58 protein-coding genes, 2 tRNA genes and 1 pseudogene (1 of these 61 cut by a window edge) are annotated in these 55,543 nt (G+C 70.6%); 41 read left to right on the top strand and 20 right to left on the bottom strand.

The features are described 5' to 3' along the window. Both otsB and ACGFH9_RS27025 read right to left on the bottom strand, forming a co-directional pair. Positions 1-1,731, bottom strand: partial view of a trehalose-phosphatase gene (gene otsB / locus ACGFH9_RS27030; RefSeq protein ID WP_393224561.1) — the 5' portion only. 831 nt of this gene lie to the left of the window's left edge; 1,731 of the gene's 2,562 nt are visible here — the first part of the coding sequence; the start codon lies at positions 1,729-1,731; the stop codon falls past the left edge of the window. Positions 1,732-1,772: 41 nt separating this feature from the next. Next, positions 1,773-3,173, bottom strand: a complete 1,401-nt coding sequence (locus tag ACGFH9_RS27025; protein ID WP_355241672.1) for a trehalose-6-phosphate synthase — start codon at positions 3,171-3,173, stop codon at positions 1,773-1,775. A 328-nt stretch (positions 3,174-3,501) separates the two neighbouring features. Here ACGFH9_RS27025 and ettA point away from each other — a divergent pair, with 328 nt between their 5' ends. The 4 genes from ettA (at position 3,502) to ACGFH9_RS27005 (ending at position 7,053) form a co-directional block, all read left to right on the top strand. Further along, positions 3,502-5,178, top strand: coding sequence for an energy-dependent translational throttle protein EttA (gene ettA, locus ACGFH9_RS27020; RefSeq protein ID WP_393224518.1), 1,677 nt, complete (start codon positions 3,502-3,504; stop codon positions 5,176-5,178). Beyond that, positions 5,171-5,617, top strand: a complete 447-nt coding sequence (locus ACGFH9_RS27015; RefSeq protein WP_393224515.1) for an acyl-CoA thioesterase — start codon at positions 5,171-5,173, stop codon at positions 5,615-5,617. Before ettA ends, ACGFH9_RS27015 begins: the two co-directional genes overlap by 8 nt. Next, a complete protein-coding gene (locus ACGFH9_RS27010) occupies positions 5,614-6,336 on the top strand; it encodes a hypothetical protein (protein ID WP_393224512.1) in 723 nt (240 codons plus the stop codon). The genes ACGFH9_RS27015 and ACGFH9_RS27010 overlap by 4 nt, the downstream gene beginning before the upstream one ends. Before the next feature lie 132 nt (positions 6,337-6,468). Next, entirely contained in the window at positions 6,469-7,053 is a 585-nt protein-coding gene (locus ACGFH9_RS27005) for a YbjN domain-containing protein (protein WP_393224509.1), read from the top strand. A 34-nt stretch (positions 7,054-7,087) separates the two neighbouring features. On the opposite strand, the gene ACGFH9_RS27000 is transcribed toward ACGFH9_RS27005, so the two are convergent. The 3 genes from ACGFH9_RS27000 to ACGFH9_RS26990 all read right to left on the bottom strand — a co-directional run bounded on the left by ACGFH9_RS27000 (position 7,088) and on the right by ACGFH9_RS26990 (position 10,251). Continuing rightward, a complete protein-coding gene (locus ACGFH9_RS27000) occupies positions 7,088-7,516 on the bottom strand; it encodes a globin (RefSeq protein WP_355241657.1) in 429 nt (142 codons plus the stop codon). Between the two features lie 69 nt (positions 7,517-7,585). After that, positions 7,586-8,959: an MFS transporter gene (locus ACGFH9_RS26995; RefSeq protein ID WP_393224506.1), complete on the bottom strand. Its 1,374-nt coding sequence runs from the start codon at positions 8,957-8,959 to the stop codon at positions 7,586-7,588. A 233-nt stretch (positions 8,960-9,192) separates the two neighbouring features. Then, positions 9,193-10,251, bottom strand: coding sequence for a mechanosensitive ion channel family protein (locus ACGFH9_RS26990; protein WP_393224558.1), 1,059 nt, complete (start codon positions 10,249-10,251; stop codon positions 9,193-9,195). Positions 10,252-10,517: 266 nt separating this feature from the next. On the opposite strand from ACGFH9_RS26990, the gene ACGFH9_RS26985 reads away from it, so the two are divergent. After that, a complete protein-coding gene (locus tag ACGFH9_RS26985; RefSeq protein WP_354860605.1) occupies positions 10,518-11,054 on the top strand; it encodes an HNH endonuclease in 537 nt (178 codons plus the stop codon). 66 nt (positions 11,055-11,120) lie between these two features. Here the strand turns inward: ACGFH9_RS26985 and ACGFH9_RS26980 are convergent, their stop codons facing one another. Then, positions 11,121-12,707: a DUF6194 family protein gene (locus ACGFH9_RS26980; protein WP_393224503.1), complete on the bottom strand. Its 1,587-nt coding sequence runs from the start codon at positions 12,705-12,707 to the stop codon at positions 11,121-11,123. Between the two features lie 54 nt (positions 12,708-12,761). Between ACGFH9_RS26980 and ACGFH9_RS26975 the strand changes: the two genes are divergently transcribed. Continuing rightward, positions 12,762-13,541 (top strand): TioE family transcriptional regulator, encoded by a 780-nt coding sequence (locus tag ACGFH9_RS26975; protein ID WP_393224500.1) that lies wholly within the window; start codon positions 12,762-12,764, stop codon positions 13,539-13,541. Here ACGFH9_RS26975 and ACGFH9_RS26970 read toward each other — a convergent pair. The 3 genes from ACGFH9_RS26970 to ACGFH9_RS26960 all read right to left on the bottom strand — a co-directional run bounded on the left by ACGFH9_RS26970 (position 13,487) and on the right by ACGFH9_RS26960 (position 15,577). Beyond that, positions 13,487-14,260, bottom strand: coding sequence for a class F sortase (locus ACGFH9_RS26970; RefSeq protein ID WP_393224555.1), 774 nt, complete (start codon positions 14,258-14,260; stop codon positions 13,487-13,489). The genes ACGFH9_RS26975 and ACGFH9_RS26970 overlap by 55 nt on opposite strands. A gap of 129 nt (positions 14,261-14,389) precedes the next feature. Beyond that, on the bottom strand, positions 14,390-14,911 hold the full coding sequence (locus ACGFH9_RS26965) for a hypothetical protein (protein ID WP_355241645.1): 522 nt from the start codon (positions 14,909-14,911) through the stop codon (positions 14,390-14,392). A 228-nt stretch (positions 14,912-15,139) separates the two neighbouring features. After that, positions 15,140-15,577 (bottom strand): Lrp/AsnC family transcriptional regulator, encoded by a 438-nt coding sequence (locus ACGFH9_RS26960; RefSeq protein ID WP_363616968.1) that lies wholly within the window; start codon positions 15,575-15,577, stop codon positions 15,140-15,142. A 148-nt stretch (positions 15,578-15,725) separates the two neighbouring features. Here ACGFH9_RS26960 and ACGFH9_RS26955 point away from each other — a divergent pair, with 148 nt between their 5' ends. The 14 genes from ACGFH9_RS26955 to ACGFH9_RS26890 all read left to right on the top strand — a co-directional run bounded on the left by ACGFH9_RS26955 (position 15,726) and on the right by ACGFH9_RS26890 (position 28,845). Continuing rightward, positions 15,726-16,628, top strand: coding sequence for a tryptophan 2,3-dioxygenase (locus ACGFH9_RS26955; RefSeq protein ID WP_393224496.1), 903 nt, complete (start codon positions 15,726-15,728; stop codon positions 16,626-16,628). Between the two features lie 20 nt (positions 16,629-16,648). Further along, positions 16,649-17,929, top strand: a complete 1,281-nt coding sequence (gene kynU / locus ACGFH9_RS26950) for a kynureninase (RefSeq protein ID WP_393224493.1) — start codon at positions 16,649-16,651, stop codon at positions 17,927-17,929. Continuing rightward, entirely contained in the window at positions 17,926-19,263 is a 1,338-nt protein-coding gene (locus ACGFH9_RS26945) for an FAD-dependent oxidoreductase (protein WP_393224491.1), read from the top strand. The genes kynU and ACGFH9_RS26945 overlap by 4 nt, the downstream gene beginning before the upstream one ends. A 23-nt stretch (positions 19,264-19,286) precedes the next feature. Beyond that, complete coding sequence (locus tag ACGFH9_RS26940; protein ID WP_393224552.1) at positions 19,287-20,768, top strand: 2-hydroxymuconic semialdehyde dehydrogenase; 1,482 nt, start codon at positions 19,287-19,289, stop codon at positions 20,766-20,768. A gap of 20 nt (positions 20,769-20,788) precedes the next feature. Continuing rightward, on the top strand, positions 20,789-21,586 hold the full coding sequence (locus ACGFH9_RS26935) for a fumarylacetoacetate hydrolase family protein (RefSeq protein ID WP_355241631.1): 798 nt from the start codon (positions 20,789-20,791) through the stop codon (positions 21,584-21,586). Next, on the top strand, positions 21,583-22,515 hold the full coding sequence (locus ACGFH9_RS26930; protein ID WP_393224489.1) for an acetaldehyde dehydrogenase (acetylating): 933 nt from the start codon (positions 21,583-21,585) through the stop codon (positions 22,513-22,515). The genes ACGFH9_RS26935 and ACGFH9_RS26930 overlap by 4 nt, the downstream gene beginning before the upstream one ends. Next, complete coding sequence (dmpG, locus tag ACGFH9_RS26925) at positions 22,512-23,570, top strand: 4-hydroxy-2-oxovalerate aldolase (protein WP_355241625.1); 1,059 nt, start codon at positions 22,512-22,514, stop codon at positions 23,568-23,570. The genes ACGFH9_RS26930 and dmpG overlap by 4 nt, the downstream gene beginning before the upstream one ends. Then, positions 23,567-24,340 carry a 2-keto-4-pentenoate hydratase gene (locus tag ACGFH9_RS26920; protein ID WP_393224486.1) on the top strand — a complete coding sequence of 258 codons (774 nt, stop codon included), beginning with the start codon at positions 23,567-23,569 and terminating at the stop codon, positions 24,338-24,340. Before dmpG ends, ACGFH9_RS26920 begins: the two co-directional genes overlap by 4 nt. Beyond that, positions 24,337-24,759 (top strand): RidA family protein, encoded by a 423-nt coding sequence (locus ACGFH9_RS26915; protein ID WP_393224483.1) that lies wholly within the window; start codon positions 24,337-24,339, stop codon positions 24,757-24,759. Before ACGFH9_RS26920 ends, ACGFH9_RS26915 begins: the two co-directional genes overlap by 4 nt. Next, positions 24,756-25,280: a 3-hydroxyanthranilate 3,4-dioxygenase gene (locus ACGFH9_RS26910; protein ID WP_393224480.1), complete on the top strand. Its 525-nt coding sequence runs from the start codon at positions 24,756-24,758 to the stop codon at positions 25,278-25,280. The genes ACGFH9_RS26915 and ACGFH9_RS26910 overlap by 4 nt, the downstream gene beginning before the upstream one ends. Next, positions 25,280-26,287, top strand: a complete 1,008-nt coding sequence (locus ACGFH9_RS26905) for an amidohydrolase family protein (RefSeq protein WP_393224478.1) — start codon at positions 25,280-25,282, stop codon at positions 26,285-26,287. Before ACGFH9_RS26910 ends, ACGFH9_RS26905 begins: the two co-directional genes overlap by 1 nt. Positions 26,288-26,615: 328 nt before the next feature. After that, a complete protein-coding gene (locus tag ACGFH9_RS26900) occupies positions 26,616-28,082 on the top strand; it encodes an amidase (RefSeq protein ID WP_393224475.1) in 1,467 nt (488 codons plus the stop codon). A gap of 72 nt (positions 28,083-28,154) precedes the next feature. Further along, on the top strand, positions 28,155-28,451 hold the full coding sequence (locus ACGFH9_RS26895) for a hypothetical protein (RefSeq protein WP_393224549.1): 297 nt from the start codon (positions 28,155-28,157) through the stop codon (positions 28,449-28,451). Further along, complete coding sequence (locus tag ACGFH9_RS26890) at positions 28,438-28,845, top strand: DUF5130 family protein (protein WP_355241608.1); 408 nt, start codon at positions 28,438-28,440, stop codon at positions 28,843-28,845. Before ACGFH9_RS26895 ends, ACGFH9_RS26890 begins: the two co-directional genes overlap by 14 nt. A 73-nt stretch (positions 28,846-28,918) precedes the next feature. On the opposite strand, the gene ACGFH9_RS26885 is transcribed toward ACGFH9_RS26890, so the two are convergent. Together ACGFH9_RS26885 and pepN are read right to left on the bottom strand one after the other, a co-directional pair. Next, positions 28,919-29,482, bottom strand: a complete 564-nt coding sequence (locus tag ACGFH9_RS26885; RefSeq protein ID WP_393224472.1) for a Uma2 family endonuclease — start codon at positions 29,480-29,482, stop codon at positions 28,919-28,921. Positions 29,483-29,566: 84 nt separating this feature from the next. Continuing rightward, the gene (gene pepN / locus ACGFH9_RS26880) at positions 29,567-32,116 is read right to left on the bottom strand and encodes an aminopeptidase N (protein ID WP_393224469.1); all 2,550 of its coding nucleotides are present in this window, start codon (positions 32,114-32,116) and stop codon (positions 29,567-29,569) included. 223 nt (positions 32,117-32,339) lie between these two features. On the opposite strand from pepN, the gene ACGFH9_RS26875 reads away from it, so the two are divergent. From ACGFH9_RS26875 to ACGFH9_RS26860, 4 genes are all read left to right on the top strand, one after another. Next, complete coding sequence (locus ACGFH9_RS26875; protein WP_393224466.1) at positions 32,340-32,966, top strand: disulfide bond formation protein DsbA; 627 nt, start codon at positions 32,340-32,342, stop codon at positions 32,964-32,966. Between the two features lie 181 nt (positions 32,967-33,147). Continuing rightward, a complete protein-coding gene (locus tag ACGFH9_RS26870; RefSeq protein WP_393224464.1) occupies positions 33,148-33,693 on the top strand; it encodes a hypothetical protein in 546 nt (181 codons plus the stop codon). An 89-nt stretch (positions 33,694-33,782) separates the two neighbouring features. Continuing rightward, positions 33,783-34,982, top strand: a complete 1,200-nt coding sequence (locus tag ACGFH9_RS26865; RefSeq protein ID WP_355241597.1) for a DUF1015 family protein — start codon at positions 33,783-33,785, stop codon at positions 34,980-34,982. A gap of 88 nt (positions 34,983-35,070) precedes the next feature. Further along, complete coding sequence (locus ACGFH9_RS26860; RefSeq protein WP_355241595.1) at positions 35,071-35,538, top strand: ribose-5-phosphate isomerase; 468 nt, start codon at positions 35,071-35,073, stop codon at positions 35,536-35,538. A gap of 37 nt (positions 35,539-35,575) precedes the next feature. Here ACGFH9_RS26860 and ACGFH9_RS26855 read toward each other — a convergent pair whose 3' ends face one another. Further along, positions 35,576-35,920: a hypothetical protein gene (locus tag ACGFH9_RS26855; RefSeq protein ID WP_393224461.1), complete on the bottom strand. Its 345-nt coding sequence runs from the start codon at positions 35,918-35,920 to the stop codon at positions 35,576-35,578. A 196-nt stretch (positions 35,921-36,116) separates the two neighbouring features. Between ACGFH9_RS26855 and ACGFH9_RS26850 the strand changes: the two genes are divergently transcribed. Further along, positions 36,117-36,665, top strand: coding sequence for a hypothetical protein (locus ACGFH9_RS26850; RefSeq protein WP_355241590.1), 549 nt, complete (start codon positions 36,117-36,119; stop codon positions 36,663-36,665). Here the strand turns inward: ACGFH9_RS26850 and ACGFH9_RS26845 are convergent. Then, positions 36,646-37,920 (bottom strand): M14 family zinc carboxypeptidase, encoded by a 1,275-nt coding sequence (locus tag ACGFH9_RS26845; RefSeq protein WP_393224458.1) that lies wholly within the window; start codon positions 37,918-37,920, stop codon positions 36,646-36,648. The two genes, ACGFH9_RS26850 and ACGFH9_RS26845, sit on opposite strands and share 20 nt — an antisense overlap. 74 nt (positions 37,921-37,994) lie before the next feature. On the opposite strand from ACGFH9_RS26845, the pseudogene ACGFH9_RS26840 reads away from it, so the two are divergent. Next, a pseudogene (locus ACGFH9_RS26840) lies at positions 37,995-38,051 on the top strand (hypothetical protein); the annotation flags it as partial. Positions 38,052-38,078: 27 nt separating this feature from the next. After that, positions 38,079-38,804 carry a hypothetical protein gene (locus ACGFH9_RS26835; protein ID WP_393224456.1) on the top strand — a complete coding sequence of 242 codons (726 nt, stop codon included), beginning with the start codon at positions 38,079-38,081 and terminating at the stop codon, positions 38,802-38,804. Positions 38,805-38,856: 52 nt separating this feature from the next. Here the strand turns inward: ACGFH9_RS26835 and ACGFH9_RS26830 are convergent, their stop codons facing one another. Continuing rightward, complete coding sequence (locus ACGFH9_RS26830; protein ID WP_393224454.1) at positions 38,857-39,096, bottom strand: winged helix-turn-helix transcriptional regulator; 240 nt, start codon at positions 39,094-39,096, stop codon at positions 38,857-38,859. Between the two features lie 27 nt (positions 39,097-39,123). Here ACGFH9_RS26830 and ACGFH9_RS26825 point away from each other — a divergent pair, with 27 nt between their 5' ends. The 6 genes from ACGFH9_RS26825 to ACGFH9_RS26800 all read left to right on the top strand — a co-directional run bounded on the left by ACGFH9_RS26825 (position 39,124) and on the right by ACGFH9_RS26800 (position 43,541). Beyond that, a complete protein-coding gene (locus tag ACGFH9_RS26825; RefSeq protein ID WP_393224452.1) occupies positions 39,124-39,291 on the top strand; it encodes a nitroreductase/quinone reductase family protein in 168 nt (55 codons plus the stop codon). A 371-nt stretch (positions 39,292-39,662) separates the two neighbouring features. Then, complete coding sequence (locus ACGFH9_RS26820; protein ID WP_393224451.1) at positions 39,663-39,860, top strand: hypothetical protein; 198 nt, start codon at positions 39,663-39,665, stop codon at positions 39,858-39,860. Next, the gene (locus ACGFH9_RS26815; RefSeq protein ID WP_151491620.1) at positions 39,857-40,261 is read left to right on the top strand and encodes a type II toxin-antitoxin system VapC family toxin; all 405 of its coding nucleotides are present in this window, start codon (positions 39,857-39,859) and stop codon (positions 40,259-40,261) included. Before ACGFH9_RS26820 ends, ACGFH9_RS26815 begins: the two co-directional genes overlap by 4 nt. Positions 40,262-40,467: 206 nt before the next feature. Continuing rightward, positions 40,468-40,662 carry a hypothetical protein gene (locus ACGFH9_RS26810; protein ID WP_393224448.1) on the top strand — a complete coding sequence of 65 codons (195 nt, stop codon included), beginning with the start codon at positions 40,468-40,470 and terminating at the stop codon, positions 40,660-40,662. 412 nt (positions 40,663-41,074) lie between these two features. After that, complete coding sequence (locus ACGFH9_RS26805) at positions 41,075-41,611, top strand: DUF4365 domain-containing protein (protein ID WP_393224446.1); 537 nt, start codon at positions 41,075-41,077, stop codon at positions 41,609-41,611. A 1,285-nt stretch (positions 41,612-42,896) separates the two neighbouring features. Continuing rightward, the gene (locus ACGFH9_RS26800) at positions 42,897-43,541 is read left to right on the top strand and encodes a hypothetical protein (RefSeq protein ID WP_393224444.1); all 645 of its coding nucleotides are present in this window, start codon (positions 42,897-42,899) and stop codon (positions 43,539-43,541) included. Between the two features lie 541 nt (positions 43,542-44,082). On the opposite strand, the gene ACGFH9_RS26795 is transcribed toward ACGFH9_RS26800, so the two are convergent. From ACGFH9_RS26795 to ACGFH9_RS26785, 3 genes are all read right to left on the bottom strand, one after another. Continuing rightward, a complete protein-coding gene (locus ACGFH9_RS26795; RefSeq protein ID WP_393224441.1) occupies positions 44,083-44,442 on the bottom strand; it encodes a hypothetical protein in 360 nt (119 codons plus the stop codon). 63 nt (positions 44,443-44,505) lie between these two features. Continuing rightward, complete coding sequence (locus ACGFH9_RS26790; RefSeq protein WP_393224438.1) at positions 44,506-45,051, bottom strand: GNAT family N-acetyltransferase; 546 nt, start codon at positions 45,049-45,051, stop codon at positions 44,506-44,508. Positions 45,052-45,065: 14 nt separating this feature from the next. Beyond that, complete coding sequence (locus ACGFH9_RS26785) at positions 45,066-46,376, bottom strand: hypothetical protein (RefSeq protein ID WP_393224435.1); 1,311 nt, start codon at positions 46,374-46,376, stop codon at positions 45,066-45,068. Between the two features lie 630 nt (positions 46,377-47,006). Between ACGFH9_RS26785 and ACGFH9_RS26780 the strand changes: the two genes are divergently transcribed. Continuing rightward, positions 47,007-47,213: a hypothetical protein gene (locus ACGFH9_RS26780; RefSeq protein WP_393224433.1), complete on the top strand. Its 207-nt coding sequence runs from the start codon at positions 47,007-47,009 to the stop codon at positions 47,211-47,213. 232 nt (positions 47,214-47,445) lie between these two features. On the opposite strand, the gene ACGFH9_RS26775 is transcribed toward ACGFH9_RS26780, so the two are convergent. Next, positions 47,446-47,519 (bottom strand) — tRNA-Gly (locus ACGFH9_RS26775). A gap of 309 nt (positions 47,520-47,828) precedes the next feature. Here ACGFH9_RS26775 and ACGFH9_RS26770 point away from each other — a divergent pair. From ACGFH9_RS26770 to clpX, 5 genes are all read left to right on the top strand, one after another. Continuing rightward, positions 47,829-47,902, top strand: a tRNA-Pro gene (locus ACGFH9_RS26770). 118 nt (positions 47,903-48,020) lie between these two features. Then, positions 48,021-49,367, top strand: a complete 1,347-nt coding sequence (tig, locus tag ACGFH9_RS26765; protein WP_393224430.1) for a trigger factor — start codon at positions 48,021-48,023, stop codon at positions 49,365-49,367. 194 nt (positions 49,368-49,561) lie between these two features. After that, the gene (locus tag ACGFH9_RS26760) at positions 49,562-50,203 is read left to right on the top strand and encodes an ATP-dependent Clp protease proteolytic subunit (RefSeq protein WP_007464111.1); all 642 of its coding nucleotides are present in this window, start codon (positions 49,562-49,564) and stop codon (positions 50,201-50,203) included. 10 nt (positions 50,204-50,213) lie between these two features. Then, a complete protein-coding gene (locus tag ACGFH9_RS26755) occupies positions 50,214-50,876 on the top strand; it encodes an ATP-dependent Clp protease proteolytic subunit (RefSeq protein WP_121652300.1) in 663 nt (220 codons plus the stop codon). Positions 50,877-51,087: 211 nt separating this feature from the next. Continuing rightward, positions 51,088-52,383 carry an ATP-dependent Clp protease ATP-binding subunit ClpX gene (clpX, locus tag ACGFH9_RS26750; RefSeq protein ID WP_110567768.1) on the top strand — a complete coding sequence of 432 codons (1,296 nt, stop codon included), beginning with the start codon at positions 51,088-51,090 and terminating at the stop codon, positions 52,381-52,383. A 27-nt stretch (positions 52,384-52,410) separates the two neighbouring features. Here clpX and ACGFH9_RS26745 read toward each other — a convergent pair whose 3' ends face one another. Further along, complete coding sequence (locus tag ACGFH9_RS26745; RefSeq protein ID WP_393224426.1) at positions 52,411-53,031, bottom strand: helix-turn-helix domain-containing protein; 621 nt, start codon at positions 53,029-53,031, stop codon at positions 52,411-52,413. 41 nt (positions 53,032-53,072) lie between these two features. On the opposite strand from ACGFH9_RS26745, the gene ACGFH9_RS26740 reads away from it, so the two are divergent. Together ACGFH9_RS26740 and ACGFH9_RS26735 are read left to right on the top strand one after the other, a co-directional pair. Continuing rightward, positions 53,073-53,906 carry an EamA family transporter gene (locus ACGFH9_RS26740; protein ID WP_393224423.1) on the top strand — a complete coding sequence of 278 codons (834 nt, stop codon included), beginning with the start codon at positions 53,073-53,075 and terminating at the stop codon, positions 53,904-53,906. 39 nt (positions 53,907-53,945) lie between these two features. Further along, positions 53,946-54,743 (top strand): carbon-nitrogen hydrolase family protein, encoded by a 798-nt coding sequence (locus ACGFH9_RS26735; protein WP_393224421.1) that lies wholly within the window; start codon positions 53,946-53,948, stop codon positions 54,741-54,743. 2 nt (positions 54,744-54,745) lie between these two features. Here the strand turns inward: ACGFH9_RS26735 and ACGFH9_RS26730 are convergent, their stop codons facing one another. Further along, positions 54,746-54,970, bottom strand: coding sequence for a hypothetical protein (locus ACGFH9_RS26730; RefSeq protein ID WP_355241557.1), 225 nt, complete (start codon positions 54,968-54,970; stop codon positions 54,746-54,748). Positions 54,971-55,543: the final 573 nt, after the last annotated feature.

Here is a 55,543-nt window from a genome sequence, read left to right as displayed (position 1 = left end):
GTACCCGTCGATGGTGTAGAGCGGGTGCAGCCGCTCCGGGTGGCCGCCGGTGCGCTCGATGCAGCCGTCCACCCAGCGAAGGAACGCCTCGGCCTCCTCGATGGAACCGAGGTCGACGAGCGAGCGGGCGGTCAGCGCCGCGTCGCGCAGCCAGCAGTAGCGGTAGTCCCAGTTGCGGACGCCGCCCAGCTCCTCCGGGAGGGAGGTGGTGGCCGCGGCGAGGATCGAGCCGGTGGTCTCGTGGCAGAGCCCGCGCAGGGTGAGGGCGCTGCGCGCGACCAGCTCACGGGAGGTGGACGGCAGCCGCAGCGAGGCCACCCAGTCCTTCCACGGCTGCTCGGCCGCGGCCTGCCGCTCGTGGATCGGCACCCGGTGGTGCTCCAGGCTGTGCGTACCGAAGCGCAGCTCCAGCACGACCTGCCCACCCGCGGCGGAGAGGTCGACGACCGCCTTGGCGGTCTCGTACCCACCGTCGTTGTTGACCTGCCACTCCACCCCGGGGGAGTAGAGAGCGACCGGTTCGTTGGAGCCGAGCACCAGCAGGCCGTCGCCGACCGGCTGCAACTGCACGGCCACCTGGCCGAACTCGGGGCGCGGAGCGAACTCCACCCGGACCCGCCCGTTGCCGCTGAGTACCCGGACCAGGGTCGAGTCGCCGGTCACCACCGCCGGGCCGTCCGGCGTCGTCTCGCGCGCCGGCTTGTCCAGCCAGTCGGTGACGGTGAGCCCGGACCACCGGGTCTCGACGGTCATGGTGCCGGAGCGGTAGCGCTGGCCCAGCGGAATGCCCCCACGCTCCGGGGTGATGCTGAAGTGCCCGGCCGGGCTGCCGCCGACCAGATCGGCGAAGATCGCCGCCGAGTCCGGCTTGGGGTGGCAGAGCCAGCTGACCTTCGCGTCGGGAGTGAGAAGCGCGACGGTACGACCGTTGGCCAGCATGGAGTGCCGCTCGATGGGCACCGCCCGCTCGCCGAACAGCCAGTGCCGGCGGGTCTCCAGGAGCAGCCCCAGCGCGCGGGCGGCCTCGATGGGCTCGGCCACCCGGAAGCTGGCCCTGGTCTCACCGGGGCCGATCTTGATGCCGAGGTCCGGTCCGTGCAGGTTGCCGAAGGCGTTCTCGTCGGTGACGTCGTCGCCGATGAAGAGCACCGCGCTGGCCGAGAGCTGGGTCCGTAGCTGGTCGACGGCCGTGCCCTTGTGGGTGGCCACCACGGACAGCTCGATGACCTCCTTGCCCTGGGTCACCGTGACGCCGTCGAAGCTGGCCGGGCCGTTACGGACGGCCTCGATGGCCGCGGCGGCGACCTGTGGATCGACGCCCCGGGTGTGTACCGCGACGCTGGCCGGCTTGCGTTCGAGCCGGATACCCGGGTGCTCGGCGGCGATCTCGCGCAGCGCGTTGCGCACCTGGGTGCGTACGGCGACCAGCTCGGGGGAGAGGCGCTCGACGAAGCCGATGTCGAACTCGGAGCCGTGGCTGCCGACGAGGTGTACCTCGCTGGGCAGCCGCGAGAGCGCGGCCAGGTCCCGCAGAGCGCGACCGGAGACCACGGCCACGCTCGTCTGCGGCAGCGCGGCGAGCGCGCGGATCGCGGCCACCGACTCGGGCAGCGGTACGGCGGTGCTGGGGTCCTCCACGATCGGCGCGAGTGTGCCGTCGTAGTCGCAGGCGATCAGGAGCTGTGGCACCCGGGCGATCCGGCCGATGGCGGATCGCAGCTCCGGGTCCATGACTCCGGTGGCGATCGCCGTTCCGTCGTTGACGGACGTGTTCACGCGGCCTCCGCCTCGGAAACTCCCAGTTCGGAGAGGAAAGACTTGGCCCAGTGCCCCACGTCGTGGGTACGCAGGTGACGTTGCATTGTCCGCATCCGGCGGCGCGCCTCGCTTTTTTCCACGTGCACGGCCCGGAGCAGGGCGTCCTTGACCGCGTCCGGGTCGTGCGGGTTACACAGGAATGCCTGGCGCAGCTCCGTTGCGGCACCAGCGAACTCACTCAGCACGAGCGCACCGCCCTGGTCGGCGCGGGATGCGACGTACTCCTTTGCCACGAGATTCATGCCGTCTCGCAGCGGGGTCACCATCATCACGTCCGCAGCAACGTACATCGCGGCCAGTTCACTGCGACTGTACGACTGATGGAGATAATGCACGGCAGGCACGCCGACTCGGCCGAATTCGCCATTAATCCGACCAACCTCGCGCTCGACCTTGACGCGAAGTGCCTGGTAGTGCTCGACGCGCTCGCGGCTCGGCGTGGCGACCTGCACCATAACGGCGTCCGGAACTGTCAACTTTCCGTCAGCGAGCAACTCGCGGAACGCCTTCAGGCGCAATTCGATGCCCTTGGTGTAGTCGAGCCGGTCCACGCCCAGGATGATCGTCTTCGGGTCGCCCAGTTCGGCGCGAATCTGCTTGGCCCGGGCCTGGATCGCCGGGTCGGCGGCCATCCGCTCCATCTCCTGCGTGTCGATGGAGATGGGGAAGGCACCCGCCTTCACCTGCCGACCGTCGACCTGGATCATCTGACCCTCGTAGCGGAGCCCGAGCAGGTGCCGGGCCAGCCGGACGAAGTTCTGCGCGGCCAGCCGCTGCTGGAAGCCCACCAGGTCCGCGCCGAGCAGGCCGCGCAGCAACTCGGTGCGGAACGGCATCTGCATGAACAGCTCGATCGGCGGGAACGGGATGTGCAGGAAGAACCCGATCCGCAGGTCCGGGCGCAGCTCGCGGAGCATCGCCGGTACCAACTGGAGCTGGTAGTCCTGTACCCAGACCGTCGCGCCCTCGGCCGCCACGTCGGCCGCGGCCTCCGCGAACCGGGCATTCACCAGGCGGTACGCCTCACGCCAGCGACGCTTGTACGCAGGTGTCTCCACCGCGTCGTGGTAGAGGGGCCAGATCGTCGCGTTGGACTGGCCCTCGTAGTAGCGCTCCAACTCCTCGGCGCTCAGCGGGACCGGGTGCAGCCGGATGCCCTCCAGGTCGAACGGCTCGGGCGCCGCGCCGGTGCCACCGGCCCAGCCGACCCAGGTGCCCTGGTGCTCGGCGAGTACGGGATGCAGCGCGGTGACGAGCCCGCCGGGGCTGCGTCGCCACTGCCGTCCCTCGGGTGTGCTCACCTCGTCGACCGGCAGACGGTTCGCCACTACGACAAAGGAGCTACGGACGGTCACGATCGGGCACCTCCGGGTACTGACGGGTCCACCGCGATGAGCGTACTGAGCGTAGCTGCGGTGTCTGGGCCCCCGTGCCGGAGTCTCCTACCCGCCCCGCAGTCGGCGAATCCTCAGGGTGATCTTGTCGACAGCCCGACGGTCGAGGGGCGGGCGGCTCGCCGCGTACTCCTCGGGCGGGGTGATGTGGGCGAAGCGCGCCGTACCTGTCAGGATTGACGATGGCGTGCGCGTGGCCGGCTCCCGGCCGGCGGCGGCGGGCGGAGGTCTCAGCCCGCGCCGCGCCGCCCACTCAGGCGACAGCAAACCGACGGAGGTAGCCCGCACCGTGGCCCAGTACATCTACGTTCTGGAAAAGGCGCGCAAGGCGCACGGCGACAAGGTCGTGCTCGACAACGTCACGTTGAGCTTCCTGCCGGGGGCCAAGATCGGTGTGCTCGGCCCGAACGGCGCCGGTAAGTCCAGCCTTCTCAAGATCATGGCAGGGCTGGACAAGCCGAGCAACGGCGAGGCCCGGCTCATGCCCGGCTACACCGTCGGCATGCTCGCCCAGGAGCCCCCGCTCAACGAGGCCAAGACCGTGCTCGGCAACGTCGAGGAGGCGGTCGCCGAGACCAAGGCCAAGCTGGAGCGGTTCAACAAGATCGCCGAGCAGATGGCCACCGACTACTCCGACGAGCTGATGGAGGAGATGGGCAAGCTCCAGGAGGAGCTCGACCACCTCGACGCCTGGGACGTCGACTCCAAGCTCGAACTGGCCATGGACGCGCTGCGCTGCCCGCCGCCGGACGCCGACGTGACCCAGCTCTCCGGTGGTGAGCGTCGCCGGGTCGCGCTCTGCAAGCTGCTCCTGGAGGCGCCCGACCTGCTGCTGCTCGACGAGCCCACCAACCACCTGGACGCGGAGAGCGTCTCCTGGCTGGAGCAGCACCTGGCCAAGTACGCCGGCACCGTCATGGCGATCACCCACGACCGGTACTTCCTCGACAACGTGGCCAACTGGATCCTCGAGCTGGACCGTGGCCGGACGTACCCGTACGAGGGCAACTACTCCACCTACCTGGAGAAGAAGGCCGCCCGGCTGGCCGTCGAGGGCCGCCGCGACGCCAAGATGAAGAAGCGCCTCACCGAGGAACTGGAGTGGGTCCGCTCCAACGCCAAGGCCCGGCAGACCAAGTCGAAGGCACGCCTCGACCGGTACGATGAGATGGCCACCGAGGCGGAGAAGACCCGCAAGCTGGACTTCGAGGAGATCCAGATCCCGCCGGGCCCCCGCCTGGGCAGCACGGTGATCGAGGCCAACCACCTCACCAAGGGCTTCGGCGACCGGGTGCTCATCGACGACCTGTCGTTCTCGCTGCCGCGCAACGGCATCGTCGGCATCATCGGCCCCAACGGCGTCGGCAAGACCACGCTGTTCAAGACCATCGTCGGGCTGGAGGAGCCGACCAGTGGGTCGGTCCGGGTCGGCGAGACGGTCTCGCTGTCGTACGTCGACCAGAACCGCGAGGGCCTCAACGGTGACAAGACCGTCTGGGAGGTCGTCTCCGACGGGCTGGACTACCTGATGGTGGGCAAGGTCGAGATGCCGTCGCGGGCGTACATCGCCGCGTTCGGCTTCAAGGGCCCGGACCAGCAGAAGCCGACCAAGGTGCTCTCCGGCGGCGAGCGCAACCGGCTCAACCTGGCGCTGACCCTGAAGATCGGCGGCAACGTCATCCTGCTCGACGAGCCGACGAACGACCTGGACGTCGAGACCCTGTCCAGCCTGGAGAACGCGCTGCTGGAGTTCCCCGGCTGCGCCGTGGTGATCTCCCACGACCGGATGTTCCTGGACCGGGTCGCCACGCACATCCTGGCCTGGGAGGGCGACGACCAGGACCCGTCCAGGTGGTTCTGGTTCGAGGGCAACTTCGAGGCGTACGAGAAGAACAAGATCGACCGCCTCGGCGCGGAGGCCGCCCGACCGCACCGGGTGACCTACCGCAAGCTGACCCGTGACTGACCGCTTCATCTACCACTGCACGCTGCGCTGGTCCGACCTGGACGCGTACGGCCACGTCAACAACTCGCGCTTCCTCACGCTGTACGAGGAGGCGCGGGTGGCGTTGATGTTCGCCGGCGGCCGGGCCTGGGGAGTCGGCTCGTTCGCCGACGGGGTGGTGATCCGCCGACACGAGGTCGACTACCTGCGCCCGGTCGACTACGCGCTGGGCCGGGCCACCGCGGAGGCCGCTCCCACGGTCCGCATCGAGCTGTGGGTGGAGGAGATCAAGGCGTCCCGGTTCACCGTCGCCTACGAGCTGTACGACTGTGACGTGCTGGCCAGTCGCGCCCGCTCGGTGCTGGTGCCGTTCGACCTGACCCGTCAGGTGCCCCGGCGGATCACCGTCGAGGAGCGGGACTTCCTGCTCACGTACGCGCCGGAGGGTGGTGGGGCGTGACGCGGCCGGGCGCGGACCGGGTGGCGGCGTCGCCGTCCGGCCACGGTCTGACCGGCGTGGCCGACGCGGGTGCCTTCCTGGCCCGGTTGGTGCGGCTGGACGCGGGGGCGCCGGTACGGCTGCGGCCGTCCGGCGCCCCCGGCCGGGTCGTCCTGTGGGCCCGGCTGCCGTGGCAGGTGCTGGTCGCCTCGACGGTGGCCGGCGACGCCGCCGGAGACGTCACCGTGGGCGCGGCCGACCTGCTGGCCGAGCTGGGACGCGGCGGTACGGCGCTGCCGGAGCGCCGGGACGCGCAGTGGCGTTGGCCGCTGCCGCCGTCGCGCAGCGAGCCCGTCGAGGTGCTGCCCAGCATCGAGGTGCGCCGGATCGCCGACGCGGCGGCCGGCACCCTGCGCACGGCGAGCGCCCAGGGGGTGGCGGGCCGCGCGGTGGGTCAGCGGGCCCTGCGCGACGCGCTTCTCGACCACGTGGCCGTGGTCGTCACACCGGACGATCCGCCGGGCCCGGCGGTCGAGGTGCCGCAGCGGCTGGTGCAGGGTCTGGTCCGGATGGGCTTCCTCGGCGCCGTCGACGACCCAGCCGGCCCCTCTGGGCATGCGGGAGTGCGGGTACGTGTCGCCGGTCGCTGGGTGGGCCTGGTGGGACCATATGGAGCGGCCTGGTTGCAGAAGGCCACGGACCTCGCCGTGACTCCCCTCACTACTCGTCCGAACGGATGACCCTCATTCATTCTTCCGGGCCGGTGGGCCTGTTGGGGGGGTGCTTCAACCCGGCTGTCCGGGTACCGTCCATCCTCGGATCCAACGCACCGTAGGCGGCTGGATCCGCTGGGGAGTGAGGTGCGACGAGCGATGCCGTGGTGGTCATGGCGCCCCGGTCCCGCCGACAGCGGTGATCCGGAAACCCGAAGCGGGATCACAGTGGAGAGCGCGGTCCGGGTCGGGCCGCCGAGTCCTCGCCAGCCGGGAGACGACTGCCCGGGCAGCGACAGACCTGCATTGACCGAGATGGCGGCCACCATCGAGCCGGTGAGCCTGCGCCGGGTCTGTGACGCACTCGACCTGCTCGACGTGCGTTACCTGGCCGACGGCGACGGCAACCTGCTGGCCATGTGGGAGCGGCACGCCGTGCTGGTGACCCTCGAGGGCCCGGAGGACGAGATCCTGGTGATGCGGGCCCGCCCGCACGCCACCGTCCCGCCGGACTGGGCCGACCGGGCCTACCGGGTGGTCAACGAGTGGAACCACACCCGCCGCTTCTGCAAGGCGTACATCGGCGACCCGACCGAACGTGGGCAGCTGCCGATCTACGCCGAGTTGCAGGTGCCCCTGGGCGCCGGCACCCACGACGCCCTGTTGGTCGAGATGCTCGACTGCGGCGCGGCGGTGGCCACCAGCTTCGTGGACTGGCTGCACGACGAGGGCGCGCTGCTCTGAGGCAGCCCACGGCCGGAGCGTCGGGCGCGCGCGGTCAGGCGCGCTCGGCCGGGTCCTCCATGGCGTTGACCATGAAGTACGCGGCCCGCTCCAGGTAGTCCCAGAGGGCGACGGCGAGCTGCGGTTCCAGGTCGAGCCGGTCCACCGCCTGGCGCATGTGCCGCAGCCAGGCGTCGCGCTCGGCCCCGCCGATCCGGAACGGGGCGTGCCGCATCCGCAGCCGCGGGTGCCCGCGCTGCGCGGAGTACGTGTTGGGCCCACCCCAGTACTGCATGAGGAACAGGGTCAACCGGTCGGCCGCCGGTCCCAGGTCTTCCTCCGGATACATCGGTCGCAACAGTGGATCGCTGGCGACGCCGACGTAGAACTCGTCCACCAGCCTGCGGAAGGTGGGTTCGCCGCCGACCGCTTCGAAGAGGGTCATCGACGCATCGGCACGGCCGGATTCACCTGCGGGGTTCACCGTTCCATCCTGCCAGGCGCGTCGGCCGTCGACCCGACTCGGAGGCCGTGCGCCGGCTCACGCCGCGGATCAGGTCACCGCGTGCCGGCGGCGGCCCTCGGCGGGTCGCGGCTCGGCGCCCTTGTCGCTGACGGCGATGCCGCCCGCCACACGGGTCGGCGCGAGGTTGGCCGCCGAGGCGGCCGCTACCGCCGCGTCCACCGTCTGCTTGTCCGGCCAACGCAGGGCGGCGACAGTCATCAGCAGCACTCCGGCCGCGCTCCAGAGGCCGACCACCAGCGGCAGGGGAAACCGTTCGGCGAGCAGTCCGGTGATCAGCACCGCGAGCCCCTGGATGACCTGCACCCCGGTGGCCATCACGCCGAACCCACGAGCCCGGAACCCGTTCGGCAATGCCTGGACGAACAGCCCGTTGGCCATCGGGAGCATGCCGGCGACCGCGAACCCGCACAGGGCGGCCAGGAACGCCACCACCGCTGGGGGCGGATCGAGCACCGCCGGCACCAGCACCAGCGGGGCGCACACCGCGAGCGGTCGCATCAGGGACAGCCGGCGGGCCGGGCCGCAGAGCCGGCTCACCAGCAGTCCGCCGAGGATGAAGCCCACCGGACTGGCCATCATGATCACCGCCTGTGCCGTACCGGCGGCCATGTGGCTCTGGGCACCCTCGTTGGCCCAGGCGGCGGCCAGCCCCTCCGGGACGATCGAGAAGAGCATCGCGCTGAACACCAGCACCGCGATGGCCCGCAGCACCGGCGTACGGAAGACGACGCCGAAGCCCTGGGCGGTCTCCCGCAGCAGGTGGCTGCGGTGGGCGGTGGTCATCGCGACCGCGTGATCCCGGACGCCGAAGCGCAGCAGCAGCGCCGAGAAGCCGAAGGTCGCGGCGTTGAACAGCAGCGCGACGGTCGGGTCGATCGAGGCGACGGCGGCACCGAACAGGTAGCCGAGGACCTGCGCGGCCTGCGCGATACTGCTGTTCAACGACAGGCCGACCACCAGCCGGTCTCCGGTGAGGATCTGCGGCATCAGCGCGGACTTCGCCGCCTGGCTCGGCGGGTTGGCAAGCGTGGTGGTGAAGAGGAGCACCAGCACCACCGGGATCGGCAGCCCCGGGAGGGCGATGAGCACCATCAGCGCCATCCGGATGACGTCACACGCCACCATCACCCGCCGGAACGGGTACCGCTCGGCAAGCGTGGCGAGCAGCGGACCACCGAGCAGCCACGGCAGGTAGCTGACCGCGAACGCGGCAGCGGAGAGCGCGACGGACCTGGTCTGCTGGTAGACGAGGAGCGTCACGGCGGCCTTGGCGACGTAGTCACCGACCCAGGACAAGGACCCGGCCGTGAAGACAGCCCGAAACTCACGTTGGGCAAGTACTTCGCGAAAAGTGGCCGGACCTTCCGTGGAAGGTCGCTCGTCGGGCACCGTCGCCTCCATCGGCCCCGGGTGCGGCTGCTTGTGGCCGCCGGGCCGGGAACGCTCGTCAGATCTGCGGATCAGCGAGGATGTGACCGCGCTCCAGCTGGAACGCGTGCTTCGGAATTCTGCCCGATCGTCGGACAACTGGCTAGGGCGAACGGATCGTTCGTCGCATCCCCGACCGAACGAACGGACGATACTCCAGGGGCCGCGCGGACCGCGACCCGTGTCTTGCCGGCCAGGGTGCCAGGTCAGGTGGCTCCACCCTGACCGGTCTCGCCGTCGGGCAGGGGCCGGCTCGGGACACCGGGATAGATGCGGGCAGCGGCGATCTGCGCGGTGATGCCCGAGTTCTCCAGCGCCTCCGCCAGCCTGCGACGCAGTTCCCGGCCCACCGCGAACTGGCCGTCGGCGGTCGTCTTGACCACCGTGCGGATCACGGCGCCGTCCACCGTCATCTGCTCGACTCCCAGCACCTCCGGCGCCTCCACGATCTCCGGCGACAGTTCCGGGTCCACCGCCACCGACGCGGCGGCCGTCCGCAGCACCGCGTTGGCCTCCTCCGTACCGCTGAAGCCGATCGGCAGGTCCACCACCACCAGGGCCCAACCCTGGCTCTTGTTGCCCACCCGGATGATCTCGCCGTTGCGGATGTACCAGAGCACGCCGCGTCCGTCCCGGACCGTGGTGACCCGGAGTCCGACCGACTCCACGACGCCCGTCGCCTCGCCCAGGTCGACGTTGTCGCCCACGCCGTACTGGTCCTCGATGAGCATGAAGAGCCCGGCGATCAGGTCCTTGACCAGACTCTGCGCGCCGAAGCCCAACGCGACACCGGCGATGCCGGCGCTGGCCAGCAGCGGCGCCAGGTCGAAGCTGAACTCGCGCAGGATCATCAACAGCGCGATGCCGAAGACGAACGCCGTGGTCAGGCTGCGCAGCACCGAACCGATCGCCTCGGCCCGCTGTCGTCGCCGCTCCGGCACGAACTCGGTCGGGTCGACCGCGGAGGTGGGCACCCGCTCGCGCAGCGGTCGCAGCATCGTCGGCACCGCGCCGTCGGTGGTCGTCCGGACCAGCCGGTCGATCGTCCGGTGCAGCGCCCAGCGGGCCACCATCGCCAGCGCCAGGATCAGCACGACCCGCAGTGGCTTGAGCAGGATCCAGTAGCTGCCCTCGGCGAACCATTCGGACCTGGTCATGCGGTAGAGGAACTCGCAGGAGGTGCTGCCCTGGCAGTTCACCGATACGGCGTCGGACAGGGCAAGGGGCGTCACGCTGGCGGCACTCACCCTGCCTTCGTACCGCAAGACCTCGGACCGGCCGCCGCCGACCCACCAGCCGGGTGAGATGCGTCCGAGCGCCGGCTCGGACCGGGGCGAACCGGCCATCGTGACAGGTGCGGGAAAGAGCTTCATATCCGACCCGGGATTAGTGCGTGCAATCCGGGGTCCGATCAGGGACTATTGGCGCAACGGACGTCGGTGATCGAACGGGCGTCGACGGTGCGGGCCCTCGTGCCCAACTCCGGTCGGCGGCAGGTTCGCAGCAGCCGCTGAACCGGGAGGGTGACGCGATGCCTGACATACGACCCACGGTGGGCTCCGGCGCGCTGGTTCTCAACGCCACCTACGAGCCCCTGTGCGTCGTGTCCGTGCGTCGCGCCGCGATCCTCGTCCTCTCCGCCAAGGCTGTCTGTGTCGCCGACGGCGACGGCATCCTGCACAGCGCCAGGGACGCCCTGCCGGTGCCGTCGGTCGTGCGGCTGACCCGCTTCGTCCGGGTGCCCTACCGCACCCACGTCGGGCTGTCCCGCCGCGCGATCTTCGCCCGGGACGGCTGGCGGTGCGCCTACTGCCGGGGGCCGGCCGAGACCATCGACCACGTCTTCCCGCGCAGCCGGGGTGGCCGGCACGCCTGGGAGAACGTGGTCGCCGCGTGCGCACGGTGCAACCACACCAAGGGTGACAAGACCCCTGCCGAGCTGGGCTGGCGGCTGCACGCCCTGCCGACCGCGCCGAAGGGCACCGCGTGGCGGGTCCTCGGGCACCGCGCTCCGGACCCGCGCTGGGCGGACTGGCTCGACCTGCGCGAGCCGGAAGCTGCCGCCTGACCCGGGCCCGCGCCGGACGGTCCCCACGACCTGCGCGAGCCCGGTCCGCGGCACGGCCGCCCGGGTTCAGCTCCGCTCGTCGGCCGCCCGACGCGTCGCGCGCTCGTGGCGGTCGACCGCCCGTCCGTGTGCGACCGCGAGCAGCCGATCGACCTCGGGCAGCAGCTGCGGACCCGGCATCACGATGCTGGCGAAGCCGTACAGCGCGTAGCCCGGATGCGGTGTGAGCGTGTCCAGCCGCGCGAAGTCGAAGGCGTCCCGGTGCTCCTCGAACGCCTTCGGCGCGAAGCCGAACACCTTCGCGAACTCGGCCCGGCCCAGGTCCAGGTTGAGGCGGAAGACACCGGGGCGGTCGAGCTGCCCGGCCTCGTCGAAGCCCGGCACGTCGTGCTCCACGATGGTCGCGAACGGTTGGCGGCGGTCCGCGCCGACGTAGAAGAAGCGGTCGCCCCACGCGCCCTCGGGTGATCCGTTATCCGCGCCCGCCACCACCTGCTCGACGTCGGGCAGCGCGGCGATCCGGTCGGCGAGCACTGTCGCGTCGACGCCGCTGGGGATGTGCAGCACCGCATCGGCGTTGTCGATGGTGGCCTGGTCCAGCGGGAAGTAGCGGTAGTCGTGCGTACGGCGCTCGGCCGGTGCGATGTCGGCCGCCGGGACGTACCCGGGGAGGTCGCCCTTGCGCTGGAGCCGGCCCTCGTACGTCGACGGGGCGGGCGCGCCGATGCCGAGCGCCGGGCTCACGCCGAGGCTGCCGGCGACCACCGCGTACCGCTCGCCCAGCAACGCCCCGACGATCGCGCCGGCGCCCGCCCACGACACCGTCGTCGTGCCCATCGTCATGGTGCTCGGATGCCGCTGGAGGTGCGTGTTGTGCGCGAAGACCAGCGTCGGTCCACGGTGTGCCTCGACCGCCCGGATCGCGAGCAGGTTCTCGGCCATCAGCGCGTCCCGGACGCCGGCCAGGCGCGCGAACCGGTCCTGGTTGTCCAGCGGGGCCGCGGCCGCGGCGTGGTAGCGCAGCAGGGCGACCGCCGACGTGGCGTGGACGTGTGCCGCCTGCCAGCCCGCGGACCGCCGGTGCGCCTGGAGGTACAGCTCGGTCAGCAGGTCGTCGGCGAGGACCCGCAGCCGCTGGGCGTCCGCCGAGCGTCCGACCGAGCGGCCCGGCTCCCAGACGGCGGCCGAATCGCTCCACCGGGCCTCGTCCCCGACCAGTTCGTCGATCTCGGCCGACCAGTCGAGGTCGAGGAAGTCGCACACCCGCGTCAGGTGCCGGCGCGGGCTCGGTGCCCCCTCGATCTCCAGCGGCGCGTCGAAACCGTGGAACCGCAGTCGTTGGTCGGCGGGGCGTCCGGCGTTCCACTCGCGCATGCGCAGCAACAGGTCGCGGTTGGCCGGCGCGCTGCCGAAGTCGTGACTGAACCCCTCGGCGAGCGCGCGGTCGAGCGGCACGGCCGCGCCCTGCACGAACTCGTCGGCGAGCAGTCCGGCGGCCCGGTCGCTCTCCAGGGCGACGGAGCGGTAGCCATGGTCGGCGAGCGTCAGAAGGGTGTCGTTGCGGACCTGGAGGAAGCCGGACTCACCATGCGTCGGCTCGCCGAGCGCGAGCAGGTCCGGCGAGCCGGCGAGCAGGTCGAGAAGAGTGGTCATTGCATCGACCGTATCGTTGAACCAGCGATTGAGACTTCGGGGCAACGGAGCGCGGTGGCAACCACAAAACCCTCAAACCCAGGGGTACGCCGACCGATCGACCTCGCGCGGCGGCACGGGCTGTCGGCGCAGGCCGTCCGCAACTACGAACGCGACGGCGTGCTGCCACCGGCCGAACGCGCCGCGACCGGGTACCGCCGGTTCACCGAGGTGCACGCCCGGGCGTTGAGCGCCTACCTCGCGCTCATCGCGGGCCACGGTCACGCGGCCAGCGGCGACATCATGCGCGCCGTCAACCGCGGCGAGGTCGACACGGCGCTGCGGGCGATCGACAACGGCCATGACCTGCTGCGACGCGACCGGGAAACGCTGGACGCCGTCGAGGCGGCGGTCACCACGCTCACCACCGAAAGACCCGCGCCGCCGAGTCGGCGGGCCGTGCCGATCAGCGTGCTCGCGCACCGGCTCGGCGTACGACCCGCGACCCTGCGCAAGTGGGAGTCGGCCGGGATCCTGCGGCCGGAGCGCGACCGGGTCACCCGTCACCGCGTCTACTCACCCGACGACGTCCGGGACGCCCAACTCGCCCACCTGCTGCGCCGGGGCGGATACCGGCTGAGCCACATCGCCGACGTGCTGCGTCGGGTACGGGACGCCGGCGGCGCCGAGCCGCTCGCCGCGTCGCTCGCCCAGTGGCGCGTGCGGCTCACCGAGCGCGGCCGGGCCATGCTCACCGGGGCGGCCCGGCTCGCCGAGTACCTCGACGCCGGCGCGGGAGGTCAACCGCCCCGGGCCTTGACCAGCGAGGCGAAGACCACCAGGTTGTCCGAGTAGCCGGTCTCACCACCCACCCACCGGCCGCCGCAGGTGATCAGCCGCAGGCTGGGGCGGCTGAAGTCGCCGTACACCTCGTCCACCGGCAGCCGTTCCTTGTCGAACTTCTGCACCGAGTCCACCTCGAAGACCGCCACCTGGCCGTCGGCGCGGGTGATGTCGACCTGGTCACCGGAGCGCAGTTCCCGTAGTCGGTGGAAGACGGCCGGCCCGGTGGTGGTGTCCACGTGTCCCACGATCACCGCCGGTCCGTACTGCCCCGGGGTGGGGCCCTGGTCGTACCAGCCGGCCTCCTGGGCGCGGCCCACGTCGGGCACGGCGATGGTGCCGTCCGGGGCGATGCCCACGTCGTGCAGCGGGGCCCGCAGGTCGATCGTGTCGATGGCGAGGGCGGTCGGTCGGCTGGCCGGCAGTACCGGGAACTTCTTCGGCGGCGGCCGCAGGCCCGCGCTGATCCGTTCCGGCAGCAGGCTCACCCCGGTCACCTGTTCGACGCCGAGCATCGCCACGATCAGCACCATCAGCGTGGCGATGATCAGGACCGGCAGCCCGGGCCGGTCACCGAGCCGACGCCGGGCCAGGGGTGGCCCGCCGGGACGGCGCGGCGGCAGCGGGCGGGCGTCCGGGTCGGTGGTGGCCACGCTGGCGGACACCGCCTGCCCGGCGACCCGTCGGAGCCGGCCCGAGACGCGGGCCACCAGCCGTCCGGAGGCGCGCAGAGCGGCGGCGGCCGGGACGCGGGCAGGACGATCCGGCCGCGCGGAGCGGGCACGACGGTCCAGCCACGCGGAGCGGGCAGGGCGGTCCAGCCGCGTACGCGCGGATCTGCGGGTCATGGCAGGTCCGGGTCAGGCGCCGGCTCCGGGCCGACGCCGGCCGCCCGCCATGCCGAGCGCGATCACGGCTGCCACCAGGGCCACGCCGCCGAGGACGAGGACCGAGCCGGTACCCCGGCCGCCCGCGGTGCCGCCGCCTCCGGTCGCCGGTCCCTTGCTGGGCGAGGCCATGTTGAGCACGGTCAGCATCGTCTGGGCCGTCTGGTTGTTCTGGCAGCGCAGGTCGACCTGGTAGTCACCGGGTTCCTTGTTGCCCGGAACGGTGACCTCCCCCTTGAGGAAGCCGTTGTCCGGCCTGAGCATGACGTGCCCGAACGCGTCGGAGCGCACGTTGGCCTGCCGATTGTTGTTGTTGTCGCAGCTCGCGCGGATCGTGACCCGGCTGCCGGCCGGGACGCTGTTCGGTGTCACCTCGACGAAGGTGTTCTCACCGGCCCGGGCTGGCGCGACCGACAGCAGGACGAACGCCCCGATGAGCCCCACCAGTGTCAGAACGGACGAGAGCGCGCGGTTGATCGTGCGAAGACCCTGCATGATTTCCCCCCAACCGGCGACGACCGCCGGAACCCTCCCCTGGGCACGCGCGCTGCTTTCCCCCCACCCCAACGGCAAACCCCCACCCCCCCGCACCCCCGCGCCCTGCCCCGCCCGGGCTCCCGCGATCTTGCACTTTCTGCGGCGACAAACCAGGGCGTAAGGGGCTTTTCGGTAACAGAATGTGCAAGATCGGCGCAGAAGGGGGCGGGGGTGCGGGGGCAGGCCCTAGGGGTGGGGGGTTATGGGGTGCCAGGGGAGGGGGGAGGACAGGACCATCGTGCTTGAGGGCTGGCCGTACGGGGCGAGACGGTCGATGACCGCCTCGAAGTCTCCGATCGAGCCGGCGGCCACCTTGAGCATGCTGCACGCGTCACCGGTGATCCGGTGGATCTCCAGGATCTCGGGCCAGCCGGACACCTCGGGGTCGTGCAGGATGCAGCGCGCCCCGTAACAGGACATCCGGATCAGGGCGACCACCGTGCGACCGGCCCGGGTCAGGTCGACGTGGGCGTGGTAGCCGGTGATCACTCCGGTCTCCTCGAGCCGGCGGACCCGCTCGGCGACCGCTGGTGGGGACAGGTGTACGCGGCGGGACAACTCGCTGAAGGAGAGCCGGGCGTCGGCCTGCAACTCGCGCAGCAGCGCCCAGTCCATGTCGTCCACGCGCGAACCTTACTTTCGTGAACCGAATTCGCCTAGCTGCCTTTTGTTCGTCAGGTCAGGTCAGCAAGTCCCGTTGATTCGGCATTCCGCAGGCCGATCCCACCGCGAGATCATGACGTCGGTAGCTTCGGGCAGAGGGAGACGACTGGTGGAATCGACGGAGCGGCGGGCGTCGAACCGTGTCGCCACGGTACGACCGGTGACCCCGCGACAACGGGCGGCCCGCGCCGCGCGCAACGGTGGTGAGCCGACCCTGGAGTTCGCCGACCTGGTGCCGTACGACGCGTACGTGCGGGCCAGCGCCCTGCACCAGTTGCAGCAACCGCTGAGCGACGATCCGGGCGAGATGTCGTTCCTCATGGTCAGCCAGATCATGGAGCTGTACTTCGGGCTGACCTGCCACGAACTGCGCGAGACCCAGCGCCTCCTGCGCGCCGACCGGATCTGGGACGCGCTGGCCCCGTTGCGCCGCGCGAAGCTGCACCTGGAAGGGCTGAACGCCGCCTGGCAGGGCCTGCGCTGGATGACCCCGGCCGACTTCAACCGGTTCCGCAACCTGCTCGGTGAGGGAAGTGGTTTCCAGTCGGCCATGTACCGGCATCTCGAGTTTCTGCTCGGGCTGCGCGACCCGGCGCTGATCCGCCCGTTCCGCCGGCAGACCGAGGTGCACGCCGCCCTCAGCGCCGCGCTGGCCGTCCCGAGCCTGTGGGACGACGTGGTCGCGCTGCTGGCTCGCCGTGGCTTCGACATTCCCGCCGACCTGCTGAACCGGGAGGTGGCGGTCGAGCACGAACCGCAGCCGGAGGTCGAGGCCGCCTGGGTGCGGGTCTACGCCGACGGCGGCCCGGACAACCACCTGCTGCTGCTCGCCGAGGCGCTCAGCGGCGTCGCGGAGGAGTTCGGCGACTGGCGGTGGAACCACGTCAAGGCGGTCCAGCGCACAATGGGCGCCAAGGTCGGCAGTGGCGGCTCCGCCGGGCTGGCGTGGTTGCAGCGCAGCATGGCCCGGGTGGTCTTCCCGGAGCTGTGGTCGGCCCGCACCGCGATGTGACCGGAGAGCGAGACACCCCTGTGGACACCCCTGAGAACGAAGCACGTCGGCGGGACGAGGCCGACCCGGGTAACCGGCACCTCTTCCACGTGCCGCCCGCCGACGGCGGCGACCACGCCGAGTCGGCGTACCTCGCCGGCAACTCGCTCGGCCTGCAACCCCGGGCCACCCGCGACGAACTCCTCGCCGACCTGGACGCCTGGGGGCGCCTCGGCGTCGAGGGGCACCTGGAGGCCGAGCGCGCCTGGCTGCCGTACCACGAGCTGTTGACCGGGCCCGCCGCCCGACTGGTCGGCGCCCGGCCCGCGGAGGCCGTGGTGATGAACTCCCTCACCGTCAACCTGCACCTGCTGATGGTCAGCTTCTACCGCCCGGCCGGCGCCCGCACCCGCATCGTCATCGAGGACGCGGCCTTCCCCTCGGACAGCTACGCGGTGCGCAGCCAGGCCCGGTTCCACGGCCTGGACCCGGACGACACGGTGGTCCGGTTGCGCCCCCGCCCCGGCGAGGACGCGCTGCGCACCGAGGACGTCACCGACTACCTGGCCGCCGAGGGCGACCGGGTGGCGCTGGTGCTGCTCGGCGGCGTCAACTACCTCACCGGCGAGCTGCTGGACATCCCGGCGATCACGGCCGCCGGTCGGGCGGCCGGCGCGGTGGTCGGCTGGGATCTCGCCCACGCGGTCGGCAACGTGCCGCTGTCGCTGCACGACTGGGATGTCGACTTCGCGGCCTGGTGCTCCTACAAGTACCTGAACTCGGGGCCGGGCGCCCTGGCCGGCGTCTTCGTGCACGAGCGGCACCTCGGCGATCCCGACCTGCCGCGCTTCGAGGGCTGGTGGAGCACCGCGGCGGCCACCCGGTTCGAGATGACGCCGGTGTCCCGGCCACCGGCCACCGTGGAGGCGTGGCAGATCTCCAACCCGCCGATCTTCGCGATGGGTCCGGTGCGTACCTCGCTGGAACTGTTCGACGCGGTCGGCATGGAGTCGTTGCGCGCCCGCAGCCTGCGTCTCACCGGCTGGCTGGAGTCGCTGCTCGACCAGGTCACCGCCGACCGGCCGCTGCGGGTGGTCACCCCGCGCGAGGAGGCCCGCCGGGGCTGCCAGCTCTCGGTCCGCGTCGGCGCCGGCAACGCCGCCGAGCTGACCAAACGCCTACGGTACGAACACGGCGTCATCGCCGATGCCCGGGAGCCGGATGTCGTCCGCTTCGCCCCGGTGCCGCTGTACTCGACGTACCTCGACTGTTGGCGTGCCGCCGCCGCACTGGAGGCCACGGTGGGACGGGTCAACCCGTGACGGCCCGGCGCGACGAGGTCGCGATCATCGGCGCCGGGCTGGCCGGTTGTCTCGCCGCCTGCTTCCTGGCCCGGCGGGGCTATCCGGTGGCCCTCTACGAGCGGAGGTCGGACCCGCGTACCGGCACGGCCGAGCGGGGACGTTCGATCAACCTGGCGCTCTCCGAGCGCGGGCTGGACGCGTTGCGGCGGATCGGCCTCGCCGAGCAGGTGATGACCGACGCGCTGCCGATGCGCGGCCGGATGATCCACCCGGTGGAGGGCGAGCCGCAGTTCCAGTCGTACAGCGCGGTCGGCGACCGGGCCATCAACTCGATCAGCCGGGGCGCGTTGAACAATGCCCTGCTCGACGCCGCAGCCGCGCTACCCGGGGTACGTGTCGTCTTCGACCACCGCCTGGTCGGCCTCGACGCGACCGACGGCTCGCTCAGCTTCGACACCCCGCACGGCACGGTCGCCGCCAAGGCGTCGGTCGTGCTGGGCGCCGACGGCGCGGGCTCCGCCGTACGCGGGCAACTCCTGGCGTACGGGTTGCTGCGTGAGAGCGTGGACTTCCTCGACTACGGCTACAAGGAGCTGACGATCCCGCCGCTGGGCGGGGACTTCGCGCTCGAAGAGGACGCGCTGCACATCTGGCCGCGCGGCACCTCGATGATGATCGCGTTGCCGAACCCGGACCGCTCCTTCACCTGCACGCTCTTCTGGCCCAACGAGGGCGTCGGCAGCTTCGCCGCCCTGGACAACCCGGCCGCCATCAGGTCGCACTTCGCCGAGCAGTACCCGGACGTGATCCCGCTGGCTCCGACCCTCGTCGACGACTACCAGCACAACCCGGTGGGGGTGCTCGGCACGGTCCGCAGTACGCCCTGGCAGGTCAACGGCACCGTCGGCCTGCTCGGCGACGCCGCCCACGCCATCGTGCCGTTCTACGGTCAGGGCGCGAACTGCGCCTTCGAGGACGTCGTCGAGTTGGACCGCTGCCTGGACGAGTGCGCCGACGAGTGGTCCGCGGCGCTGCCGCTGTTCCAACGTCGCCGGCGGGAGAACGCCGAGGCCATCGCCCAGATGGCGTTGACCAACTTCGTGGAGATGCGCGACAAGGTCGCCTCGCCGGTCTTCCAGACCCGCAGGCGGGTGGAGCACGCACTGGAACGGGCCCTGCCCGGCCGGTACGTTTCGCAATACGAGCTGGTGTCCTTCTCCACCACCCCGTACGCCGAGGTGCGCCGCCGGGTCCGCCGGCAGCACCGCGTACTCGGCGCGGTCGTCGGCGGGGCGGCGCTGCTGCTGGCCGGCGCGCTCGCGGCGGCGCTCAGCCGAGGGAGGCGCGCGTGACGACACTCTGGGACCCCGCACTGATGACCGGTCACGCGCCGGCCGGGCCGCCACGCCTGCGTAACTTCGTGGGCGGCGAGTTCGTCGACGGCGGCCCGACGTTCACCAAGGTCAGCCCGGTGACCGGCGAGCCGGTCTTCGAGGTGGTCGAGGCGTCATTGTCCACCGTGGACGACGCGGTGGCCGCCGCCCGCGCGGCGCTGCGCGGGCCGTGGGGCCGGATGGGGGAGCGTGAGCGCGCCGAGGTGCTGCGTCGGGTGGCCGACGAGCTGGAACGCCGCTTCGACGACCTGGTGACCGCCGAGGTCGCCGACACGGGCAAGTCCATCGCCCAGGCCCGCACGCTGGACATCCCGCGCGGCGCGGCGAACTTCCGGGCGTTCGCCGAGATCGCGGCGACCGCGCCCACCGAGTCGTTCACCACGGTCACCCCGACCGGCGGCCGTGCCCTCAACTACGCGGTCCGCAAACCAGTCGGCGTGGTCGCGGTCATCGTGCCGTGGAACCTTCCGCTGCTGCTGCTCACCTGGAAGGTCGCCCCGGCCCTGGCCTGCGGCAACGCCGTGGTGGTCAAGCCCAGCGAGGAGACGCCCGCGTCGGCGACGCTGCTCGCCGAGGTGATGGCGGCGGCCGGCGTACCCGAGGGTGTGTTCAACCTCGTGCACGGCTTCGGTCCGAATTCGGCGGGCGAGTTCCTGACCCGCCACCCGGGCGTGGACGCGATCACCTTCACGGGCGAGTCGGCCACCGGCGGCGCGATCATGCGGGCCGCCGCCGACGGGGTGAAGGCGGTCAGCTTCGAGCTGGGCGGCAAGAACGCCGGACTGGTCTTCGCCGACGCCGACCTGGACGCCGCGGTCGCCGGTTCGGTGCGGTCCAGCTTCACCAACGGCGGTCAGGTGTGCCTGTGCACCGAGCGCATCTACGTGCAGCGCCCGGTCTTCGAGGAGTTCACCGCCCGGCTGGCGAAGCGGGCCGGCGAGCTGGCGTACGGCTGGCCCACCGACGAGGCCACCGCCACCATGCCGCTGATCTCCCCGCAGCACCGGTCGAAGGTGCTCGGCGCGTACGAGCTGGCCCGCGCCGAGGGCGCCGAGGTGCTGACCGGCGGCGGTACGCCCACCTTCGGCGACGCCCGCGACGGCGGCTCGTACGTGCAGCCGACGGTGCTCGCCGGCCTCGGCGCGGACGCCCGCACCAACCGGGAGGAGATCTTCGGCCCGGTCGTGCACGTCGCGCCGTTCGACACCGAGGACGAGGCGTACGCCCTGGCCAACGGCACCGAGTACGGCCTCGCGGCGACGGTGTGGACCCGGGACGTGGGTGTCGCGCACCGGGCCGGGATGCGGCTGGACGCAGGCATCGTCTGGGTCAACACCTGGTTCCTGCGTGACCTGCGGACCCCGTTCGGTGGGGTGAAGGCGTCCGGCATCGGCCGCGAGGGCGGCGTGCACTCGCTGAACTTCTACTCCGAACTCACAAACGTCTGCGTGGACCTGTCGTGAGCCGAAGCGAGGGAGCGGGCATGGAAGCCGACATCGAGGCCGCCAACCGGGAGCTGGCCGAGGCCCGCAGCACCGGCAAGCCGTGCCCGCCACTGCGTGGTCGGCTGCTGCCGGAGGGGGACGTCGAGTCCGCGTACCGCGTGCAGCAGTTGCAGACGCGGGCCTGGCAGGGCCGGGGCGAACGCCGCGTCGGCGCGAAGATCGGTCTGACGTCCCGGGCGGTGCAGGAGACCTTCGGGGTCTTCCAACCGGACTTCGGGATGCTGACCGACGAGATGGCCGTCGGCGACGGGGTCGAGGTGCCGATCGACCGGCTGCTCCAGCCTCGGGTCGAGGCGGAGATCGCGTTCGTGCTGGGCGGCGACCTCACCGAGGAGCGGATGACCACCGTCGACCTGATCCGCGCGGTCGACCACGTGCTGCCCGCCATCGAGATCGTCGACTCGCGGGTAGCCGGCTGGGACATCTCCATCGTGGACACGGTCGCCGACAACGCGTCCAGTGGGCTGTTCGTGCTGGGCACCACGCCGCGTCGGCTCGCCGACGTCGACCTGCGGCTGTGCGGGATGGTGCTGGAGCACGCCGGCGAGCCGGTCTCGGTGGGCGCGGGCGCCGCCTGCCTGGGCAACCCGCTGCACGCCCTGCACTGGTTGGCCAGCACCCTCGCCCGCGCCGGTGATCCGCTGCGCGCCGGGGACGTGGTGCTCTCCGGGGCACTCGGCCCGATGGTGCCGGTCACCCCCGGGGCTGCGTACGAGGCGCGGATCTCCGGGCTCGGCTCGGTGCGGACCTGTTTCGGCAAGGAGGGTTCGGCATGAGCGTCGGCGTGGCGGTGCTGGGATCGGGAAACATCGGCACCGACCTGATGATCAAGGTTCTCCGGCTGAGTGACAGCCTGCGGATGGTGGCGATGGCCGGTATCGACCCGGCCTCGGACGGCCTGGCGCGGGCTCGCCGCCTGGGCGTCGTCACCACCGCCGACGGCGTGGACGGCCTCGTCGCGCTGCCCGAGTTCGCCGACGTCGAGCTGGTCTTCGACGCCACCTCGGCCGGCGCGCACCGCCGGCACCACGAGGTGCTGCGGGCGCACGGCCGCACCGTGGTCGACCTGACCCCGGCCGCGATCGGCCCGTACGTGGTGCCGCCGGTCAACCTCGACGAGCACCTGCACGAACCGAACGTCAACATGGTGACCTGCGGCGGACAGGCCACCGTGCCGATCGTCGCCGCGGTCGGTCGGGTCACCCCGGTGGCGTACGGCGAGATCGTCGCCTCGATCGCGTCGAAGTCGGCCGGTCCGGGCACCCGGGCCAACATCGACGAGTTCACCGAGACCACGGCCCGGGCCATCGAGGTGGTCGGTGGGGCCGAACGGGGCAAGGCGATCATCGTGCTGAACCCGGCGGACCCGCCGCTGCTCATGCGCGACACCGTCTACTGCCTCTGCCCGGACGCCGACGCCGACGCCGACGCCATCGCCGCCTCGATCGGCGACATGGTGGCGAGGGTCCAGGAGTACGTGCCCGGCTACCGGCTCAAGCAGGACGTGCAGTTCGACCGGGTGCAGGCGTACCTGCCATCGCTCGGGCGTCAGCTCACCGCCCTCCAGGTGTCGGTCTTCCTGGAGGTCTCCGGTGCCGGCCACTACCTCCCGGCGTACGCCGGCAACCTGGACATCATGACGTCGGCCGCGCTGCGCACCGCCGAGCGGCTGGTGGCCCTGCGCGCGACGGGAGCGGTGGCATGACCGACCTGTACATCCAGGACGTGACGCTGCGCGACGGCATGCACGCCATCGCCCACCGGTACACCGTCGACCAGGTGCGGACGATCGCCGCCGCGCTGGACGCCGCCGGAGTGGCCGCCATCGAGGTCGCGCACGGCGACGGGCTCGCCGGTTCCAGCGTCAACTACGGCCACGGCGCGGCCAGCGACGCCGAGTGGATCTCCGCCGCCGCCGAGGTGCTGACGAACGCGAAGCTGACCACCCTGCTGCTGCCCGGCATCGGCACCATCGCCGACCTGAAGGCGGCGAAGGCGCTCGGCGTGACGAGCGTCCGCATCGCCACCCACTGCACCGAGGCGGACATCTCCGCCCAGCACATCTCCTGGGCCCGCGACAACGGCATGGACGTGGCCGGGTTCCTGATGATGTCGCACATGAACGATCCGGCCGGGTTGGCCGCCCAGGCCAAGCTCATGGAGTCGTACGGGGCGCACTGCGTCTACGTCACCGACTCCGGTGGCCGGCTGCTGATGTCCGACGTGGCGCAGCGGGTCGACGCGTACCGGCAGGTTCTCGAACCTCAGACGCAGATCGGCATCCACGCGCACCACAACCTGTCGCTCGGGGTGGCCAACAGTGTGCTCGCCGTCGAGCACGGCCGGGTCCTCGGTGACGGTCCGGTCGGGTCGCCGTCGGGCCGGACCGTCCGCGTCGACGCCTCCCTCGCCGGTATGGGCGCGGGCGCCGGAAACGCGCCGCTGGAGGTCTTCGTGGCGGTCGCCGAACTGCACGGTTGGAAGCACGGCTGCGACGTGTTCGCGCTGATGGACGCCGCCGACGACCTCGTCCGCCCGTTGCAGGACCGGCCGGTCCAGGTCGACCGGGAGACGCTCTCGCTGGGGTACGCCGGGGTCTACTCCAGCTTCCTGCGGCACGCCGAGCGGGCCTCGGCGAAGTACGGGGTGGACGTCCGGTCGATCCTCGTCGAACTGGGCCGCCGCCGGATGGTCGGCGGTCAGGAGGACATGATCGTGGACGTGGCACTCGACCTCGCCGGGCAGAAGGAGCAGTCATGATCGGACCGGACGTCGCCGGGATCGCCGAGAAGCTGGGCGCGGCGGCCGACACGGCCACCCCGATCCCGCAGCTCGCCGCCGAGACCGGTCTCGACGTGGACGCCGCGTACGCCGTCCAGGCGGCGCTGGTGCAGCGCCGGGTCGACGCCGGTGCGCGGCTGGTCGGGCTGAAGATGGGGCTGACCAGCAAGGCGAAGATGGCCCAGGTCGGTGTGGACGAGGTGATCTGGGGGCGGCTCACCGACGCGATGCGGGTGCCCGACGGTGGCGTGGTCGACAGGTCCGCGTACATCCATCCCCGGGTCGAACCGGAAGTGGCGTTCCTGCTGGACCGGCTGCCCGAGCCGGGCGAACCGGTCGGCGACTTCGCCACGGCGGTCCGTGCGGTCGCACCGGCCATCGAGTTGATCGACTCCCGGTACGCGGACTTCCGCTTCTCGCTGCCGGACGTGATCGCCGACAACACCTCGGCCGCCGCGTTCGTGATCGGCCCGTGGTCGCCGGTGCCGGCGGGGCTGGACAACCTGGGCGTGCTGCTGGAGGTCGACGGGCGGGTGGCGCAGGTCGGCTCGACGGCGGCGATCCTCGGTGATCCGCGCCGCGCACTCGACGAGGGCATCCGGCTGGCCGGCCGGCACGGGGTGCGCCTGGAGTCCGGCTGGGTGTTCCTGGCCGGCGCGGCCACCGCTGCCGTCCCGCTGCGCCCCGGCGTGCATGTCCGCGCGGTCGTCGAGAACCTCGGCACGGCGTCGCTGCGGGCCTCGTCGTGACCGCCCGGGTCGTCGCCGGCAAGGCCACGCCGCGCGGGGCCTTCCCGCACGTCAAGGTGGCGGGCGGGTTCGTCTTCGTCTCCGGTACGTCGTCCCGGCGGCCGGACAACAGCTTCGCCGGTGTCGAGGTCGACGAGTTCGGCACCACCAACCTGGACATCCGGGCGCAGACGCGTGCGGTGATCGAGAACGTGCGGGATCTGCTGCGCTCGGTCGGCGCGGACCTCACCGACCTCGTCCAGGTGACGTCGTACCTGGTCAACATGAACGACTTCGGCGGTTACAACGAGGTGTGGGCGGAGTTCTTCGACGCCTCCGGGCCGACCCGTACGACGGTCGCGGTGCACCAGTTGCCGCACCCGCACCTGCTCATCGAGATTCAGGCCGTGGCCCTTCTTCCCTCGGGAGGTCAGTCGTGAGTGAGATCGCCGAGCCGTTCAGCTTTCCGGGCTGGATCGCCGACAACCAGCACCTGCTGAAGCCACCGGTGGGCAACAAGGAGATGTTCCCGGGCGGGGACGACTTCATCGTCATGGTGGTGGGTGGCCCCAACCAGCGCACCGACTTCCACGTGGACCCGTACGAGGAGTTCTTCTACCAGGTCAAGGGCAACATGCACATCAACCTGATGACCCCGGAGGGGCCGCGTACGGTGCACGTGCGCGAGGGTCAGATGTGGATGCTGCCGCGCAACACCCCGCACTCGCCGCAGCGGCCCGAGGCCGGCTCGATCGGTGTGGTCGTCGAGCGGGTCCGCGAGGAGGGCACGCTGGAGACGTTCCAGTGGTACTGCCCGGAGTGCGGCCACAAGGTGCACGAGGTGGAGTTGCAGGTCCGCGACATCGCGGCCGACCTGCCGCCGGTGTTCCAGGCGTTCTACGCCGACGAGTCGGCCCGTACCTGCGCCAACTGCGGCACCCTGCACCCGGGCAAGGGCTGATGCCCGCTGGTGTGGTCGACGTGCACACACACGTCGTACCGAAGGGGTGGCCGGACCTCGGCGCGGCGTGCGGTGGGTCCGGTTGGCCGTGGTTGCGGGTGGACTCCGAGCGCGCCGCCATGATCATGGTGGGGGAGACGGAGTTCCGCCCGGTCGGCGCGGAGTGTTGGGACGCGTCCCGCCGCCTGGCCGACATGGACGCCGACGGCGTGGCCGTGCAGGTGGTGTCGCCGACGCCGGTCTTCTTCAGCTACGACCGCCCGGCCGAGCAGGCGGTCAAGGTCGCCCGGATCTTCAACGACCTGACCCTGGAGGTCACCGCGGCCGGTGGCGACCGACTGGTGCCGTTCTGTCAGGTGCCCCTACAGGACCCGGACGCCGCTTGCGCCGAACTGGATCGCAGTCTCGCCGCCGGGCACGTGGGCGTGGAGATCGGCAACCACGTCGGCGACCGGGACCTGGACGACGCCGGCGTGGTGACCTTCCTCCAGCACTGTGCCGAGGTGGGCGCGCCGGTCTTCGTCCACCCGTGGGACATGCCGGGCGGTCCACGCCTGGACCGCTGGATGGCCCGCTGGCTCACCGGCATGCCCGCCGAGACGCACCTGTCGGTGCTGGCGATGATCCTGGGCGGTGTCTTCGACCGCGTGCCCGACACGCTGCGGATCTGCTTCGCGCACGGCGGGGGCAGCTTTCCGTTCTGGCTCGGTCGCGCCGACAACGCCTGGCATCGCCGAGGTGACCTGGTCCGTGGGGCGTCAGTTGCGCCGCCCAGCAGTTACGTCGACCGGTTCAGCGTCGACTCCGTGGTCTTCACGCCGCCGGCGCTGCGGCTGCTTGTCGACACGCTGGGGGAGGACCGGGTGCTGGTCGGCAGCGACTACCCGTACCCGCTGGGGGAGCGGCCCGTCGGCGCGGTGGTCGACGCGGCCGACTTCCTCACCGACGCCCAGCGCGCCAAGCTGCGATCCACCAACGCCCTGCGCTTCCTGCACGGGCGGCGCTGACGCGACTCGGGCCTGTCCCTGCGTTCGGTCGCCGCCGGGGCGCGTGCACCTGTTCTGCTTCCTTTGCTCTGCTTCACCCCACGCAACACCGGGTGTCCGGTAATCGGACATCTGCTGTTGCCTCTGTTGAAGCAGAGCAAAGGACCGACAGGAAGGGTGCGGCGGTCGGCGGCGCAGCCCGACCCAGCGGTCTCGACCCAGCGGGCGGACCGGGCAGACGGTCCGGGTGGGCGGGCCGGGCAGGACGTCGATCGGATTCCGGAGCTGCCGCAGAGGCCCACGCCGTGTCGGCCCGCTGACGGCCGCTCCCAGCGGGCAGGATGAGGACATGGCCGAGCCGCACGACCTGACCGCGTTGGAGCAGGCCGCCGCGATCGCCCGCGGCGAAGTGTCCAGCGTCGAGCTGGTCGAGCATTACCTGCGCCGGGTCGCGGCGCTCGGCGACACCGTGGGCGCGTTCGTCACCGTCACACCCGAGTTGGCCCACGCCGCCGCCCGCGCCGCCGACGCCGCGCCGGTGCAGGGGCGCGGCCCGCTGCACGGCGTACCGACCGCCATCAAGGACCTCACCCTCACCGCCGGGGTACGCACCACCTTCGGCTCGGCCGCCTTCGCCGACTTCGTCCCGCCCGTCGACGCCGACGTGGTCCGGTTCATCAAGGCCGCCGGCCTCGTCAGCCTCGGCAAGACGACCACCTCGGAGCTGGGCTGCTCGCTCTACTCGGAGGGCCGCGTCGCGCCGCCGGCCCGCAATCCGTGGCAGTTGGCGTACACCGCCGGTGGTTCCAGCGGCGGCGCGGCGGCGGCGGTCGCGGCCGGCCTGGTCCCGGTCGCCCAGGGGTCCGACGGCGGCGGCTCGCTGCGCATCCCGGCGTCGCTCTGCGGCCTGATCGGCTACAAGCCCAGTCGCGGCCTGGTCTCCGGCGGGCCGCTCGGCTCCGGTGCGTTCGGCCTGCCCACCAGCGGGCCGCTCGGGCGGACGGTGGCTGACGTCGCCGCGCTGCTCGACGTCATGGCCGTCCCGGTGCCCGGCGAGCCCTACCTGCCCCCGCCCGCGCCGCCCGGGGGATACCTGGCCGCCGCGCGCCGGGCCGAGCCGGGCCGCCTGCGGATCGGCCGGTTCACCACGCCGATGCTCGCCGACGAGCCGGTGCACCCCGACTGCGTGGCCGCCGTCGACACCGCCGCCGCACTGCTCACCGCCCTCGGCCACGAGGTGGTCGAGGTACCGCCGCCACTCACGCCGGCGGCGTGGCCGCTGTTCGAGATCATCTGGTACGTCCTGGCGCTCGCCCCGGTGCCGGCGCACCGCGAGCCGGAGCTGTTGCCGCTGACCCGACTGCTGCGCGCCCGGGGCGCCGAGGTGTCCGCCGGGGCGCTGTCCGCGACCCTCGGCGAGCTTCAAGCGCAGGTACGTCGCGGCGCGGCCCGCACCGCCGGCTGCGATCTCCTGCTCTGCCCCACCCTGGCCGCGCCACAGGCGCCCGTCGGCTGGTTCACCGCCGACGGCGACCCGGCAGCCGACTTCGACCGGCAGCGCCGCTTCTCGCCCTACAGCGCCATCTTCAACGTCACGGGCGACCCCTCGGTCTCCCTGCCGCTGGCCACCACGACCACCGACGGGCTGCCCGTCGGGGTGCTGCTCAGCGCCCGGTACGGCGACGACGCGCGGCTCATCGCTACCGCTGCGCAACTGGAGCACGCCAGTGACGGATGGGATCGGCACCCCGCAATCTGGCGAGCCGTCGACTCCGCTAACGTGAATGACGACGGAGTTGGCCGGTCGCCATCATGATCGTCCATCCGACCCGCTTGTTCGAGGTCCTTCTTCCGCCTGGGGGCGTTGGGATTGTCTGTTACCGAGACGGTGCTGGTCTTCGTCGGCATCCCGTTGGCGGCAGTGCTGGTGATCGCCGGCCTGACGTACGCCGGCAGCCGTGGGGGTGCCACCGGCGGTGGTGGTGGCGCCAAGCGCTACCGGCCGGGCCGACCCTTCGAGTTCACTCCGGTCTGGTTCCTGGGCCGCCCGGAGCAGCTGGCCGACTCGGCCGGCACCGCGCTGACGGCGGGCGCCCAGGCGCCCGCGCTGACCAGCCACAAGCTAGAGCAGGCCAGCGTCGAGGCGCCGGCCGGTGGAACCGGAGGCGCAAGTGACCGTTGGTGAGAAGCAGGCCGGGACGGAAAATCCGCCCGAGGTGCTGGACGGGCCGTTCTCGACCCGCCAACTGCTGCGCATCGACGAGGCCCTGCGCCTGGCCGACCAGGGCACCGGCCTGGTCTTCTCGGTGTTCGTCGGCGGCCTCGACGAGCCGATCCGTGAGCACGCCCAGCGGCTGCACCGCCAGCTCGCCGACCCGGACAAGTCGGTGCTGATCGCCGTGTCGCCCAACCAGCGCCAGTTGGAGATCGTCACCGGGCGGCACGCCCGCAAGCGCATCCCCGACACGTACGCCAAGCTGGCCGCGCTCTCCATGGTCGGCGCGTTCAGCGGTGGCGACCTGGCCGGCGGCATCATCAACGGCCTCGACCAGCTCGCCAGCCACGCCGGCAAGGGCTGAGCCCCTTCTCGTACGTCGAAGCCCGACCCGCCGCACGGCAGGTCGGGCTTCGTCGTGTCAGGGCCTGTCTGTCTCAGCGCGGCCAGGAGGACGGGTCCAACCTCATCTGCCACGGCTCGTCCACGGTCACCGCGTCGTCCGGTCCGATGGTGCCGACCAGGTCGTAGTGCACGTCCTTGACAAGACGGTAGCGGTAGACGACCGGGCCGAAGTCGCCACGCTCCACCCGCCAGTAGTGCGCGATACCAGCTTCGGCATAGAGGGCCGGCTTGGTGAAGCGATCGTGACGACGACTCCCCGTCGACTCGACTTCCAGGACGAGAGCGATGTCCACCGGTTCGGCCCACATCCGCTCGCGCGGTGCACCCGGCCGCAACACCGTCAGATCGGGGATGAGGTTGCCGCCGGGGACCCGCACGCCGATCTCCCGGATCACCCGCCAGCCGGTGGGCGCCCCCAGGCGGATCGCCATCCGGATGTCGTCCGCCAGCTCATGGTGCTCGGGACCGGCTGGAGGGGTCACGTGCAGGCTCCCGTCGATGATTTCGTAGCGGTTCCCGTCCTCAGGCAGGTCGAACAGGTCCTGCTCGCGCCAGCCGCGCTCCGGGGGCCGCCACTCGTAGGTCGGGTGTGCCATCGCGTCCACCTCCTTCCGCAACCATAATGGCCCGGGCCAGCGTCGGTTCCCACCCACGCCGGCCCGGGCCGCGTACTCCTGGTGTCAGCTCTGCTGGGCGTCCTTGGCGCGGGCCCTGATCGCCCGCGCCACGCCGTCGCGGCCCTCGGCGACCAGGCGACGCAGCGGACTCGGGTTGCCGTCCTCGGCCAGCCACGCGTCGGTGGCCGCCACCGTGTCGTCGTCCACCAGGTACGTCGGGTACGCCAGCTGGGCGAACTCCTGCGCCGGCTCGCTGTCCCGGGAGGCCCACACCTGGCCGACCGCCGCGAAGTACGCCTCCCGGTACGGGGCGACCAGCTCCACCTGCGCCGGGTGGGCCAGGCCCTGCAACAGCGCCCGGTGCCGCCAGTTCGGCAGTGCGTCCGGGCCGGTCAGCAGCGCCCACACGGCGGCCTTGTTCTCCGCCGTCGGCACCAGCGCGTGCGCGTACGCGGCCTCCCGCTCGCCGCTGGCCGTACGGTCGCCGGCCAGCTCCGCCTCGACCTCTGCCGCGCCGGCCGCGCCGTTGGCCACCAGCGCGCCGAGCACCGTCCAGCGCAGCTCGGTGTCCACGGTCAGCCCCTGGGGAGCGCCGGTGCCGTCCAGCCAGCCGCGCAACGTGGCCAGGTCCTCGTCGGAGCGGGCGGCCGAGGTGAACGCCCGGGCCCAGGCGAGCTGGAAGCCGCTGCCCGGCTCGGCGGCGGCGAGCGCGTCCTTGGCCGCACGGGCCAGCCCCGCCCAGCCGGTGGCCGCCCACGCCGGGTCGGCGTAGAGGGTCAGCGCGGTGGTGGCCTGGCGCAGGGTGGCGGTGACCAGGTTGATGTCGGTCTCGGCGGGCAGTCCGGCCAGCACCAGCGCCACGTAGTCGCGCGTCGCCAGCTCGGCGTCGCGGGTCATGTCCCACGCGGCCGTCCAGCACAGCGCGCGGGCCAGCGACGAGTCGAAGCCGCCGATGTGCTGCACCACGGTCGCCATCGACCGGTCGTCGAGGCGCAGCTTGGTGTAGCTCAGGTCGTCGTCGTTGAGCAGCAACACGTCCGCCGCCCGGACGCCCCGCAGCTCGGCGAGGTCGGTCCGCTCGCCGGTCACGTCCACCTCGTACCGCTCGCGGCGGACCAACTGGCCGTCGGCCAGGTCGTACAGGCCCACGCCGATCCGGTGCGTGCGCAGCGTCGGGTACGCCGTCGGCGCTTCCTGCCGGACGATCACCTGCTCGTACGTGCCGTCGGCGGCGATCGTCACCTCCGGACGCAGCGTGTTGACCTGCGCGGTCTCCAGCCACTGGGCCGCGAACTTGCGCAGCTCCCGGCCCGAAGCCGCCTCCAGCTCGGTGAGCAGGTCGTCGAAGGTGGCGTTGCCCCACGCGTGCTTGCCGAAGTACGCCCGCAGCCCGGCCACGAACGGCTCCTCACCCACGTACGCGACGAGCTGCTTGAGCACGCTCGCGCCCTTGGCGTAGGTGATCCCGTCGAAGTTGACCTCGACGGCCTCCATGTCCGGCATCTCGGTGTAGACCGGGTGGGTGGAGGAGAGCTGGTCCTGCCGGTAACCCCAGTTCTTGCGGATCGACAGGAACGTCGTCCAGGCCTCGGTGAACCGGGTGGCGTTGGTGTTGCACCAGTGGCTGGCCCACTCGGCGAACGACTCGTTCAGCCACAGGTCGTTCCACCAGCGCATGGTCACCAGGTCGCCGAACCACATGTGCGCCAGCTCGTGCAGGATCGTGTTGGCCCGCTGCTCGTACTCGAAGTCGGTGACCTGCGAGCGGTACAGGTAGTGCGACTCGGCGTGCGTCACGCAGCCGAAGTTCTCCATCGCGCCGGCGTTGAAGTCGGGCACCCAGAGCTGGTCGTACTTCGGCAGCGGGTACCGCACCCCGAACTTCTCGTGGAAGAAGTCGAAGCCCTGCTTGGTGATCAGGAACAGGTCGTCGGAGTCCAGGTAGCGCGACATCGACGCCCGGCAGAACACGCCCAGGTCGATGCCGTCGTGGGTGTCGCGCACCTCGTGGTACGGGCCGGCGCACAGTGCGGTGATGTACGTGCTCATCCGGGGCGACTCGGTGAAGTGGATCGTCTTGAGGTCCTCGCCGGCCGGCTCCTCGCGCTCCACCGGCATGTTGGACACGACCCGCCAGTGCGCGGGCACCGTCGCGTGCCAGGTGTAGACGCTCTTGAGGTCGGGCTGGTCGAAGCAGGCGAACACCCGCTGCGCGTCGGCCGTCTCGAACTGGCTGTAGAGGTACGTCTCGCCGTCGACCGGGTCGACAGTGCGGTGCAACCCCTGCCCGCTGTTGGAGAAGGCGAAGTCCGCGTCGACGACCAGGGTGTTCTCGCTGGCCAGCCCGGACAGGGCCAGGCCCTTCTCGGCCGACCAGTCGGACAGGTCCACCGGGTCGCCGTTCAACGTGGCGGACCGCACCGACTCGGCGGCCACCTCGATGAACGTGCTCGCCCCCGCTTCGCCGCAGCGGAACCGGACCTCGGTCGTCGACCGGAAGGTGCGGCCGTCGGCCGCCAGCACGGCGGTCGACAGGTCCAGACTGATGTCGTACCCGGTCACCTCGAGCAGGCGTGCCCGCTCCGTCGCCTCGACCTGCGTCAGGTTACGCACTCCCGGCACTGTTCGTCTCCATCCCACGTCTCGCCGTACGCCCGGCGGCGCCCGTCTGCCGACCGCTCGTGACGTCCGGCCCGGTCCGAGTCTTCCACGTGAGGCCAGCCATCGGTGGTCGAGGTCACGCTCTCCTTCGGGTGCCGGTCGGCGAGGCACGGAGAGAGGATTCTCGTGAGACGCCGGATCGCCGGCGCCGCTCCTGTCGCGAAGGGACCGCACCGTGTCCGAACGTGTCACCGCAGACATGTGGTTCGACCCGGCCTGCCCGTGGGCGTGGATCACGTCCCGCTGGCTGCTCGAGGTCGAGCAGATCCGGCACGTGGACATCCGCTTCCACGTGATGAGCCTGGCCGTGCTCAACGACGGCCGGGACCACCTGTCCGAGGACTACAAGAAATTCCTGAGCACCGCCTGGGGCCCGGTGCGGATCTGCATCGCCGCCGAACAGCGGTACGGCAACGAGGTCCTGCGCAAGCTCTACACGGCGCTCGGCACCCGGATCCACCTCGCCAAGCAGGAGCGTGGCCCGGAGCTGTACGTGGCCGCGTTGACCGAGGCCGGTCTCGACCCGGCGCTGGCCGCCGCCGCCGACAGCACCGAGTACGACGAGGCGCTGCGCGCCAGCCACGAGGCCGGCATGCGGCCGGTCGGCCAGGACGTGGGCACCCCGGTTATCCACGCGCCCGGTCCGGACGGCGCGCCTGTCGCCTTCTTCGGCCCGGTGATCACGCCCGCACCCAAGGGCGAGGCGGCCGGCCGCCTGTGGGACGGGGTGCTGCTGGTCGCCGGCATCCCCGGGTTCTACGAGCTCAAGCGCACCCGCGAGCAGGACCCGATCTTCGACTGAGTCCCGGCACACGCGCCCCCGTCCGGCCACTCGTTCGTGGGACCGGGCGGGGGCGCGGCGCGCCGGTGGCGGGTACGCCTCGCGGTCGTGGCGTCACCGGTGGGCGGGCGGCGTCGTTTCCCTCGGTGTCCGCCGCAGCGACCCGCAGGGCCGCACACCGCAGCTCGTGGAGGCAGTCCCGATGGCCAAGCACCGTGCGTCCGGTGACGATCAGTTGACCCGACAGGGGGTGATCGAGACTCCCGGCGCGGCGTACTGGTCGGTCGACGGCTCCCGCTGGCCGACAATCCGACCCGACCTTCCGGCCGACGTGGCGGATCTGCTCGCGCCGCCCATCGTGGTCGGCGTGGCCCGGGTGCCGGTGACCTCGCGCCTGACACCCGCGCGGGTCACGCCGGTGAGGCCCGCACCCGCACCCGCACCCGCGCCGGTGACGCCCGCTCCTGTCGCGGCGGCTCCGGAACTGGTCGAGGTGTCGGCCGCCACGCCGGCCGAGCCCGCCCCGCCCCCGCCGGCGCCGACCGCGCCGCGTCCCGTGCCGACCCCGCCGCTGAACCCGCGGCCCGTCCCGGCCCCGCCGCCGGAGCGTCCCGTGCCGGGGCCGCCCGCCACACCCCGCCGCAACGCGGTCGCCGGTCCCGTCGGGAACGGCCGGCGCGGCAACGCCGGACCGATCGTCGCCGGTCGACACCGCCGGCACAACGGCGCGTCCGGCCGCGCCGGCTGACCACACGTCGACGTCCCGGCACTTTCATCTGGTGGACGCCGCGCGGGTCCTCGTCGTCCGTGACGTCGCCGCCGGTAGCGTCACTGGGCATGACGGTCGTACATCCGATCGCCCGGGCCTGGATCACCACTGGCGGCACCGGCGCGCAGAACTACGACGAGTTCGCCGACGACGCGGAGATCACCGCGATCATCGAGGCGAACCCGCACAGTGCCCTCGGCATCGAGATGCCGCATCGTGCACCGGACAGCCTGGGGACGTCGTTCCTCGACGCGCTGCCGGCCTCGGTGGCCCGACTCGCCGAGGCCAAGGCCGACGGCAGCTACACCCCCGCCGAGCAGGTGGTCGTGCTGTACCGGATCAGCGCCCCGGGCGAGGAGACGGCGTACGGGCTGTTCGCGCTGGTGGACACCGACCAGATCTCCACCAGCGCCGACGAGCCGGGTCTCGTCATCCGCAACGAGGACGTGTTCATCGCCAAGGTGCGTGAGCGCGTCGCACTGGCCGAGGCGCTGGGCCACCTGCTCTCACCCGTACTCCTGCTGCAGACCGGAAGTGGCGACGAGCTGCACGCCGCGCTCGCGGCGGCGACCGACGCGGCCGGGGCGCCCGCCGCGACCGACACCGACCAGGCGGGCCGCACCCACGCCATCTGGCTGCTCGGTCCGGGCGCCGAGCAGGACGCGCTGACCGCGCTGGCGGGTGGCGGCGAGCTGGTCGTCGCCGACGGCAACCACCGCAGCCTGGCCGCCCAGACCGGCGGGTTGTCGCGCTTCCTGGCCGTGGTGACGACCCCCGCGTCGGTGGCCATCCAGCCGTACAACCGGCTGGTCAGCGAGCTGACCACCACGCCGGCCGAGCTGCTCGACCGGTTGCGCGCGGCGGGGGCCGAGGTCGAGCCGATCGACGGCCCGGTCGAGGTCCCGACGGCCGGCGGCACCGTCCACCTGCGGTTGGCCGACCAGGGGTACGCGGTGCGCCTGCCCGCCACCGCCGACGCCCGCCTGGAGAACCTGGACCACGCCCTGGTCGAGCGGCTGCTGCTGCGCGACGCCCTGGGTCTGGACCCGGGCGACAAGCGGATCACGTACGTCGGTGGGGACTACCCGGCGAGCTGGCTGACCGCCGAGGTCGACGCCGGGCGTGCCGAGCTGGCGATCCTCATCGCACCGGTGACCGTGGCGGACTTCGTCGCGGTGAACCTGGCCCGGGAGAAGATGCCCCGCAAGAGCACCTGGTTCACCCCGAAGGCGCGCGGCGGCCTGGTGGTCGCCGAGCTGCCGCGCTGACCGCGCACCCGCCCGACCGTGTGACGAACCCGCCTCTCCGATGCCGCCCCTGCGGCATCGGAGAGCGCGGCCTGACAGACTGCGCGGTATGCGCGTCTACCTGGGATCCGACCACGCCGGTTTCGAGTTGAAGGTGCACCTGGCCAACCACCTGGCCAAGCAGGGGTACGACGTGGTCGACGTCGGCCCGCACAGCTACGACCCGGACGACGACTACCCGACGTTCTGCCTGCACACCGGTGACCGGGTGGTCGCTGACGAGACCTCGCTCGGCGTGGTCATCGGCGGGTCCGGCAACGGCGAGCAGATCGCCGCGAACAAGGTCGCCGGGGTCCGTGCCGCGCTGGCCTGGAGCGTCGAGACGGCTCAGCTCGCCCGCCAGCACAACGACGCGAACGTCGTGGCGGTGGGCGCCCGTCAGCACACGTTGGACGAGGCCACGGGCATTGTCGAGGCGTTCCTGAACACGCCGTTCTCCGGAAACGAGCGGCATGCCCGCCGGATCATCCAGGTCGCCGAGTACGAGCTGACCCGGGAGCTGCCCGACCTGCCCTGACCGTGCCGGCGGCCCGCTCGCCGTTGGCCGCTCGCCGTCAGCGCGGCGGGCGGGGCAGGTCCTCGCGCGGCACCCAGTTGCGACGGACGACCACCACCCTTGCCTCGGCCTCGGCGAGGTCGTCGTCGCTCGGCCGGGCGGCGTCGCGGGCCCGCAGCGCCGCGCTCAGCCCCACCTGGGACGAGCCGGAGCCGACCAGCCCGCGTAGGCCTCGCTCGCCGTCGCGGTCGTCGCCGCCGACCCCTCGACGTCGCGGCGGCGGCGAATCCCCGCCGTCGTGGACGCCGGCGGTGCTGACCGCCGAGCCGTCGGCACTTCGCGCCGTCGCGTCGGAGTCGGAGTGGTGGCGCAGCCGTCGCCTGCGTCGGTCCGGGTCGCCCATCCGCCGACGGTACCTCCCCAAGCCATCAAGATCCGCGCAGGATCAGGGATGTTGCTGCCTCCCGAGCGTCGGAGGCAGCAACATCTGGGTAGTTGTGCGGATCTTGACCACCCGACCGCAGGCGGACCGACGATGTGCCGGCTGGCTACCCTCGAACCCGGGCGGTGGTGGCGCCGCCCGTCAGGGGGAGGACGAGATGGCAGACCAGACGCAGCCGTGGGCGGAGCGCACCGTGGAGGTCCCACCGCAGGCAGGCGTCGACGTGCCGGCGCAGCGGGACGGCTTCCGCCGCGGTGTGGCGCCGGTGGGTCAACCGCGTACTCCGCGGACCGAACCGTTTCCCGTGATCGAGGAGCCGACCGGTACGGGTTGGCCGGGCGAGCCCGCGCCGCGCCGTCCGCTGAGCTGGCGGCTGGCGCAGTTGCGTCGCGGCGGCGAGTGGAGCGCGGCGGCTGGCCTGTTCGCCTTCGTGTGCTGGGGGATCTGGGCGCTCTCCGGGGGTGGCAACCTGTCCGGCCCGTTGCTGGTGCTCGTGTTGAGCCTGCTGGTGGCGGTCGGCCTGTTCGCGCTGGCCCGGGCGGTCGGCCGCCTGGTGCTGGAGCGGCAGCTCGGGCGCGTCCGGCGCGGCGCGCGAGGCGCTCACCTGGCCACCGCGGTCTTCCTCGTCGGTCTCGGCGTGGCCTGGCTCCAGCAGACCGAGTGGGTCGTCTCGGCCTGGAACTGGATCACCTCGAACGTGTCCTGAGGTGTGCACGGGCGGGTCGGCTGACGCCGCCCGCCCGTGCACCCGGTCGTCTCCCCACCAGGCAGTGTCGCTGCTTACCCAGCCGGCCACGGTTCATCCGTCGCCGGCCGGTGCGTGTGCGTACCGGAAGGTTCCGGGGTGTCAGTGGCTGCCGCCGTGCCCCTCGGCGTCGGCCCGGGGAGAGGCGACGCGGGCCGCCGGGTCCTCGACGCCGGGCTCGCCGCCGTCCGGGGCGACCATCCCGTCGTAGTTTCGGCGGCGGTGTGGTCCCGGGCCACCCGGACCAGTTCGACAAGCCCGCCCGCGTACTCCTGGGCCTCGCCGTGCGCCTCGTCGAACGGCGGCTGGAAGCCGACGCCCTCCCACTCGCCGGTGGTCGGGTTCCAGCGGTCGTTGCCGACCTCGAAGTCCCAGGCGAAGATGCCCAGCTCGTAGTAGAGCTGGTCGGCCGAGTTGCCGGCCGCGGAGTAGAGCACGTCGGCGACCGGGCCGGTCTGCGACGGCCAGGTGACCGTGCCCGCTCCTGGGCGATGGCGCCGACGATCCGCCGGGCGCTGTCGAGGAACATCGTCGACTCGTCGATCGACGGCCGAGGCAGCGTGATCCGCCCGTCGGCCGCGAACCTGATGTTCGGGTGGGCCTTGGCCAGCGCGATGACGTTGCCACTCTCGGACTCGGACAGCTCGGCCGTACCCGCGTAGTTGCCCGAGAGGCAGTTCGCGCTGGCCCCGACATAGCCGTCGAAGTACGACCCGACGGTGTAGTTGCGGTTGACGTCGACGCCCCACGAGGTGCGGTACTTCGCGTCCCGGCCCGGCCCGGTGCAGTGGTTGACCAGGTTCTTGCGCTGGAAGTTGTAGTCGTTGAACGAGTAGTTCGCCCCGTCCGGGTTGACCGTCGGGATGACGAACACGTCGACCTGTTCCAGCAGCTCACGGGTGGCCGGGTCGGTGCGGGCATTCGCCAGCATCCGCTCGGCGAACTCCAGCGTCACCAGCGGCGTTGCCCACTCCCGGGTGTGTTCCTGGGAGTACGCCAGCACGCCGACCCGGGAGCCGTCGCGGTGCACACCGAGGCGCAGCGCCTGCACCGTCCACGGCTTGGCCGGCACCTCGGTGCCCTGGAGCCCGTCGTCGCGGCGGGATGGTCCGGCGACCGGCATCGGCAGACCCGTCGAGCCGTCCTCGACGGTGGCCCGGAACCGGTTCGCCTGCCGGGCGTTGATGGCCGCCGCGACCTCGTCGGTGGTGCTCACCGTCCTGCCGGCGGCGTCGGTGGCGAGCGTGACCGTGAGGACGCGGTCGCGGTAGCCGACGGTCAGCGGCGGGCATCAACGAGCGAGGGGTCGTCGTCGGGGCCACCCACGTCAACGCCACCGACCCTCCGCACGCCTTCCGGTACGACGGCGGCGTCATGACCGACCTCGGCACCTGGTACGGCGCGGGCAGCGGAAGCGCGGCGAACGACGTCAACGAGGACGGCGTGGTGGTCGGCAGCCGGTTCGAGAAGCAGGGCGCGCCGACCCGGGCGGTCGTCTGGCGTGACGGCAGGGTCGTCGACCTGGGCACGCTCGGCGGACAGGCGGGTCCCTGGGGCACGGACGGCATCGCCTACGGCGTGAACTCGTCCGGGCAGGTCGTGGGCGGCGCCGCCGTGCCGAGTGGCGGCCTGCACGCCTTCGTCTACAGCGGTGGCGCGCTGAGGGATCTCGGCACGCTGGGCGGCGTCACGGAGTCCACGTACGCCCGGGACATCAACGACCGGGGTCACGTCGTCGGTGTCTCGCAGAACACCGCCGGCCAGATGCACGAGACGCGCTGGCGCAACGGCACCATCCGCGACCTCGGGTCCCTCGGCGGCAACTACTCCGCGGCGCGGGCCGTGAACGAGGCCGGCCAGGTGGTCGGCATCGCCCGGACCAGCAGCCCCGACTTCTACAACGAGCGGGCGTTCCTCTGGCAGGGCGGCCGGATGGTCGACCTGAACACGCGGGTCCGGAACCTGCCACCGACGGTGACGCTGCGCTCCGCCGAGGACGTCAACGACGACGGTGTCATCGTGGGCCTCGCCTGCCCGATCGACTGTGCCGAAGGCGGCGACCGGGCCCGTCGGGCCTACCTGCTGGTGCCGACGAGCTGACCCGCGACAGGGGCGGCCGGCGCCTGTCGTGCCCGTGCGGGACGGGCGCCGGTCACCGCGTCGCTGTCCCGTTGTCGTACGACTCGCGGGCGTCGAGCAGCTCGTCCCAGTGCTGCGCCACCCAGGCGCAGGCGACCGCTATCGGTTCGAGCATGCTGCGGCCCACCGGCGTCAGCTCGTACTCGACGTGCGCGCTCGCTCCGGCGTGGACGGTGCGGGCGACCAGCCCGTCCCGTTCGAGGGAGCGCAGCGACTGGGTGAGGACCTTGGGTGTGACCCGGCGCAGCGGCACGCGCAGCTCGCCGACCCGTACGTCACCGTGCAGGTCGGTACGGAGACCTTTACCGCCCGGGCGCGCACCGCCACGCCGCGGGAGCGTCCGCGCCTGTGGCGTCTGATGGTGTCGGCCAGCTCGGAGTACGCCGCCTACCAGCAGCGGATCACCCGGGAGATTCCCGTGGTCGTCCTGGAACGCGTCGAAGACTGATCGACGACGCCTCGTGGCCGGCAGGCGGAATCGAACCGCACCGCCGGTCTGAAAGAGCGGGCGACGGGAATCGAACCCGCACCGTCAGTTTGGAAGATCGTTCTCGGCGGCCGTGATCTGCCTGGATCGCCTGGTCAGCGGCGGGGTCGGGGTGCCCGATCATGACCGCTGTCGACCCCTTCGGACACGGGTTACCGGCACGTGGCTGGCACGGCCGCGCGGTTGTCCGGCGGCGTACGGCTCCGCCCCCGGCTCCTCTGGCCGGGGGCGGCTTGCCGTGTCGTCGGCTCTCCGCGCGGCCGAATGCCGGTGGTGCCGGTGCTGACCGTGCGACAATGGGCGGCGGCGTGAGGTGCAGGAGGTGGGTCGTGATGTCGAGCAGCGCCGAGCGGATGCCCGAGTGGCCGACCGCTGAGCATGTGCCCGCCGAGGAGTTGGCCCGCCGGCAGGGTGTGCAGCCGGTCGCCTCCGTCGACGACCTGGCCCGACCGGGCCTGTTCGAGTCCGACGACGAGTTGGACGAGTTCCTCGCCGACCTGTACGCCTCTCGGCGGGCCAGCGCCGCGTGAGCCTGGTCGTCCTGGATACCGACGTCGCGTCGGCGATCCTGCGTGGTCGCCTGCCTGACCGACTTCGTGCCCGGCTGGCCGGCAAGACCTTGTGCATCACATTCGTCACGCTCGGCGAGCTGACCAAGTGGACCGCGCTGCGGAGCTGGGGGCCGCGCAAACTGGCTGACCTCGCGCAGTGGCGATCCGGCGTGGTGCTGCTGCCCTTCGACGAGGCGGTGGCGACGACCTGGGGGCAGCTCCAGGCGCGGGCGCAGCACCGGGGGCGGCCCCGGCCGACGAACGACTCCTGGATCGCGGCCTGCTGCCTGGTCGACCGGCTGCCGCTGGCAACGTTCAACGGCAAGGACTACGCCGACTTCGCCGAGTACGACGGCCTACGCCTCTTCGACGTCTCGTAGCACCAGGGCTGAGCCTGCGGCGACCCGATCGTCCGCTCCTGGCGGTCCTCGACCCGCCGAACCGGTATCCCCGGTGGCAAGCCGCGCAGCGGCGCGGCAGTCGATCGCCCCGACCTCGACGGCGGCCGACCACCCCGCGATCGTTCCCCGCTGGCGAGTACAGATCAGGACAGCGCTGGCGGCGAAGCTACCGGTAGGGTCCGCCGATGAACCCCGCTGCGAGGCACGTCTCTACCGTTCGCATCATCGGCAACCTGGCTCTGCTCGCCGGACTGCTGGTCTCCGTCATCACGCTGTCGAGCGACCCCGGGTCGGCCGAGCCGCACGTCCTGGCAGGCTTCCTCGTCGCCACCGGGATCGGGCTACGCATCGAAGCCGCGATCAGCTCACCTCGGGAGTGACGACCTGGAACCGGGAACTGCCCGCCGCGCCGGCCGATGCCGGCCGGAGGCCGCCAGCAGGCCGAGTGCGGCCGGCGGGCCGCGCTTGCGCGGCCCCTTGATCCTAAAGAGACTGTTTCGGCAGTACATGACCATCATCCGGCCGAGGAGAGCGTCGTTGGCCAGGTCGAGCGGACATCTCGTTTACAAGTTCTGGGCGCTGCGTCCGGCGGTGTTCATCCGCGTGTGCGACCTCGGGCAACTGTCCGCTTACAGCCGTCTGTGGCCGCGCATGTTCCGGCCGGTTGCTGTCACCGTGGCTGTCGACTTGGTCAGCCGCCGGCTCTCGCTGAGGACGTCGGCTCGATCAGTACTGTCTGTCGCAAACTCGACAGTCCTTCCAATTCGGCATGGTCAAGAACATCATGTTGGCATGGCTCTCACCGACAGCAGCTTCGATGAGACAGCCGGTAGCGCCCACTGGCTCCCTGAGAATCAGGTCAAGGCCCGATACGGGGTTACCTACGTGGCGGCCATCTGCAGCCAGGCGGGCGTGGGGTTCAAAGAGTGGCCACCAGATGAGGACTTCCTCGCCATCGATGCTGATGTCCGGCTGCGTCGCGGCTCTGTGTCCGTACAAGTCAAGTGCACATCACGTTTCAAGATCCGTGGCTATTCGGCATCTTGGCCGGCTGAGGTGTCATGGCGCCGGGCATGGTCGGAGTGCTACAACCCAGTGTACTTCGTCCTAGTGATAGTTGACTTGCCTGATCCTGCTGGATGGTTGATCCACACGGATGACGGAACGCACCATCGTGCGGCAGCGTTTTGGGCGCGCGTCGACAACATGTCAGACGTTGGTGATATCAAGATCCCCAAGGACCAGCGACTGACGACTGAGACCTTGTCCCAGTGGGCTGCTGATCTACGGGACTGCTACATCCCTGAACGCCGGGAGAGTGAGCGCTGATGGTTGCGGGCATGCCAACGGCGGAGCAGCTCCGGGCCTACATGCGTGCCTCGGGTTGGCGAGCCAACCCGCCAGGGCCGCTCGGATCCCTTTGGCACCGAGAGGGTTTCGAAATCGGCGTTCCTTCCTCCGACCGGGTCGACGCACTGCGAATGAGAGACATAGTCGAGCGCTTGGCACTTTACGAGGGTAGGTCAGTCCAGAAGGTTGCGGACAGTGCCAAATTTCTCTGGACAGACGTTACGTATTTACGTGCGGCGAAGGACTATAGGATTGGGGATAGCATCCCACTCGAAGCTGCTGCAACCATGGTCGGCTCAACACGTGTGATGCTTCGAGCGACCGGGACGACATCTTGGCGCGAGAGGGCTGAGATTAGGGGCAACTACGTCAGCCGCGGCGATGAAGTGGCGAAGTCGGCGTCCATGGCTCACACCCGCGAAGGCTCATTCGTTATCCCAATTCTTGTGCCACTCCCCGAGGTTCAAGAGCCCGAGACCCAGCAGCAACCGCTAGTTGAGTTGATCCGAAGTGCTCCTGAGCCCTTTGCCCGGCGGGTAACGAGAACATTCGCCATGTCACTACAAGCAATCCGGGAGCTAATCGTTCAGCCAGCGCGGGAGCCAACGCCATCCCAACTCCACGAAATAGTGCAGCGAGGCGTATCTAGGGAGTTTTGCTCGGCACTGGCACGGGTCTTAGCCGCGCCAGCCGTTGCTGAGTTTGAAGCTAGATTCGATTGGGCTGCGGCGCTGCAGGGTCCGAGCACGCTAAAGAGCGTGACGTTGGAAAGCAATGCTCATGATCTCGTTGATCTCGCGGCCGATAAACTGCGGGCAAGCCGCATAGAACCACACCAGACGTTCTCTGGAAAGATCGACCAACTTCGCCACGTTGAGGGCACGGATAGCGGAGACATCTGGGTGTCGACCGTTCGCCGGGGGCGACCCTGCGAGGTGCGTGTAACGCTTCCGATGCCTGTGTATACACAGGCCCTCCTGTGGCATGGCCAAGGACGTGCGGTGATAGTTGAAGGACAAGTCAAGACTGGAACTGACCGCCGCTTGTACGTAGATTTGCCTCAGCGGTGCCATCCGATGGACGAGATGTTCTTGGATCAGGGCTCCTACTCCGCGATTCCGAGCAACTGAAGGCGACGAGCCCGCGGTCCACCCTCTCGGCGTTATTGTATATGGCTAGGGCCTAGGGTTCAGGCCTACCAGGTGCGCTGACACCTGCCCGGAAGGCTATAGCGCTTCTGCGGACTCCAAGCTAACATTCCGCCATGGGCATCGACACAGCAGACGAGTGGGCATCTATTGCATCTGCCACAGTTGGGCTAGTCGCTCTAGTTGTCGTCGTGCTGAGCCTCCTCCAAGTGAGCAAGGGCCGAGTGAAGTTCGGTCCCGCATCGGTTGAGTTTGAGCGCGACGCAAAGGAGATCAGGGACCGGCTCCCTTTGCCTGAGGCTGACCCAGAAGACCGACAATATGCGCTGCAACGCGAATATCATTCACGAGGCTTGGCCCAATCTGGACAGAGTTTCTGGTTCAGCTTGATTGCGGCTGCGGTCGGTTTTATCGTCATCATCGCCGCCCTCGTTGCCGCAGCGCTAGACACTAATCAAGGCTTGCAGATTCCCGCGCTTCAAGTAGTCTCGGGGACGATCATCGAGGCTGTCTCGGTGCTCTTTTTCGTGCAATCAAACAAGGCTCGGGAGCTTATGACGAGCTTTTTCGACAAGCTTCGTGAGGATCGGAAATTCGAAGAGTCGCTCGTGATCGCGCGAGAAATGGAGGAAGGGATAACAAAGCAGCGACTACATGCTGTTTTGGCTCTTGCATTTTCCGGGTCAGTTGATAAAGAGTTCATTGCGATGGTTGTGGACGCTTCGGATCAAGAGCGTCACCACCCGCCAGCCAATGACTGAGGTGCTGGCTTGCCATCCCGTGTGCCGTCGACCCGCCCCTTGGGGAGCGGGCCGCCGCCCGGCCCGCCACGTCAAGACGGCCTTGACGCACGTTCGGACGCTGGCGGGCCGGGTGGTGGTCTGCTCGGCTCGCCCGGGTCGCCGGCTGGCGGGATGGCCCTGCGCAACCACCCACGGACCGCGACCCACCGACGGACCCCCGACCATCTCGGAGTCGTTGCGCCCCCGCCGGAGGCGCGGTAACCGCGACCAGCTCGCCGCTGCGACCGCCGCTCGGACCCGGCGTGCCCTTCCCTGCGCCGCGCCGACCGGGCGCGGCTCGGCCGGCTGCCGGCCCACCAACGTCAACCACCCTCGGCATCACCGTCAGCGGCGGCCCCTGGGCTTCCCGCTCTCCGCGCCAGCCGCCGGGCGTTCTGCGTGGCCGGAGTCGGAGCGCCAGCGGAGCGACGGACGCGCGCCCAGGCGGCGCGCGTGCGGCCCGTTCAGGGCCGCCTTGAAGACGTACAGAAACTTTGAACCACATCGCCGGCAGCCAGCCTTACCGGCACGCCTTTCGAAGTCGTTCAACCGCGACATAGATCTGTTGTTCGGGACCAGGTCGACTCGGCCGCCACTCAGCCAGCAGGGGCCGGATGGCGTCGACGACCTCGGCAAGCTCATCCTCGGTGCTTGGCTCGGGTACGGCGTCAAGCGCCGCGACTGCGTCCGATGTCGCCTGGTGCCGGTGGGCGTTCGTCGGTGTGTCCTGCCATGCGGGCGATTTGCGCCACTCCTGCACGCGCTGATGCACCTCGGCTGCGGCGGCTCGGATGACGGCCGCTTGTTGGCGAGGCGCGAGTTCGGCGTGGGCGTGAAGGTGGTCGTCGGGTTCGTGCGGCGGCGTGTCGGCGTCGCGCATGGCGGCGATCGTACCGGGTGCCAAGATCGGGACTGGTCGCCTGCGTGGCGAGCAACGGCGCGATCAGTCGGCGGTGGGGCTCCACTCTGGGGCGAGGATGGAGTAGAGCTGGGAGTCGCGCCAGGCACCGTTGGTGAAGACATGGTCGCGTAGGCGGCCCTCGTACTGCATGCCGATCCGTTTCGCGACGGTGATGGAGGCAGTGTTGTCGGGGCCGATGGCTGCGGTGATGCGGTGAAGCTTCAGCTCTCGGAAGCCGTAGTTGATGATGGTTCGGGCTGCGTCAGTGGCGTAGCCGTGGCCCCAGTGGTCGGCACCGATGGCGTAGCCGAGCTTGGCGGCCTGGTGGCCGGTGAGCCCGAGTCGGGCGAAGCCGATCATCCGGTCCGAGGTGTCAGTGACAGCTAGGTAGTACTCGGTACGCGGGTTGAGCTGTGCCCGGCTCACGGCCCCTTCGACCATGGCGACGGTGGCTGCCGGGTCGCGGCTGTCGAACGAGAGCCACTGGGTGACCCGGTCGTCACCAACGATCGCCGAAGCGTCGGCCGCGTCATCGGGTCGCAGTTCGCGGAGGGTGATGACGCGGCCGGGGATGGTGATCGGGTACATGTGCTGATGGTGCCTTATCGAGGGAGGGCGTTGGCAGGGGTGTGGGTGAAGTGCTCGATGCCGTCGATGAGGTCGCGGGCGTCGCTGGCGTGGCCAGTACGGGTGATGGCCTGGTGGACGCGGCGGACGGAGTGAATGACGCCGTTGATGCGCTGGTCGGCGGGAAATTCGAGGACGGGCGCGAGGGCGTCGGTGGCGGCGTCGAGTTCGCCATTGACTACCCGAGCAATCGCCAGGTTGGTGTGCGAGCCCGCCTGGTCCCCGAAGGCCCATGCGGGGTCATAGCGATCGGAGTACGCCTGAACTGCTTGCAGGGCGTAGCGCTCGGTGGCGTTGGCTTCGTTCGGCAGCCAGGCGAGAGCGTCGCTGGCGTAGTAGAGGGTCCGGGGCTGGTTGAAGGTGCAGATTCCGCCGATCTCGTCCATTTCGTCGGGGCGTACCCGGGACCACGTCTCCTCGGCCTCGGCGATGGCGGCTTTGGCCTGTTCCGCGTTACCGAGGGCGGCGTAGGCGCGGGCGGCGCTGACCGGCAGCCAGACGGCGGAGGTGCCGCCTGCTTGGGTGGCGTACTCCCGTCCGGCCTCGGCGTAGCGGACGGCTTCGGCGTACCGACCGGCCCAGTAGGCGACGAGTGATTGAAGCCCACGGAGCCAGGCTTGCAGCCCGGGGTGCCCGGACTGGTCGGCGCAGAGGACGGCGGTTCGGGCTTGCAGCATGGCCGAGTGCGGGTCGGCCATGTCGTGCGAGACCTTGGCGAGTAGGCCGCTCGTGATGCCGGCGAGGAAGTGCAGGTCACGCGATTGGGTCGGCTGCTGGCGGCGTTCGAGCAGCGTGAAGAGGGTGTCTTGCGTTTCGACCAGGTCCGGCAAGATCTGGCTGACCGGTCGCTGTGGGTAGGCCAGGGCGAGGCGCTGTACGTCCTCGGTGAGCTGGTCGATGGCCGCTGGGGAGGTGGCTTCGGCGGCGAGCATGGCGTACTGGCGGGCGCGTTGTGCGGCCATGGCGAGGAGGTTCCTTTCCGGGCCGGCGCCGGTGGGCTCGACGATGAGCTGTCGAGCCGGCGCGGGGGTCAACTGGTGGGATGCCCAGGGGCGCTGCAACTCGTCGACCGGCTTGCCGAACATGGCCTGCAACGCTCGCCGGGTCGCGGGTGTTGATGAAGCCAAGTCGCGTTCACCACGGGCCAGCCGCCCGAGGTGCCGCGCGCTGATCGCCGCGCGAGAATCCATGCGGGTGAACTCGTCGGCCAACTCCTCGTAGGTGCGGTCACTGCACTGGATCAGGTGCTCCAGAACGGTTCGAGGTTCACGGCGATCTCGGGCCATCGTCGACGCCTTCCTGATGGGCTTTCTCCACGCTCACCCGCGCGAGGTCCTCTACACAACACGGGTCCTCCGGGTGTCCGCCCGAGGTCCGTCAGAGGTGTTGTTTCGGTCCTCGATCGGTCTCTGCGTTCGGGTGTTCCATCTCCACCATGGACGTTTCACCCACCGCAATTGTGCATGTACTGGCCGCTGAGGTGCACGTGCCGATTCGGCACCGTGCCGCTCGTGCCCGTGCCCGTGCCGGTTCGGCTGCGGCCGAGGTGGGGAGCGATATCAGGGTTCTCCGGTGCGTGGGCGAGCGGCAGTCCGATCGGGCCTCGCACCACTTCTCACCGTCCACTGGCCCCTGCTTGGCGTGCGAGGGGCGGGGATGGAAGATGGCCAGCCCTCGGCGGTCCCTTCGTGCGCCGAGTGATCCGAACCGGCTGCAACGACGGGACTGCCCTGACTGCGCCGGCACCGGTGAGCGCCCACGAACGGCGGCCGTGTTCCTGGCGGTCGCGTCCTGAGCAGGGCACCGGGGCAGGTGCTGGCAGGCGATTCGCGGTGTCGGCCGTCGCCACAGCCCGCCTGCTTCGGTGCCCATCCATTGATCGAGGGCGGGCGGTGATGGTTCCCAAACCAGGCGACGTGCTGCACGTCGGCAACGATGCGTCCGTCCAGTTCAGCGGCGATCGCGCGCTGATCTTTCGAGTCATCAAGGTTTGCGACCGGCCGACGTACGAGGGCTGGGTCTGGCTGACCGGCTACTCGACCGATCGGGCGGGCAAGGCGGTCGATCGTCGAGAGATTTACGTCCAGCGTGCCGGCTTGCGGCTTATCGCTGCGGCGGCTTGAGCTTCCCCCGCTTTGATGGAGGGGTGTTTACCTGCTGCCGGTCGGTGCAGGGGTGACGCTATCTGGCTCGGTCTGGCTGGTGTGGTGGGAAGGCCGAGCGGCCGGCACGCGATCCCGCCTCGGACAGCACGGCCCGCGCTAATGGCACGCTACTGGCCCGCAAGATCAAAGAGGGCTGAGACGAGAACGGCCCAGGCGCGGCGGGTGTGCCGCTGACCTGGGCCGGAATCCGTGGAGCGGGCGACGGGAATCGAACCCGCACCGTCAGTTTGGAAGACTGAAGCTCTGCCATTGAGCTACGCCCGCGCTCGGCCCCGCCGTAACGGGGCGCGCCGACAGCGTACCCAATGCCGGTTCCGCACGCGCGACCGCGCCACCGCCCCCGCGGCGACGCGTCGTCCCCGACGCCGCGGCGGCCCTCCAATATCTGCACAACGTCACCGAAGGTGTGGCCTCAGTGCGTCGGGAGGCCACTGTTTTCCTCAAGTTGCGCGGATCTTGCGAGGCGAAGCGACATTCAGGGGGTGAAGTTGGGGCTTTCTGGAGGATCTGTCCGGGTGGGGGACGCCCCGGCACTGCCTGAGGCGCGGCGACGGCATAGACTGCACGTCGCCACGGGGTGTGGCGCAGCTTGGTAGCGCACTCGCTTTGGGAGCGAGGGGCCGTGGGTTCAAATCCCGCCACCCCGACTGTCGTTCGCGTCCGGGTCGCCCCGGGCGCTGCGAGCCGGACCCGCCGGCTCGCCTACACTCGATGGGCCAATCGAAGGCCCAGAATCAAAACCCAGATCCGTCAAGGAGTACGCCTGTGAAGAGCACCGTCGAGACTCTGAGCCCGACGCGCGTGCGGCTCGCCATCGAGGTGCCGTTCGTCGAGCTCGAGCCGAGCCTCAAGAAGGCGTACCGGGAGATCGGTTCGCAGGTCCAGGTCCCGGGCTTCCGCCGGGGCAAGGTGCCGACCGCGGTGATCGATCAGCGGGTGGGCCGGGGCACCGTCCTCAACGAGGCGGTCCAGGAGGCCATCCCGGGGAACATCATGGCCGCGGTACGCGAGCACGACCTGAAGACGCTGGGGCGTCCCGAGGTCGAGATCACCGAGTTCAACGACGGTGACTCGCTGAACTTCACCGCCGAGGTCGACGTCCGCCCGGAGATCACGCTGCCCGACGCCAGCACCATCGAGGTGACCGTCGACGAGCTGCAGATCGACGAGAGCGAGATCGACGAGCAGGTCAAGAACCTGCGTGAGCGGTTCGCCACCCTCAAGACCGTCGAGCGCGCCGCCGCCGAGGGCGACTACGTGCAGATCGACCTCAACGCCACCGTCGACGGCGTGGACGTGCCGGGCGGCCAGGCGAGCAACATCTCCCACGAGGTGGGCAGCAAGCAGCTCCTGCCGGGTCTGGACGAGGCCGTCGTCGGTCTCGCCGCCGGCGACAGCACCACCTTCACCACCCAGCTCGTGGGCGGCGACTTCGCCGGCCAGGACGCCGAGGTGGCGGTGACCGTGCGCACGGTCAAGGAGAAGGAGCTGCCGGAGCTGAACGACGAGTTCGCCCAGATGGCCAGCGAGTTCGACACGATCGACGAGCTGCGCGACGACCTGCGCGGCCGGGTCACCCAGGGCAAGCAGGTCGAGCAGATCTACGCCGCCCGGGACAAGGCGCTCGCGCAGCTGGTCGAGACCGCCGAGGTGCCCGCGCCGGAGGGTGTCGTGCGCGAGGAGGTCGCCAGCCGTAAGCAGGCCATGGTCGACCAGCTCGAACGGATCGGCGCCTCCCTGGAGGAATACCTCGCGGCCGAGGAGAAGACCGAGGAGCAGATCGACGCCGAGCTGACCGAGGCGGCGACCGAGGGCGTCAAGGTCCAGCTCCTGCTCGACACGCTGGCCGACGCGGAGGACGTGCAGGTCTCCGACGACGAGTTCGGGCACGAGATCGTGCACCGGGCGCAGCGCGCCGGGATGGCCCCGCAGCAGTACTACGACCAGCTGGTGCGCTCCGGCGCCGCCGCAGCGGTCTTCGGTGACGTGCGGCGCGGTAAGGCGCTCGCGGCAGTCATGGAGCGCATCTCGATCAAGGACGCGGCCGGTAACCCGGTCACCCTGGACGCGTTGCGCGCCGCCAACGAGGCCGAGCACAACCACGAGCACTGATCGTCGGGTGCGGCCGCCGTCCGCCGCTGCGCGGTGCACGGCGGCCACACCCGTTCCCGGGTACGCCCGGAAGCCCGCGCCGCGGGTGCGCCCGACGCGACTGCGCTGAGAGCGAACAGTGCCCCGACCGGGACTCTGCCGCCCCGCACAGCGGTTAGTGTCGGGAAAGACGGTACGGAGAGCGAAGGGCTGCCATGACCGACATGCACATCCCCAAGAAGTCGCTCCGGGCGATTGACGCGCGCGGTGGCGACTCCATTGGCAACCTCGACGACTCGGTCTACAACCGGTTGCTCAAGGAACGCATCATCTTCCTGGGCAGTGAGGTGACCGACCAGGTCGCCAACCGCATCTGCGCGCAGCTGCTGCTGCTCGCCGCGGAGGACCCGGACCGCGACATCAACCTGTGGATCAACTCGCCGGGTGGCTCGGTCTACTCGGGCATGGCGATCTACGACACCATGCAGTTCATCGACAACGACGTGTCGACCGTGGCGATGGGCATGGCTGCCTCGATGGGTCAGCTGCTGCTCTGCGCGGGCACCAAGGGCAAGCGTTACGCCCTGCCGCACGCCCGGATCATGATGCACCAGCCGTCCGGTGGTCTGGGCGGCACGGCGTCCGACATCGCCATCCAGGCGGAGCAGATGCTCTACACGAAGCGGATGTTCCAGGAGCGGGTCGCGCACCACACCGGCCAGAGCCAGTCGCAGATCGAGGCCGACTCGGACCGGGACCGTTGGTTCACCGCCCAGGAGGCCATGGACTACGGCTTCATCGACAAGGTGATCATCGGGGCCGCTCAGGTTCCGGATGGCGCCGGGACCCTGAGCTGAGGAGCTGACGATGACCGATCTGAGCCTGCCGCCCCAGTTCGCGGCCGTGCACAACCGCTACGTTCTGCCGTCGTTCGTCGAGCGCACGTCGTACGGGGTCAAGGAGTCGAACCCGTACAACAAGCTCTTCGAGGACCGGATCATCTTCCTCGGTGTGCAGGTGGACGACGCGTCGGCCAACGACGTGATGGCCCAGCTGCTCACGCTGGAGGGCACCGACCCGGACCGCGACATCATCATGTACATCAACTCGCCGGGTGGTTCGTTCACCGCCATGACGGCGATCTACGACACGATGCAGTACGTCCGTCCGGACATCTCGACGGTCTGCCTCGGGCAGGCCGCCAGCGCGGCGGCGGTGCTGCTCTCGGCGGGTACTCCGGGTAAGCGGATGGCCCTGCCGAACTCGCGGATCATCATCCACCAGCCGGCCACCGAGGGCGGCTACGGGCAGGGCTCGGACATCGAGATCCAGGCCCGGGAGATCCTGCGGATGCGTACGCAGTTGGAGGACATGCTGTCCCGCCACTGCAACCGCCCGATCGAGCAGGTTCGCAAGGACATCGACCGTGACAAGATCATGACGGCCGAGGAGTCCAAGGAGTACGGGCTGGTGGACACGATTCTGACCAGCCGCAAGAAGGGTCTGCTGGCTGCCAACGCGGCCAGCTGAGTCAGTACCGGGTCAGGGGTTGGCCGGGGCGTTGGTTCCCGGCCGACCTCTGACACACCCGTTTTGGGGGTCGGAGAATGCCCCGCCAGCGGGTAACGTCGGGTCCGTACCGCTTCGCCGGTCGGGCCGGTGGGGCGAACCAAACCGGGCGGCGCGCAGCGTCCGCAGGTCAGGGCCGGGTCTCCGGCCGACGAGTGCAGGGAGAACGTAGGTGGCACGGATCGGTGACGGCGGCGACCTACTGAAATGCTCCTTCTGCGGTAAGTCGCAGAAGCAGGTGAAGAAGCTCATCGCGGGCCCTGGGGTCTACATCTGCGACGAGTGCATCGATCTCTGTAACGAGATCATCGAAGAGGAGCTGGCCGAGTCCGGCGAGGTGAAGTGGGAAGAGCTTCCCAAGCCGATGGAGATCTGCCAGTTCCTCGACAACTACGTCGTCGGGCAGGATCAGGCCAAGAAGGCGCTCGCCGTAGCGGTCTACAACCACTACAAGCGCATCCAGGCCGAGGCGGCCGGCGCGCCGGGCTCCGGTAGTGACGCCGTCGAGTTGGCCAAGTCCAACATCCTGCTGCTCGGCCCCACGGGGTGCGGCAAGACCCACCTTGCGCAGACGCTCGCCCGGATGTTGAACGTCCCGTTCGCCATCGCCGACGCCACGGCGCTGACCGAGGCGGGCTACGTGGGCGAGGACGTGGAGAACATCCTCCTCAAGCTGATCCAGGCCGCCGACTACGACATCAAGCGCGCCGAGACCGGCATCATCTACATCGACGAGGTCGACAAGATCGCCCGTAAGTCGGAGAACCCGTCGATCACCCGCGACGTCTCCGGCGAGGGTGTGCAGCAGGCTCTGCTCAAGATGCTCGAGGGCACTGTCGCCAACGTGCCGCCCCAGGGCGGTCGCAAGCACCCGCACCAGGAGTTCATCCAGATCGACACCACGAACGTGCTGTTCATCTGCGGTGGCGCGTTCGCCGGCCTCGACCAGATCATCGAGTCCCGCACCGGGCAGGGCGGCACCGGCTTCGGCGCCCGGCTGCGGTCGGTCTCCGAGCGGTCGACCGACGACATCTTCAGTCAGGTCATGCCGGAGGACATGCTCAAGTTCGGGCTCATCCCCGAGTTCGTCGGCCGGCTGCCGGTCATCACCAACGTGCGCAGCCTGGACCGCAGCGCCCTGGTGCGCATCCTCACCGAGCCGCGCAACGCCCTGGTCCGGCAGTACCAGCGTCTGTTCGAGTTGGACGGTGTCGAGCTGGAGTTCGACGAGCCGGCGCTGGAGGCCATCGCCGACCAGGCGATGCTGCGGGGCACGGGTGCCCGTGGCCTGCGCGCCATCATCGAGGAGGTCCTGCTCTCCGCGATGTACGAGGTGCCGAGCAACCCCGACGCCGCTCGGGTGCTGATCACCCGCGAGGTCGTCCTGGAGAACGTCAACCCGACGATCGTTCCGCGCGAGTTCACCGGGCGTCGGGCCCGGCGGGACCGCGAGGAGAAGTCGGCCTGAATCTCCCCGCGTCATGCCGGCCGTTCGTCACTGACGCGGCCGGCGTGACCGTTTTCGGCGGTCCCACTCGCCCGACGGCGTGACCGTCACCATGATCAGTCGAGCGGGTTCCTCGGCGTCGTTGCGGTAGCCGTGCTCCCGGTCGGCATGGAACTCGATCGTGTCACCGGCCCGTACGGTGTGGTCCTGCCCGTCGACCCGGACGATCACCGTCCCGCTGAGGACGTGCAGGACCTCGCGGGTGCCGCGGGGGTGGTCGGAGGACCGGTGTCCGTCTCCGGGTTCCATCCCCCAGTCCCACAGCTCGACGAGGTCGGGTTCGCCCAACCCGCTGAGTAGGCGGGCACGGCCGCCGTGCTCGCCCTGCCACAGCACGGGCGCCTCGTCCGTGGAGCTGATCCTCACCGTCTGCTCCTCGTCGGGCTCGACCAGCCGGGCGATGTTGACACCGAACGCGTCGGCGACCCGGCACAGTGTGCCGACGCTCGGGTTGGTGCGCGCGCCCTCGATCTGCACGAGCATCCCCTTGCTCACCCCGGAACGGCCGGCCAACTCCTCGAAGGACCAGCCCCGGGCGGCGCGTAGCTCGCGTACCTGCCGGGCCACTGCGGCCGTCACCGCGCCCACCCGGCCACCTGCGTCGGTCATCAGACTATCCTTTGCGGTCACTATTGTGGTACGACAGTTGGATGTTCTCCATTCTCCTGGCAGCGCTGTCCGCAGTCGCGTTCGGCACGGCCGACTTCTCCGGCGGCAAGGCGTCCCGGCGCGCCGACCCGATCGCGGTGACCGTGGTCTCCCAACTGTTGAGCGTCCCGCTGCTGGTCGTACTCGTGCTGGTGGTGCCGGGGTCACCGACGGGTACCGACATCGCCTGGGGGTTGCTCGCGGGGGTGGCGGGAGCGGGCGGGATCGTTCTGCTCTACCGGGCGCTCGCTGGCGGGATGATGGCAGTGGTGGCACCGGTCACCGCGATCACCGCGGCGGTGGTGCCAATCGTCGCGGGCCTGTTCACCTCCACGTTCCCCGGCGCTCTGGCGCTCACCGGCGCCGGCCTCGCGGTGGTCGCGATCGCCCTGGTCAGCCTCGGCGAGGGGGGCGGCCGACCCACGGTTCCCGCTCGGACGGTGGGGCTCGCTCTCGCGGCTGGCGCGCTCTTCGGCGTGTTCTTCACACTGCTCGGTCAGGCCAGCGAGGGCGCGGGCATGTGGCCCGTGGCGGCGGTACGGACCAGCTCGATCGCCTTCGGCCTGCTCCTCGCCGCCCGCACCGGTGTGCGACTGCGGCTCGGACGGCGGGTGCTGGGCTGGGCGGCCGCCGCCGGGCTGCTCGACAGCACCGCCAACGCCCTCTTCATGGCCGCCGCTGCCCGGGGCCACCTCAGCATCGTCGCGGCGGTCGCCGCGCTCTACCCCGCCAGCACGGTACTGCTCGCCCTGGCCGTCGACCGGGAACGACTGCGCCCGGTCCAGGTCGCCGGCCTCGGGTTCGCGGCGGGTGCTCTCGTACTGGCCAGCATCTGACGCTGTCCACACCAGCCCGTCCGGTCGTACTCTGGGCTCATGCGCGTCGCCGTCTGCCAGCTGAACGCCCGGGACGACCGCAAGGCCAACCTGGCCGCCGCGGAGGTGCTGCTGGAACGCGCCGCCGACGGCGGCGCGGACCTTGCCGTCCTTCCCGAGTACGTCGACTATCTCGGCCCTGCGGACGGTCTGCCCGACCCGGAGCCGGTCGACGGCGAGGTGGGCAGCTTCTTCGCGGGCGTCGCACAGCGGCTGGGCATGTGGGTGCTGGCGGGGTCGTTCCACGAGGCCGGCCCGGACGCGGCGCACACCTGGAACACGTCGCTGGTCTTCGACCGTGCCGGCAACCTGGCCGCGAGCTATCGCAAAATCCACCTGTACGACGTGGAGATCCCCGGCCGCGTGTCCTACCGGGAGTCCGAGACGGTCGCGCCCGGTGTCCAACCCGTCGTGGTGAGCGTGGAGGGTCTCCGGGTCGGGCTGTCGATCTGCTACGACCTGCGCTTTCCCGAGTTGTACCGTCGCCTCGCCACCGAGGGCGGCGCCCAACTCCTGGTGGTGCCCGCGGCGTTCATGATGCACACCGGGCGGGACCACTGGGAGGTTCTCCTGCGGGCCCGGGCCATCGAGAACCAGTGCTTCGTGGCAGCGGCCGGTCAGACCGGTGACCACGAGCCGGGCCGCACCTGCTTCGGGCGCAGCATGGTGGTCGACCCGTGGGGCACGGTCCTGACCCAACTGCCCGACGGACCGGGGGTGGCTGTGGCCGACCTGGACCTCGACCGGCTCGCCGTCGTCCGGGCGGAGCTGCCGAGCCTCGCCAACCGCCGGCTCTGAACTCAGCCCTCCAGGAGCACGCCGATCGTGGCAAGGCCGGCGATGACTGCGGCGGTGACCAGCAGGGCGGTGGTCATCCGGGACCTGCCGCGGCGGGCCAGCCGTCCCACCGAGAAGACCAGGACCACCAGTACGACCGCGCCGATCACCAGCTGCCAGAACGGCAGGAGAACGCCGAGCAGTGCTTCCTCGGCGAACACCGCGGTATCCAGCCCGGACTCATCCATGACTGACACTCTGGCACGCCGACGCGCGCCGCGTCGCCGACCACGATGGTGACCGCGCCGATCGACTCGGTCAAACCAGTGATGAACCCTGATTTGCCTTCTCCGGGCCGTCCGCGTAACTTTCTCTCTGCACGGGGGAGGCCGGACAAACCGGCTGAGAACGGGCTCCGGGCTCGTGGCGGCAACGCCGAGCGAGGCCGGGATCGGGCGGTGCGAAACACCTCGGAGACGGGGTTGCGGACGCGAAGCCGACCGGGTAGAGTTTTGAGGCCGGCAGGAGCCGGGCGGAGAGTCGCGAAGCGGCGATCGGCCGGTCTGCGGTTTCCCACGACAGTAACGACCGCCGGTATACGGCGTGCGTCATCGTGGGTCCGGACGAACCAAATTGATCACCTCAAATACGAGGTTGACAACGAAAGTTCGACCAAGTAGGTTTGAGCGGTTGCCCCGAAAGGGGGTTCCACGGATGTGGAGCTTCTGATCGGTGTGTGGTTGTTCTTTGAGAACTCAACAGGGTGCTTGTAAAGCCAGTGCCAATTATGATTTATACCCCGGACTGGCAGCCTGCTTTTG

The organism is Micromonospora sp. NPDC049102 (assembly GCF_043197485.1).
Classification (GTDB): Bacteria; Actinomycetota; Actinomycetes; order Mycobacteriales; family Micromonosporaceae; genus Micromonospora.
This window is presented reverse-complemented; position numbering and strand designations above follow the sequence as displayed.

Bases quoted from the DNA above. Each gene is read 5' to 3' on its own strand.
- ACGFH9_RS27005 (WP_393224509.1), top strand. From the start codon at position 6,469: ATGCCGTGGTGGTCATGGCGCCCCGGTCCCGCCGACAGCGGTGATCCG.
- ACGFH9_RS26995 (WP_393224506.1), bottom strand. From the start codon at position 8,959: ATGGAGGCGACGGTGCCCGACGAGCGACCTTCCACGGAAGGTCCGGCC.
- ACGFH9_RS26985 (WP_354860605.1), top strand. From the start codon at position 10,518: ATGCCTGACATACGACCCACGGTGGGCTCCGGCGCGCTGGTTCTCAAC.
- ACGFH9_RS26980 (WP_393224503.1), bottom strand. From the start codon at position 12,707: ATGACCACTCTTCTCGACCTGCTCGCCGGCTCGCCGGACCTGCTCGCG.
- ACGFH9_RS26965 (WP_355241645.1), bottom strand. From the start codon at position 14,911: ATGCAGGGTCTTCGCACGATCAACCGCGCGCTCTCGTCCGTTCTGACA.
- ACGFH9_RS26940 (WP_393224552.1), top strand. From the start codon at position 19,287: ATGACCGGTCACGCGCCGGCCGGGCCGCCACGCCTGCGTAACTTCGTG.
- ACGFH9_RS26935 (WP_355241631.1), top strand. From the start codon at position 20,789: ATGGAAGCCGACATCGAGGCCGCCAACCGGGAGCTGGCCGAGGCCCGC.
- ACGFH9_RS26930 (WP_393224489.1), top strand. From the start codon at position 21,583: ATGAGCGTCGGCGTGGCGGTGCTGGGATCGGGAAACATCGGCACCGAC.
- dmpG (WP_355241625.1), top strand. From the start codon at position 22,512: ATGACCGACCTGTACATCCAGGACGTGACGCTGCGCGACGGCATGCAC.
- ACGFH9_RS26920 (WP_393224486.1), top strand. From the start codon at position 23,567: ATGATCGGACCGGACGTCGCCGGGATCGCCGAGAAGCTGGGCGCGGCG.
- ACGFH9_RS26905 (WP_393224478.1), top strand. From the start codon at position 25,280: ATGCCCGCTGGTGTGGTCGACGTGCACACACACGTCGTACCGAAGGGG.
- ACGFH9_RS26900 (WP_393224475.1), top strand. From the start codon at position 26,616: ATGGCCGAGCCGCACGACCTGACCGCGTTGGAGCAGGCCGCCGCGATC.
- ACGFH9_RS26885 (WP_393224472.1), bottom strand. From the start codon at position 29,482: ATGGCACACCCGACCTACGAGTGGCGGCCCCCGGAGCGCGGCTGGCGC.
- ACGFH9_RS26870 (WP_393224464.1), top strand. From the start codon at position 33,148: ATGGCCAAGCACCGTGCGTCCGGTGACGATCAGTTGACCCGACAGGGG.
- ACGFH9_RS26865 (WP_355241597.1), top strand. From the start codon at position 33,783: ATGACGGTCGTACATCCGATCGCCCGGGCCTGGATCACCACTGGCGGC.
- ACGFH9_RS26860 (WP_355241595.1), top strand. From the start codon at position 35,071: ATGCGCGTCTACCTGGGATCCGACCACGCCGGTTTCGAGTTGAAGGTG.
- ACGFH9_RS26855 (WP_393224461.1), bottom strand. From the start codon at position 35,920: ATGGGCGACCCGGACCGACGCAGGCGACGGCTGCGCCACCACTCCGAC.
- ACGFH9_RS26850 (WP_355241590.1), top strand. From the start codon at position 36,117: ATGGCAGACCAGACGCAGCCGTGGGCGGAGCGCACCGTGGAGGTCCCA.
- ACGFH9_RS26835 (WP_393224456.1), top strand. From the start codon at position 38,079: ATGACCGACCTCGGCACCTGGTACGGCGCGGGCAGCGGAAGCGCGGCG.
- ACGFH9_RS26820 (WP_393224451.1), top strand. From the start codon at position 39,663: ATGTCGAGCAGCGCCGAGCGGATGCCCGAGTGGCCGACCGCTGAGCAT.
- ACGFH9_RS26810 (WP_393224448.1), top strand. From the start codon at position 40,468: ATGAACCCCGCTGCGAGGCACGTCTCTACCGTTCGCATCATCGGCAAC.
- ACGFH9_RS26805 (WP_393224446.1), top strand. From the start codon at position 41,075: ATGGCTCTCACCGACAGCAGCTTCGATGAGACAGCCGGTAGCGCCCAC.
- ACGFH9_RS26800 (WP_393224444.1), top strand. From the start codon at position 42,897: ATGGGCATCGACACAGCAGACGAGTGGGCATCTATTGCATCTGCCACA.
- ACGFH9_RS26795 (WP_393224441.1), bottom strand. From the start codon at position 44,442: ATGCGCGACGCCGACACGCCGCCGCACGAACCCGACGACCACCTTCAC.
- ACGFH9_RS26790 (WP_393224438.1), bottom strand. From the start codon at position 45,051: ATGTACCCGATCACCATCCCCGGCCGCGTCATCACCCTCCGCGAACTG.
- ACGFH9_RS26785 (WP_393224435.1), bottom strand. From the start codon at position 46,376: ATGGCCCGAGATCGCCGTGAACCTCGAACCGTTCTGGAGCACCTGATC.
- ACGFH9_RS26760 (WP_007464111.1), top strand. From the start codon at position 49,562: ATGACCGACATGCACATCCCCAAGAAGTCGCTCCGGGCGATTGACGCG.
- ACGFH9_RS26755 (WP_121652300.1), top strand. From the start codon at position 50,214: ATGACCGATCTGAGCCTGCCGCCCCAGTTCGCGGCCGTGCACAACCGC.
- ACGFH9_RS26745 (WP_393224426.1), bottom strand. From the start codon at position 53,031: ATGACCGACGCAGGTGGCCGGGTGGGCGCGGTGACGGCCGCAGTGGCC.
- ACGFH9_RS26740 (WP_393224423.1), top strand. From the start codon at position 53,073: ATGTTCTCCATTCTCCTGGCAGCGCTGTCCGCAGTCGCGTTCGGCACG.
- ACGFH9_RS26735 (WP_393224421.1), top strand. From the start codon at position 53,946: ATGCGCGTCGCCGTCTGCCAGCTGAACGCCCGGGACGACCGCAAGGCC.
- ACGFH9_RS26730 (WP_355241557.1), bottom strand. From the start codon at position 54,970: ATGGATGAGTCCGGGCTGGATACCGCGGTGTTCGCCGAGGAAGCACTG.